General features: G+C 57.4%; 46 protein-coding genes, 1 tRNA gene and 1 pseudogene (1 of these 48 running past the window's edge). 26 read left to right on the top strand and 22 right to left on the bottom strand.

From position 1 onward, the window contains the following. The 5 genes and pseudogenes from KO498_RS15215 to KO498_RS15195 form a co-directional block, all read left to right on the top strand. Positions 1 to 2,008, top strand: partial view of an FAD-dependent oxidoreductase gene (locus KO498_RS15215; RefSeq protein ID WP_215960769.1) — the 3' portion only. The gene continues 32 nt to the left of window position 1, outside the view; the window shows 2,008 of its 2,040 coding nt (coding positions 33-2,040); its start codon lies off the left edge, out of view; the stop codon is at positions 2,006 to 2,008. Positions 2,009 to 2,028: 20 nt separating this feature from the next. Then, positions 2,029 to 3,141 (top strand): aminomethyltransferase family protein, encoded by a 1,113-nt coding sequence (locus KO498_RS15210; RefSeq protein WP_215960768.1) that lies wholly within the window; start codon positions 2,029 to 2,031, stop codon positions 3,139 to 3,141. 65 nt (positions 3,142 to 3,206) lie between these two features. Further along, positions 3,207 to 3,623, top strand: a pseudogene (locus tag KO498_RS15205) (integrase core domain-containing protein); the annotation flags it as partial. A gap of 334 nt (positions 3,624 to 3,957) precedes the next feature. Further along, entirely contained in the window at positions 3,958 to 5,082 is a 1,125-nt protein-coding gene (locus tag KO498_RS15200; protein WP_215960767.1) for an efflux RND transporter periplasmic adaptor subunit, read from the top strand. Further along, positions 5,079 to 8,168, top strand: a complete 3,090-nt coding sequence (locus KO498_RS15195; protein ID WP_215960766.1) for an efflux RND transporter permease subunit — start codon at positions 5,079 to 5,081, stop codon at positions 8,166 to 8,168. Before KO498_RS15200 ends, KO498_RS15195 begins: the two co-directional genes overlap by 4 nt. Before the next feature lie 49 nt (positions 8,169 to 8,217). Here the strand turns inward: KO498_RS15195 and KO498_RS15190 are convergent, their stop codons facing one another. From KO498_RS15190 to KO498_RS15165, 6 genes are all read right to left on the bottom strand, one after another. Beyond that, positions 8,218 to 9,195: a phosphotransferase enzyme family protein gene (locus KO498_RS15190; protein ID WP_215960765.1), complete on the bottom strand. Its 978-nt coding sequence runs from the start codon at positions 9,193 to 9,195 to the stop codon at positions 8,218 to 8,220. Further along, positions 9,192 to 10,481 (bottom strand): aspartate aminotransferase family protein, encoded by a 1,290-nt coding sequence (locus KO498_RS15185; protein ID WP_215960800.1) that lies wholly within the window; start codon positions 10,479 to 10,481, stop codon positions 9,192 to 9,194. Before KO498_RS15185 ends, KO498_RS15190 begins: the two co-directional genes overlap by 4 nt. A gap of 171 nt (positions 10,482 to 10,652) precedes the next feature. After that, positions 10,653 to 11,900 carry a Tm-1-like ATP-binding domain-containing protein gene (locus KO498_RS15180; protein WP_215960764.1) on the bottom strand — a complete coding sequence of 416 codons (1,248 nt, stop codon included), beginning with the start codon at positions 11,898 to 11,900 and terminating at the stop codon, positions 10,653 to 10,655. 24 nt (positions 11,901 to 11,924) lie between these two features. Continuing rightward, entirely contained in the window at positions 11,925 to 12,110 is a 186-nt protein-coding gene (locus tag KO498_RS15175) for a hypothetical protein (protein ID WP_215960763.1), read from the bottom strand. 126 nt (positions 12,111 to 12,236) lie between these two features. Further along, entirely contained in the window at positions 12,237 to 13,016 is a 780-nt protein-coding gene (locus KO498_RS15170; protein ID WP_215960762.1) for an IclR family transcriptional regulator, read from the bottom strand. A 236-nt stretch (positions 13,017 to 13,252) separates the two neighbouring features. Beyond that, positions 13,253 to 14,146, bottom strand: coding sequence for an AraC family transcriptional regulator (locus KO498_RS15165; protein ID WP_215960761.1), 894 nt, complete (start codon positions 14,144 to 14,146; stop codon positions 13,253 to 13,255). A 169-nt stretch (positions 14,147 to 14,315) separates the two neighbouring features. Between KO498_RS15165 and KO498_RS15160 the strand changes: the two genes are divergently transcribed. Continuing rightward, on the top strand, positions 14,316 to 15,263 hold the full coding sequence (locus KO498_RS15160) for an SDR family oxidoreductase (protein ID WP_215960760.1): 948 nt from the start codon (positions 14,316 to 14,318) through the stop codon (positions 15,261 to 15,263). A gap of 467 nt (positions 15,264 to 15,730) precedes the next feature. Here the strand turns inward: KO498_RS15160 and KO498_RS15155 are convergent, their stop codons facing one another. Beyond that, positions 15,731 to 16,513: an IclR family transcriptional regulator gene (locus tag KO498_RS15155; RefSeq protein WP_215960759.1), complete on the bottom strand. Its 783-nt coding sequence runs from the start codon at positions 16,511 to 16,513 to the stop codon at positions 15,731 to 15,733. A gap of 127 nt (positions 16,514 to 16,640) precedes the next feature. On the opposite strand from KO498_RS15155, the gene KO498_RS15150 reads away from it, so the two are divergent. From KO498_RS15150 to KO498_RS15140, 3 genes are all read left to right on the top strand, one after another. Further along, positions 16,641 to 18,503: a TRAP transporter permease gene (locus KO498_RS15150; RefSeq protein WP_215960758.1), complete on the top strand. Its 1,863-nt coding sequence runs from the start codon at positions 16,641 to 16,643 to the stop codon at positions 18,501 to 18,503. A gap of 19 nt (positions 18,504 to 18,522) precedes the next feature. Then, entirely contained in the window at positions 18,523 to 19,554 is a 1,032-nt protein-coding gene (locus tag KO498_RS15145; RefSeq protein WP_215960757.1) for a TAXI family TRAP transporter solute-binding subunit, read from the top strand. Between the two features lie 78 nt (positions 19,555 to 19,632). Next, positions 19,633 to 21,252 (top strand): sulfatase-like hydrolase/transferase, encoded by a 1,620-nt coding sequence (locus tag KO498_RS15140; protein ID WP_252731471.1) that lies wholly within the window; start codon positions 19,633 to 19,635, stop codon positions 21,250 to 21,252. Positions 21,253 to 21,841: 589 nt separating this feature from the next. Here KO498_RS15140 and KO498_RS15135 read toward each other — a convergent pair. The 3 genes from KO498_RS15135 to KO498_RS15125 all read right to left on the bottom strand — a co-directional run bounded on the left by KO498_RS15135 (position 21,842) and on the right by KO498_RS15125 (position 25,684). Then, positions 21,842 to 22,621: a hypothetical protein gene (locus tag KO498_RS15135; protein WP_215960755.1), complete on the bottom strand. Its 780-nt coding sequence runs from the start codon at positions 22,619 to 22,621 to the stop codon at positions 21,842 to 21,844. Further along, positions 22,621 to 23,913 (bottom strand): hypothetical protein, encoded by a 1,293-nt coding sequence (locus KO498_RS15130; protein WP_215960754.1) that lies wholly within the window; start codon positions 23,911 to 23,913, stop codon positions 22,621 to 22,623. The genes KO498_RS15135 and KO498_RS15130 overlap by 1 nt, the downstream gene beginning before the upstream one ends. A gap of 655 nt (positions 23,914 to 24,568) precedes the next feature. Beyond that, complete coding sequence (locus KO498_RS15125; RefSeq protein ID WP_215960753.1) at positions 24,569 to 25,684, bottom strand: hypothetical protein; 1,116 nt, start codon at positions 25,682 to 25,684, stop codon at positions 24,569 to 24,571. A 416-nt stretch (positions 25,685 to 26,100) separates the two neighbouring features. Between KO498_RS15125 and KO498_RS18360 the strand changes: the two genes are divergently transcribed. The 3 genes from KO498_RS18360 (at position 26,101) to KO498_RS15115 (ending at position 27,863) form a co-directional block, all read left to right on the top strand. After that, positions 26,101 to 26,229, top strand: a complete 129-nt coding sequence (locus tag KO498_RS18360; protein ID WP_289847844.1) for a hypothetical protein — start codon at positions 26,101 to 26,103, stop codon at positions 26,227 to 26,229. Positions 26,230 to 26,606: 377 nt separating this feature from the next. Then, positions 26,607 to 27,134, top strand: coding sequence for a tyrosine-type recombinase/integrase (locus KO498_RS15120; RefSeq protein WP_354667669.1), 528 nt, complete (start codon positions 26,607 to 26,609; stop codon positions 27,132 to 27,134). 273 nt (positions 27,135 to 27,407) lie between these two features. Beyond that, positions 27,408 to 27,863, top strand: a complete 456-nt coding sequence (locus KO498_RS15115) for a hypothetical protein (RefSeq protein ID WP_215960752.1) — start codon at positions 27,408 to 27,410, stop codon at positions 27,861 to 27,863. Positions 27,864 to 28,560: 697 nt separating this feature from the next. Here KO498_RS15115 and KO498_RS15110 read toward each other — a convergent pair. Both KO498_RS15110 and KO498_RS15105 read right to left on the bottom strand, forming a co-directional pair. Further along, positions 28,561 to 28,635 (bottom strand) — tRNA-Gln (locus KO498_RS15110). Between the two features lie 84 nt (positions 28,636 to 28,719). After that, entirely contained in the window at positions 28,720 to 29,217 is a 498-nt protein-coding gene (locus KO498_RS15105) for an SH3 domain-containing protein (RefSeq protein WP_215960751.1), read from the bottom strand. Between the two features lie 123 nt (positions 29,218 to 29,340). Here KO498_RS15105 and KO498_RS15100 point away from each other — a divergent pair, with 123 nt between their 5' ends. The 5 genes from KO498_RS15100 (at position 29,341) to KO498_RS15080 (ending at position 35,783) form a co-directional block, all read left to right on the top strand. Further along, positions 29,341 to 30,339 (top strand): 2-hydroxyacid dehydrogenase, encoded by a 999-nt coding sequence (locus tag KO498_RS15100; protein WP_215960750.1) that lies wholly within the window; start codon positions 29,341 to 29,343, stop codon positions 30,337 to 30,339. 89 nt (positions 30,340 to 30,428) lie between these two features. Beyond that, positions 30,429 to 32,210 (top strand): gamma-glutamyltransferase, encoded by a 1,782-nt coding sequence (ggt, locus tag KO498_RS15095; protein WP_215960749.1) that lies wholly within the window; start codon positions 30,429 to 30,431, stop codon positions 32,208 to 32,210. Positions 32,211 to 32,304: 94 nt separating this feature from the next. Continuing rightward, entirely contained in the window at positions 32,305 to 32,700 is a 396-nt protein-coding gene (locus KO498_RS15090; RefSeq protein WP_215960748.1) for a hypothetical protein, read from the top strand. A gap of 124 nt (positions 32,701 to 32,824) precedes the next feature. Beyond that, positions 32,825 to 35,329, top strand: coding sequence for a GcvT family protein (locus KO498_RS15085; RefSeq protein ID WP_215960747.1), 2,505 nt, complete (start codon positions 32,825 to 32,827; stop codon positions 35,327 to 35,329). Continuing rightward, entirely contained in the window at positions 35,322 to 35,783 is a 462-nt protein-coding gene (locus KO498_RS15080; RefSeq protein ID WP_215960746.1) for a DUF6636 domain-containing protein, read from the top strand. The genes KO498_RS15085 and KO498_RS15080 overlap by 8 nt, the downstream gene beginning before the upstream one ends. Here the strand turns inward: KO498_RS15080 and KO498_RS15075 are convergent. From KO498_RS15075 to KO498_RS15045, 7 genes are all read right to left on the bottom strand, one after another. Further along, positions 35,780 to 36,517 carry a glycoside hydrolase family 25 protein gene (locus tag KO498_RS15075; RefSeq protein ID WP_215960745.1) on the bottom strand — a complete coding sequence of 246 codons (738 nt, stop codon included), beginning with the start codon at positions 36,515 to 36,517 and terminating at the stop codon, positions 35,780 to 35,782. The two genes, KO498_RS15080 and KO498_RS15075, sit on opposite strands and share 4 nt — an antisense overlap. A 101-nt stretch (positions 36,518 to 36,618) precedes the next feature. After that, positions 36,619 to 37,272, bottom strand: a complete 654-nt coding sequence (locus KO498_RS15070; protein ID WP_215960744.1) for a DUF938 domain-containing protein — start codon at positions 37,270 to 37,272, stop codon at positions 36,619 to 36,621. Next, positions 37,272 to 38,342, bottom strand: a complete 1,071-nt coding sequence (locus KO498_RS15065; RefSeq protein ID WP_215960743.1) for an NAD(P)/FAD-dependent oxidoreductase — start codon at positions 38,340 to 38,342, stop codon at positions 37,272 to 37,274. The genes KO498_RS15070 and KO498_RS15065 overlap by 1 nt, the downstream gene beginning before the upstream one ends. Positions 38,343 to 38,452: 110 nt before the next feature. Then, a complete protein-coding gene (locus KO498_RS15060; protein WP_215960742.1) occupies positions 38,453 to 39,535 on the bottom strand; it encodes a BMP family ABC transporter substrate-binding protein in 1,083 nt (360 codons plus the stop codon). A 46-nt stretch (positions 39,536 to 39,581) separates the two neighbouring features. Beyond that, positions 39,582 to 40,502 carry an ABC transporter permease gene (locus KO498_RS15055; RefSeq protein ID WP_215960741.1) on the bottom strand — a complete coding sequence of 307 codons (921 nt, stop codon included), beginning with the start codon at positions 40,500 to 40,502 and terminating at the stop codon, positions 39,582 to 39,584. Further along, on the bottom strand, positions 40,502 to 41,584 hold the full coding sequence (locus KO498_RS15050) for an ABC transporter permease (RefSeq protein ID WP_215960740.1): 1,083 nt from the start codon (positions 41,582 to 41,584) through the stop codon (positions 40,502 to 40,504). Before KO498_RS15050 ends, KO498_RS15055 begins: the two co-directional genes overlap by 1 nt. Continuing rightward, positions 41,571 to 43,094, bottom strand: coding sequence for an ABC transporter ATP-binding protein (locus tag KO498_RS15045; RefSeq protein WP_215960739.1), 1,524 nt, complete (start codon positions 43,092 to 43,094; stop codon positions 41,571 to 41,573). The genes KO498_RS15050 and KO498_RS15045 overlap by 14 nt, the downstream gene beginning before the upstream one ends. Positions 43,095 to 43,344: 250 nt before the next feature. Between KO498_RS15045 and dnaE the strand changes: the two genes are divergently transcribed. After that, the gene (dnaE, locus tag KO498_RS15040; RefSeq protein WP_215960738.1) at positions 43,345 to 46,848 is read left to right on the top strand and encodes a DNA polymerase III subunit alpha; all 3,504 of its coding nucleotides are present in this window, start codon (positions 43,345 to 43,347) and stop codon (positions 46,846 to 46,848) included. 86 nt (positions 46,849 to 46,934) lie between these two features. After that, on the top strand, positions 46,935 to 47,981 hold the full coding sequence (locus tag KO498_RS15035) for a hypothetical protein (protein WP_215960737.1): 1,047 nt from the start codon (positions 46,935 to 46,937) through the stop codon (positions 47,979 to 47,981). An 11-nt stretch (positions 47,982 to 47,992) separates the two neighbouring features. Here KO498_RS15035 and KO498_RS15030 read toward each other — a convergent pair whose 3' ends face one another. Beyond that, entirely contained in the window at positions 47,993 to 48,187 is a 195-nt protein-coding gene (locus tag KO498_RS15030) for a SlyX family protein (protein WP_215960736.1), read from the bottom strand. A gap of 121 nt (positions 48,188 to 48,308) precedes the next feature. On the opposite strand from KO498_RS15030, the gene hisS reads away from it, so the two are divergent. From hisS to hisG, 3 genes are read left to right on the top strand one after another with little or no spacing between them, the layout of a single operon-like run. Next, a complete protein-coding gene (gene hisS / locus KO498_RS15025) occupies positions 48,309 to 49,793 on the top strand; it encodes a histidine--tRNA ligase (protein ID WP_215960735.1) in 1,485 nt (494 codons plus the stop codon). Next, complete coding sequence (locus KO498_RS15020) at positions 49,793 to 50,881, top strand: ATP phosphoribosyltransferase regulatory subunit (protein WP_215960734.1); 1,089 nt, start codon at positions 49,793 to 49,795, stop codon at positions 50,879 to 50,881. The genes hisS and KO498_RS15020 overlap by 1 nt, the downstream gene beginning before the upstream one ends. Then, entirely contained in the window at positions 50,878 to 51,570 is a 693-nt protein-coding gene (gene hisG, locus KO498_RS15015) for an ATP phosphoribosyltransferase (RefSeq protein WP_215960733.1), read from the top strand. Before KO498_RS15020 ends, hisG begins: the two co-directional genes overlap by 4 nt. 599 nt (positions 51,571 to 52,169) lie before the next feature. On the opposite strand, the gene KO498_RS15010 is transcribed toward hisG, so the two are convergent. Continuing rightward, complete coding sequence (locus KO498_RS15010) at positions 52,170 to 52,601, bottom strand: DUF1489 family protein (RefSeq protein ID WP_215960732.1); 432 nt, start codon at positions 52,599 to 52,601, stop codon at positions 52,170 to 52,172. Positions 52,602 to 52,732: 131 nt separating this feature from the next. Between KO498_RS15010 and KO498_RS15005 the strand changes: the two genes are divergently transcribed. Next, positions 52,733 to 54,994 (top strand): adenosylcobalamin-dependent ribonucleoside-diphosphate reductase, encoded by a 2,262-nt coding sequence (locus KO498_RS15005; RefSeq protein WP_215960731.1) that lies wholly within the window; start codon positions 52,733 to 52,735, stop codon positions 54,992 to 54,994. A 162-nt stretch (positions 54,995 to 55,156) separates the two neighbouring features. Here the strand turns inward: KO498_RS15005 and KO498_RS15000 are convergent, their stop codons facing one another. Further along, on the bottom strand, positions 55,157 to 56,053 hold the full coding sequence (locus KO498_RS15000) for a LysR family transcriptional regulator (protein ID WP_215960730.1): 897 nt from the start codon (positions 56,051 to 56,053) through the stop codon (positions 55,157 to 55,159). Positions 56,054 to 56,145: 92 nt separating this feature from the next. On the opposite strand from KO498_RS15000, the gene KO498_RS14995 reads away from it, so the two are divergent. The 3 genes from KO498_RS14995 (at position 56,146) to KO498_RS14985 (ending at position 57,618) form a co-directional block, all read left to right on the top strand. Then, the gene (locus tag KO498_RS14995) at positions 56,146 to 56,754 is read left to right on the top strand and encodes an NAD(P)H-dependent oxidoreductase (RefSeq protein WP_215960729.1); all 609 of its coding nucleotides are present in this window, start codon (positions 56,146 to 56,148) and stop codon (positions 56,752 to 56,754) included. A 3-nt stretch (positions 56,755 to 56,757) separates the two neighbouring features. Continuing rightward, entirely contained in the window at positions 56,758 to 57,156 is a 399-nt protein-coding gene (locus KO498_RS14990; RefSeq protein ID WP_215960728.1) for a DUF6220 domain-containing protein, read from the top strand. Between the two features lie 63 nt (positions 57,157 to 57,219). Next, a complete protein-coding gene (locus KO498_RS14985) occupies positions 57,220 to 57,618 on the top strand; it encodes a RidA family protein (protein ID WP_215960727.1) in 399 nt (132 codons plus the stop codon). The last annotated feature ends 53 nt before the right edge of the window (positions 57,619 to 57,671 follow it).

Below are 57,671 nucleotides of genomic sequence, written 5' to 3'. Positions count from 1 at the left end.
GCCGTTGAAGATTGGCCCGGTGACGGCGCCCAATCGGTTCGTCATGATGCCCTACGCCAATGGGCATTCCTATCTGATGCCCAACGGTGCCATTGGTATCCGTGAGATGCGGGCTGAAGGAGGGTGGGGTATCATCGGTATGCAGTTGTCCGAGATCGACCCGACCTCGGACTTGTCCGGCCTGCCGTATGAGCGGCTCTGGGACGAGGGTGACGTGAAGGCGCACGCGCATTCGGTCGATCGCATTCATGCCCATGGCGCGCTGGCCTCGATCGAACTGGCCCATACCGGCATCCGTTCCCGCGGGATCGAGAACGGCTATCCGGTTCTGGGGCCATCCTCCCTGCCAACGCTAAAACCGGATATGCCCTACTCCGCCAAGGCGATGGACAAATCAGACATCAAGCGTCTGCGGCAGTCTTTCCGGGCAGCCATCGGGCGGGCGAAGCGGGCCGACTACGACATTGCGTATGTCTATGCCAGCCATGACGCCTCGATTCTGTGGCATTTCCTGTCCCCGGCTTACAACACCCGCACGGACGAATATGGTGGCTCTTTCGACAACCGCCTGCGCCTGTTGCGCGAAGTGCTGGAAGAAGCGCAGGACGAAGCCGCTGGCGAAATGGCAATCGCTTTGCGGTTTGCAGTGCACGAGGCATCAGGGCCCAAACGGATCACCTGCGACGGCGAGGGCCGTGACGTCGTCGAGGCGCTGGCCGATCTGCCAGACCTCTGGGACGTTAACATCTCGGGCTGGAGCGCCGACAGCCAAACCGCTCGCTATGCCCGACAAGGGTATCAAGAAGACTTCACCAGCTTCGTCAAACAGGTGACGAACAAACCGGTTTTGGGTGTTGGGCGGTTCACCTCTCCTGACATTATGGTCAGCCAGATCAAACGAGGCGTGCTTGATATGATTGGCTCGGCTCGCGCCTCGATTGCCGATCCGTTCCTGCCCAACAAGATCCGCGAAGGCCGGGTCGAGGATATCCGCGAATGTATCGGCTGTAATGTATGCGTCTCGGTGGAATTGTCCGGCGTTCAGGTGCGATGCACCCAAAACCCCACCATGTCCGAAGAATGGCGCCGCGGTTGGCACCCGGAAATGGTCCCTGCGGCTGAGACCCCGCAAAGCGTGTTGATTGTCGGGGGCGGCCCCTCGGGGCTTGAGGCGGCTTTGACGCTCGCGCGCGCTGGCCACGAGGTCACTGTGGCCGATAAGGCCGACGAAATGGGCGGACGAAGCCTGCGGGAATCGGCCATCAAGGGCTTGGCATCCTGGGCACGAGTACGTGACTACCGGCTGTATCAACTGCAACAAATGGGCAATGTGCACCTCTATGCTGGCAGCGAACTGGATGCGGATGCGGTTGCCGAGTTTGAGGCGGATCATGTTCTTCTGGCAACCGGAGCACTTTGGCTGGAGGATGGTCGCGGGCGCTCAAACCTTGCACCAATCCCCGGCTTCAAAGGCAATGCGCTGACACCGGACGACATTCTGAACGGCTCCGAAGTATCCGGAGCAATCGTGATCTACGATGACGATCATTATTACATGGCAAGTGCGCTGGCCGTGGATTTGGCCGAGAAGGGTCACGAGGTTCATCTGGTGACCCCGCTTCCAACCCTTTCAGGCTGGATGGGCAATACGCTGGAACAGCCCAAAGTTCTGGGCGAACTTCTGGGGGCTGGGGTCAAGACATATCCCAACACCACAGCGACCGGATGGCAGGCTGGAGCGTTGAATGTGATGCGGTCCGATACCGGTGAAGCCTTGCCCGATATCGCCGCGACGACATTGGTTGCTGTTACCAATCGCCTGCCCGAAACCACTTTGTCAGATGCCCTGACAGCCCGGGGCGTGCCGCACCGCAACATCGGCGACGCTGAAGTGCCCGGCACCCTACAAGCTGCGGTTTATTCCGGACACCGCCACGCCCGCGAACTGCTGGGCCATGAGCCCGAAGACCGGATCTTCAAACGCGAACGACCAACACTCTTTCTCTGAAATAGAAACGGAAACCTATCATGGAAGCCAAGAAAACTCCCCTTTATCATGCCTTCATCAAGCGTGGTGCCAATGTGCGCAATGCCGGCGGATACTTTGCACCGATCGCATTTAGCGACCCCAGAACCGAGCATCTGACAACCCGCGAAAAGGCCGGCCTGTTCGAGATATTTGGCCAGTTCCTTGTAGAAGTTACAGGCAGCGACGCCGAGCGTTTGATCAACGAAACCCATGTTGCGGATGTGACAAAACTGCCCGACATGAAGGGAACCTATTGTGGTATCCTCAACGACAAAGGCGGCTTTTTGGACGACGTCATCGTCTGGCGCGTGAACGCGGGTAAATTCTGGGTCTGTCCGGCACCGCATCGTGTAAATGTCATTGTCGATCATCTGAAAGATGCTGGCAAAAACATGGAGGTAAATGTTGTCTCTTTGGGTTACCGCTATACATCGCTGTCGATTCAAGGGCCGCAATCACGCGCCTGCCTGCAAGAATTGACCAATGCAGACCTGACAAACGATGCCCTGAAGCCATTCGAAATCGTCGAAACGACTCTAAATGGTGTGGATGATGTCATCATCTCGCGCACCGGCTTTACCGGTGAATTGGGTTTCGAACTGTTCATTCCAACCCAGAATGCCGAGGACCTCTATGAGGCGATTTTGGAAGCTGGCGCAAACAAGGGGCTGGTGCCCTGTGGTGTTGCTGCGATGGTGTCTCTGCGGATCGAGAAGCGCTATCCGATTTTTGGCCGCGACATAACCGAAGACAACAACCCTGTTGAAGCCGGCCTTGGCTGGACGATCCGCGCCAAGGAAACGAATTACCCTGGCAAGGCCGTCGTCGAGGCGCTGAAGAAAACCGGCACGGACCGCGCTTTGGTGCTGATTGAAATGCCGGAGGGGGCGGATGTTCCCGAAGCTGGCGCAGCATTGACATCCGCCGGCCAAGAAGTTGGTCAGGTAACTTCGGCAGGCATGGGGCATTCGGTTGGTCGGGCTCTGGCCATGGGCTACGTGACCCGCGAGATGGCAGTTGATGGCCAGCCCGTCGACGTCGGGGAGGTCAAAGCCGCCAAAATCCACACCGGAGCGATCTACGATCCCAAGAACACGCGTTCGCGCGGATAATCGGTAGCGAGTTGCGGTGTCCCCGGCGGTTTCCACTTGGATCGCTGGGGACACCCAGTTGAGCCTACCGAACACTGAATATCATCGATGAATACACCAGAAAGGCACTCATGATCCGCGTCGATCGCAAGCTCAGCTCCACCGATGTGCTGGACGCACTGACAGACCTGTTCATTCTGCGTGGCCCGCCGGAATAGATAAGGTCGGACAGTGGCTCGGAGTTTATTGCTCAGAAAATGCGGGACTGAATCACTGCTATGGGTGCCAAGACAGCCTACATCGAACCAGGGTCACCTTGGGAGAACGGCTCCTGTGAAAGCTTCAACGCCAGGTTCCGCGATGAACTGCTCAACGGCGAAATCTTTGACAACCTGCGCGAGGCTCAAACCCTGATCGAGCATTGGCGGGTTCACTACAACACCGTTAGGCCACACTGCGCCCTAGGCTATCGGCCACCCGCGCCGGAAAGCATCGCTTCATAGGACCAAAGGCACAAACGATCAAACCAGACCACCCGATGGGGGCACGCCAACCGCCTAAGTGCGCCTTGAGGTGGCGGGTTTCGGCGGGGTCTGGCCCACAGATCACTACCCGCTGATCGGGGGGTTCAGCCTTTCTGCGCCGTGAGCGCTAATTTTTCGCACAGGTTAGCTGAAAAAAATCGAAACACGAGCGACGGAATGTGTTTCAGTGCCCGTATCAGAACAAACACAGGCACCTCAGGACCTTCTTTATGATACATCTCTCGCCACCCAAGGTTGATCTCGGCACTTGGCTGACACTCCCCCGACGGAGCCCTCAGGAGCCACAAGAACCATGAAAAGATTACTTTACGCCGCTTTATCCCTCATCATAGTCGCGGGCGCCTATGGCGTCGCATTCGGTGTGCCCGAACAGGTCGCGCAGTTCTGGGGCGGCAGCGCGAACGTAACAGCTGATGCGCCGCAGGGCGCGCAATCAGGGCAGCGGAGGCAGGGCCGGGCAACGACGGTGGTTCTTACGCCGCTAGAGGCCCGCGAACATACACTCATTCTGAGGACCGTTGGCAGTGCCGTCTCGCTTCGCCGCACCGAAGTGACCGCGACCGATGGGGGGGAAGTGGTCGAAACTGCGCTGCTTGCCAATGCGATGGTTGAAAAGGGCGATGTCCTTTTGCAACTGGATGATCGCACGGAACGGCTGGCGCTTGAGATCGCCGAGGCCAACCGCGATCAGGCACAGGCCACTGTCACCCGCTATGAAGGGCTGCGCAGCAATGGCAATTCTGTCGTGACGGACGTGCAGCTGTCGGAGGCGCGCGTGGCGTTGCGTTTGGCCGAAGCCAATGTGGGGCTGGCCCAGGTCGCACTAGACGACCGTACGATCGTGGCACCGATCTCTGGCCGGTTGGGGCTCAGTGACGTCAGCCTGGGCGACCGCGTGTCGAGCGGTAAGGCCATCGTGACAATTGACGATACCACCAGCCTGCTCGCCACGTTCGAAGTGCCGGAACGCTCCATCGGCCTTTTGACCGAGGGCAAGCCCGTCCTCGTCTCGACACCCACATATGCGGGGCGTATTTTCGAGGGCGAGATCACCGCTTTCGACAGCCGGCTCGACAGCGTAACCCGCAGTGCCACGGTGCAGGCGGAAGTCGCAAACCCCGAGGGGTTGCTGCTCGCCGGCATGACCTTTGCCATCCGCATGACCGAAGAGACCGACCCCTTTCCCGTCGTGCCCGCAACGGCCATCACATGGGACCGCAGCGGCGCGGGCATATGGGTCGTCGAGGAAGGCAGCACCCGTCGCGTTCCGGTCACCATCCGTTTCCGCGAAGGAGATCAGGTCTGGGTTGAGACCGAAGCCCCCCTGGGTGCGCAGATCGTGGCGGAAGGCGCGTCCAAGCTGCGCGAAGGGGCGCAGGTCACAGCCGCAGGTGCAGGCAAAGGGCCGGGCGCATGAGTTTCGAAAAGAGAGCCCACAAAGCCGGTTTCGCGGATACCTTTGTCGCGCGACCGATCTTCGGGATCGTGCTGAACCTGCTCATCATCATTGCCGGTCTTGCGGCGCTCACCAGCGTCGATGTCCGCGAAATGCCCGATGTGGACAATCCGGTGATTTCCGTGCGCACCACCTATGAGGGCGCGGTGGCGAGCACGGTGGACAGCGAGGTCACCCAGGCCCTCGAAGATGCGTTGAGTGCGCTTGAAGGCATGTCCTATATCGAGTCGACCTCCAGCACGGGGTCGAGCCGCATCACCATCGATCTGTCCGATGGAACTGACGTCAACGTGGCCGCCAATGAGGCGCGCGAGCTTGTGTCGGGCACCCTGCGCTCTCTGCCCGATGATATCGACGATCCCGTCGTCAGCAAAAGCGACAGCAACGCCGACGCCATCATTCGCCTTGCGCTGTTGGGCGATACCGACCTCGACACGCTCACCCAGCTTGCCGAGGGCCCAGTCTACGAACGGCTCTCTCTGATCGACGGCATCGCAGAAGTGACCCTGCGCGGCGACCGGGCCGACGAGTTCCGCGTGGCCGTGAACATGCCGTCTCTGCTCAGCCGTGGGCTGACCATCTTTGACGTCTCTACCGCGCTTGCACAACTTCGCGATGACACTGCCCTTGGTGCGCTTTCAAGCGAATCCCAGACCCTCTCGCTCCGGGTCGGCAGCAAGGATGTCACCGTCGAGACTATCAACCAACTGCCGATCAACGACACGACCCAAGTGGCCGATATCGCCTTTGTGCAGCTGATCCCGGAAGACGCCAGCGTCTATACCCGCGTGAACGGCGAAACTGCCATTGGCCTCGATATCACCCGCCAATCTGTTGGCAACACGCTGGATATCTCGCGCGATGTCGCTGTCGCCGTCGAGGAATTGCGCGACCAGTTGCCCGAAGGTGTGCAACTGCTCATCACGTCAAACGACGGGGTTTTCATCGGAGGGTCGATCAACGAAGTCGTCAAATCCATCCTCATGGCAACCGGTATCGTCATTGCCGTGATATTTTTGTTCCTGCGCTCCCCACGGGCGACGTTGATCCCCGCGGTCACGATCCCGGTGGCCTTGATCGGCACATTGGCGGCGATCTGGCTCACGGGATTTTCCGTCAATACGATCAGCCTCCTGGCGCTGGTTCTGGCGACCGGAATGGTCGTGGATGATGCCATCGTCGTGGTCGAGAATATCGTGCGCAAGCGCAAGTCCGGTATGGGCGCTTTCGCCGCCGCTTCATCGGGCTCCAACGAGGTCTTCTTTGCCGTCATCTCAACCACGGCAACACTCGCCGCGGTCTTCATTCCGATTTCGTTTTTGCCGGGGCAGGCGGGCGGTGTCTTCTCAGAATTTGGTTTTGTGTTGGCCTTCGCGGTCACACTTTCGTCGATCACCGCGCTCACCCTCGCACCGGTGCTGTCGGCCCTTCTAGACCCCGGCAAGACACAGGCCAATGCCGGGCAAACCGAGCCGGGCATTCTGGCGCGCAGCTTTGACCGGGTCATGGATTTTGCCATCCGCACGCCTCTGCTGGTTTTGGCGGTCGCCATAGGCTTTGCCATGATCGCCATGGGCGCCGCGATGACGCTGCCCTCCGCCGTCACACCGCAAGAAGACCGTGGTTTCTTCCTCGTACAGGCGCGCGGCGCGTCGGACACAACGATTGACTATCTCGACACGCAGGTCCTGCTGGTCGAAGACATCCTCGCTCCCTACCAGCAGAGCGGGCAGATCGAGACGGTACAGAGCATCATTGGCGTCCGCGGCGGTACCAGTGCGTTTATTGTCGTCCGCCTGCCGGACTGGGCCGAGCGTGACTTTACCCAGCAAGAGCTGATTGCGCAGATCAGTGGCCGACTGGCCTCTGTGCCCGGGGTGCAGGTCAGTGCGCGCTCGACCAACAGCCTCAACATTCGTGGCGCGGGTGGCGGGCTCAGCTTTGCCGTCACCGGCACCAATCTTGCGAAAATGACGGAAGCCGCCGACGCCCTTGCCGCGGCCATGTCGCAGGATGCGACTTTCCAGAACCCGCAACTGTCCAACAACAGCGTCAATGCACAGTTGGCGGTGACGGTGGATGACAGCGCGGCGGGCGATATGGGACTCAACAGTTCGGATATCTCCGCCATCGTTCGCGCCATGGTTCAGGGCGACGTTGCGGTCAGCGTCTTTGCCGATGACATCGAAGTGGACGTCAATGTCGTCCCCGGCGGGCCGCCGATTGACGATCCGTCCGACATCGCGTCCATGTCCATCCGCCTCGCCAGCGGTGCCTATATCCCACTGTCCGCCGTCGCTGCGCTGGAAACGGTGGTGAGCGATGCGCAAATCGAACGTCTGGGCGGCGCGTTGTCCGTCTCGATGCAGGCGAACCTCGGCGAGGGCGTTGACCTGTCGACCGCGATGGACCGTTTGCTTGCGATTTCCGACGAAGTTCTGCCCGATGGCATGGGCATCATCTTCACCGGCGAGGCCGCGACGCTCGACGATTCCCAAGCCGGAATCTACATGGTCTTCGGCGTGGCGCTGGTCGTCGTGCTTCTGGTGCTGGCAGCGCAGTTCGAAAGCTTTGCCAGTGCGGTTGTCATCATGTTGACTGTGCCCTTCGGGCTTGCCGCCGCGCTGCTGGCAATCTCGATGACCGGCGGTTCGCTGAACTACTACAGCCAGATCGGCCTTGTGATGCTGATCGGGGTGATGGCCAAAAACGGTATCCTGATTGTCGAATTCGCAAACCAGCTGCGCGAAGCGGGCGCCGACATCGAAAGCGCAATCCGAAGTGCGCTACGCCTGAGGATCCGACCAGTGATGATGACGATGGTTTCTACGGTCTTTGGTGGTCTGCCGTTGATCCTGACCTCCGGCGCGGGGGCCGAAGCCCGGATTGCCGTCGGTTGGGTGATCGTCGGCGGCTTGGGTTTCGCAACCGTGTTCACCTTGTTTCTCACGCCGATTTTCTACCGTTGGATTGCCGTCTGGGGCGCAGCACCCGGTGGTGCAGCACGCAGGCTTCGATCAGAGGTTGAGGCGACCGCGAGCGCCTAGTGGCAAGATCTGGTGGAACAGGGGTAGGGCGCGTTCGCGAGTATTGAAATCACGATGCAGCATCTCCATTTCGGCCATCTCGGGGCGAACCCATCCGGGCCAGATACTCATGTGCCAGGTCCGTTGCGATGTCGATGAAGCGCGCATTCCGGGCCTCGGACCCGGCCTCATCCATGCGGGGTATGATCCAGCCAACGTATGTGACGGCGCGCGCTAACAGGAACAGATCGAGCGCCGCTAGGTCAATCTCTCGGATTGAAAGATAGCCGGTGACAAGCGCCTGCTTTAAAGCCTGATAATCCGGCTCGCTGCGGTTTTTCAGCAAGGTGGTGGCCAAGTCAAACAGCCGGAAGCCGAACCCTGCATCGTCAAAATCGATCAGCTGAAGCTCTCCACCGTCAGCAAGCACGTTCTCGCGCACCAAGTCGGCGTGGATCAGGCCATAGTCCGACTTACCTTCAAGCCGCGATAGGTCGCTTTGCAATGAGTCGCGCAAGCTCTGAAACATCGAGCGCTGGTCGTCAGACAAGGTCGGGTTCTCCCAGAACCGCCCCCAGACAGGCGCGTCGCCCACCAAGCCCGCGCGATCCCACTGGCACCGGGTGAACCCCTCGGGCAGGGTCCACGCATCCGATATCATATGCATCCGCGCCATTTCCTGGCCGATCTTGTGAAAGAGCCCGATACGGTCATTGGTCTGCAAGGGCTTGCCGGTTTCGCCGACTGGCGCGCCTGACAGCCAAGTCAGAACATCAATCTGAATGCCCTCGACGATGTGCAGAACCTTGCCTGCTGCCGACGGGACGGGCGCAGGCACATTCAGCCCGCCGCGGCCCAACTCAGCCACCCATTGCAGCTCGGACCACAGCTCGGCGTCAGTGCGATAACCCGCGCGGTGAAGCCGCAAGGCATAGGCTTTCCCGTGATGATCCACTCGAAACACCCGGTTCTCCCGCTCGGCAATCAGCCGGCAAGTCGCGCCGTCAAAGCCCCAAAGCGCCAGTGCCTGATCTACAACATCCGTCATGGCGCAAGCCGGGTTTCGGCCAAAACCTCGTCCAGCGTGTCGAACAGAAGATCGGCGTTTTCAACCGAGAACGGCATAGGCGGGCGGATTTTCAGCGTGTTCTTATGGCGTCCCAATTTGGAATGGAGGATGCCGCGTTGGCGCATCGCATTGATCACACGGTCGGTGAATTCACTGGCCGGTTCTTTGCTGTCCCGATCCAGCACCATTTCGGCCCCGAAAACCAAGCCTGAGCCACGGATATCTCCAATGACCTCATACTTGGCCTGCAAGGCTTCCAGTCTTTTGCGGGCATGTTGCCCAACCGTGTTGGCATGCCGAACAAGGGCCTTGTCCTCGATCTCTTCCAGAACCGCCATCGCCGCCGCGCACGAGACCGGATTGCCGCCAAACGTGTTGAAGTAACGGTAGCCCGAGCGAAATGTCTGCAAAATCTCACCTCGGGTCACCACGCCTCCAATCGGATGGCCATTGCCCATCGGTTTGCCCAAAGTCATCACATCGGGCACCACACCCATTTTTTCATGCGCCCACATGTGGGTTCCGGTGCGGCCAAAACCAGACTGAACCTCGTCACAGATCAGCAAGCCACCGGCCTTGCGAACGACTTCGGCAGTGGGCTTCAGCCAGCCATCGGGAGTGTCGGGAAACCCCTCATTGAGGAAATAGGGACAGATCAGCAACGCGGCAAACCCGATACCGGATTTCTCATGCGCTTCAATCTGCTCGGCCACGGATTGAGCAAACTTGGCCCCGTCCGGATCCGGATTGCGATAGCTATCGGGTGCTTCGACAAACCGGAAAAACTGCCCCAACCCGAAGCCGACGCTGGGCGGGTTGGATTTGCTCAACTGGCTGACCAGCGCGGTGTTACCATGGTATGTCGCGTCGGTGGCGATGATACCACGTTTGCCGGTCGTTCCCTCGGCCATGCGCAGGGCAATATCATTGGCCTCGGATCCGGTGCAGGTCAGGATAGCAGTATCAAGCGAGGCGTCCATCGTCCCGGTCAGTTTTTCAACATAGTCCAGGATGCCGTCATGCAGATAACGCGTATGGGTGTTGAGCGTCGACGCCTGGCGGCAGATCGCCTCGACCACGCGCGGATTGCAATGGCCGACATGCGGAACGTTGTTGTAGCAATCAAGATACTTGCGCCCGTCGGCATCCCACAGCCAGACTCCTTCGCCGCGCACGACATGCACAGGATCGTCGTAAAACGTCGAGACATTGGGCCCCAGATAGCGGGTTCGGTCGACGAGCAATTGCTCCTTAGTACGCTTCATCATATCTCACTTCCATTCTCTTCTAAAAACAATCCTTGCTTGTCTACAGCGACAGTGGCAGCTCGGGTGCAGCTACGCCCTCGGTGCGCATATCAGGGGTTAGCAGCCTGGCTGCAATTGCCAGTTTCAATTTGGATGTCATGCTGTTCTCCTTGATAAAAAGTGGTTGCTCTAGTTAGATTTTGCCGCAGGCACGGCCCCTTCAGCCACCCAGGCGTCAAAGATGTTTAGTGCCGTAGTGCAAAACTCCGGGTCGTTGATGTGCGCGTCGATCTCGGTCGCCTTGACCGATGGCGCAACGGTGCTGCGTAGCTCGTCTAGAAAAGCGGCAAGACCTTCTGGGTCGTGACAATCGCCTCCGGGGCGATCCCATTCTTCGATGCCACCATTGGGGATAATCAATTGCGTTGGCGCCGGGCTTTCTCCCAAACGCTCATTCAGTTCCCGCGCGATGTCGCGACGTTCGTCGGCATTGTAGAAGGTGTTCTTAACCAGCTTGTTATGGGTGTGGATCGGGCGGTCCTGGAAACGCTCGGGAATTTCCTGCCAGCCGGCAAAGTCAATCAGGTCCATACAGCCGGGCGCAACGATCTGCGGGATGCCAGCACGCCCCGCCGCACGATGCCGGTCGCGACCGGCATTGACCACCGACCCTGCCAGCAGATTCCCCAGCTCGCAGCCGGCAAAATCCATCACACAAACAAAGCCGTTTTGCGCCGCTATCTGCTCAAATGCCATGCCGCCCATGCCCATGGCGTGAAACACCGCCACCTCGTAGCCACGCGCCTCAAGCTCGGGTTTCAGCGTCTTGATGTATTTCAGGCAGGATGTGCCAAGCGATGTGATGCCCACCGTTGGACGGCCCGCACCCACGACGGGCTCGGCTGCGCGTGCCGCGCCCAACACGGCTCCCGCTGCCTGTGCCAGCGACGATTTACAGATCGCATTCAGCCCATAAAGCCCTCCGGCCCAGAGGATCATCTGGATGTCGGGAGACAGGCGCTCAGCGGGAATAAGCGCCGAGAACGACACCGTCGAGACCATGTATTTCGGCAGGCCAATCGGCAGGGTCTGACAAACATCAAGCGCCAGATCGGTGCCCATAGTGCCACCCAAAATGATCACACCGTTGATATGCCCCCCGTCATTCAGGCGCTGTGCCAGCGCACAGGCGCCATCCGACATGATCTGCATCGCCACATGCTCGCTGCCGCTGTCGATCGCTTCCCTGATCGAACGCCCCCCGGCCTCGGCCACCGCATGTTTGGAGTAATCCGTTGGCTTCTCAGGATCACCCAGAACGCTGACATCCATGGTTAGGACCGCGCCACCTTGGGCACGGATTTTTCCGGCCATGAACTCCAGCTCGTCGTTCTTGGTGTCGTAGGTGCCGATCACCAGAATGGTTGTGTCTGTCATATCGCCCTCCCTTGTCATGCCGGGTTACCCGCGCATGATCTCTCCCTTGGGGTCGTAAAACGGCGTCAGCTGTGCCCGCAGCGGGAACATTTTTCCCGCGATCAGCACCGCGTTCACACCGCGCTTCGCAAGATGATAGAGCGTGGAGACACCAATGATGCCTCCGTCAACGATGACAACAGGTGCAGTTTGAGGAATGCTCTTCGCCATTTATAGTTCTTTCTGCCAGCGAAGCCGATGCTTCGCAAACGGTTCATCAGCGGTGGTGCGAAACTGGCAGGTGGAAACGATTCTCTGAAACTTTACGTCCTAACGGTGCGATTATCGCACCCCCTGTTAAGAGGCGATTGTCGAAAGCCGTCTTCTGGACATCGAAACACCGGTCAACGAGATTTCAAGCTGCTCAACCGCAGCACCAAGCCACCTGGTCAGCTCGGCTTCACGGTCCGGATTCATTTTCAGATCCGGCACAGCAATGGAAATTGTCCCAGCCGGGTCGTTGCCATCGGTAAAGAATGGCATGGCGACGCTGCATACCCCGTCCTCGACGGTATTGCGGCTGAACGAGTAGCCCCTTTGACGTGTTTCTTCAAAAAATGCGGCCAGCGCGTCATCATCGGTAAGTGTGAACCGGGTCAGTTTTTCTCGCTCCAGTTCAAGCAGTCGCATGCGTGTGCTTTCCGAACAAAAGGACAAAAAAGCCAGACCCGAAGACGACGCGTGATAGGGGTAGGTTTCGGCCGGGCGCAGGTTGATGACATTCCCTCGGGACGGCAGTGCATAGGCCGCAGTGGTCATTCGTTCCGCCCCCGGAATCCCTACATGCGCTGTTTCGTTTGATTTCGTACACAGCCATTGCACAACGATTTGCGTCGCCTTGACCATCGGTACGGTTGCCTCTCTCAGCCGCGCAAGCGACAGGAACCCGTGGCCAAGAGAGTACTTTCTGGTTTCCGGATTCTGCTCAATGAAGCCATGTTTTACGAGCGAGACCAACAGCCGGCGCGTCACGGCCTTGTCCTGCCCCGTAAGTCGGGCAAGCTCATTCAACCCGATTTCCAGGCTTTCCAGTGAAAACTGGCGCAGCAGCAGCATTGCCTTGTCGACGGTTTTCATCCGATACTCTTTTCCCCGATGCCGAAATCCCAGTTCCGCTAAAACGGGTGCTCCGGCTGATTGTCCGAAAACACTTAGCCTACACTTCCTGTGCTTCTCTAACGTCAATTCGCGCGATTGTTGCGTCAGGTGCTGCGAAGGTCGATGCTGCCCTCACTTTACGAAGGTCGGCTTTCCACGTCTACGGCCATTCGTGCAAAGCACAGCATTTAGCCAAATGGGCTCTTCGCCGACTATCACCCGATCTCCGCCGCGAATTGCTGCGCATCGCTCCATTGTCGCGGAGACTGCCCATACATACGTTTGAACTCTCGACTAAACTGTGACGAACTGACGTAGCCCACATCCATTGCCGCCTCGTTCACAGTCATGCCGCCAGCAATCTTCATCGCAGCGTTGTTGAGACGCATGGATTTGACGAACTGGATCGGGGCCATTGTTGTGACCTGCTTAAACTTGCGGTGAAACACGGCACGGCTCATGCCTGCACGGGTTGCCATATCTTCAATCGAAATAGGTGCGTTCAATTGGGACGACACATGTGCGATGGACCGCGCGATAGCATTGCCAGCGCCAAAGGCATGTCTTGCAAAGACACCTGCCTCACCCTTTAGGATCGCGTAATACAACTCGCGCAACCGCACCTCCCCAAGAACTGCCGTGTCCGTCTGGCTTACCCCTAGCTGTAGCAGCCTTAGCAACGCATCGGTGAAAGCGTCGTCCCACTTGGCCAGTCTGATCCCTTGCGCACGCAAACCGCCTTCGAGCACTGGGAGGACGCCTCCGGTATTCTCTATCTCCATCGCCATTTCAGTCATCACACGCCTATCCAGTGAAACGATGACACCGTAGAGAGGGTTATCTGTGGATGCGGCAGGTGTACCAGCCCTTACTGGCATCGACATCGGGCAGCACATATATTGGCTGTCGTCGTAGACAAATCTGTGGCCATCAAGAATAGCCTCCTTGGCACCGCTCACGATGGCAATAACGCTGGGTTCATAAACGGCAGGAACACAGGGGATCGCTTGTGTGGCCCGAAACAACCGCACGCCTTTGATTCCGGTTTCTGTCAGGCCGTCTTGGTCGGTGCGGGCTTCAATAAGGTGTTTGATGTGTTCTTTGCTCATGCAGCCAGTCTAACGGTTCAAAATCCCCCCAGACAACCTGTGTGATACAATTAGGCAAGTATACGCGACGATTTCATCTGTTTTTGACCATTGGTGAGAGCTATCTATCATTTCAACACGAAAGCAGACATCGCGCGGCTGTTGTGCCGACGCCTTAAGGAAGAACACAATGGCAGATACGATATTCGGACCCAAAGGCTGGACGCCTGACCGCCTCCGATCACTTACGGGCAAAACATATGTCATTACCGGTGGCAATGCTGGTGCAGGATTTCAAGCCGCGCGCATCTTTCTGTCCAAGGGGGCAAAGGTCGTGATGCTGAACCGAAGCGCAGACAAATCGACCGCTGCCATAAAAGAACTGAAAGAAGAGTTCGGGGCTGAGGCCGAGGTGAGCTTCGTGCGTATGGACTTGTCCGAACTGGCAAGCGTCCGCGCAGCAGCAAATGAGGTTCTGAAAATCGTTCCTCGGATCGATGCGCTGATCTGCAACGCAGCCATCGCGCAAGTGCCGACACAGAAGCTGACGGTCGATGGCTTTGAGAGCCAGCTTGGCACAAACCACTACGGGCATTTCGTATTGTGTGGAATGTTGTTCGACCTGATCGAAGCGAGCAAAGGCCGGATCGTTGTGGTCGCCAGCCTTGGCTACAACATGGGGATCAAGACCATCCAATTCGACGACATGAATTGGGACAAGAACTACAGCGCAAATCCTGTCTACAGTCAGAGCAAGCTGGCGCAGATGATGTTTGCCTATGAATTGCAGGACAGGATTGCGGGGACAGGCAAGAACATGTCGGTTTACGTCTGTCACCCCGGTTCTTCGGCAACCTCGCTGATCACCACCAGCGGCAACTGGCTGACCAAGCTGCTCTTCAGGCTCATGGCCCTCACGCCTATGGTGCAATCCGCCGAAAGAGGAGCCTACCCCGAGGTCATGTGCGCCACCGAGGACGGGCTGGAACAGCGCGCGCTTTACGGCCCGACGGGCCGGATGGAGTTCGTCGGACCGGTCGGCAAGGGCACACTAAATCCTCATGCCTACGACAAAGCTGTCATGGAGAAACTTTGGACCGTGTCCGAAGAAGCAACAGGGTTCAACTGGGATGGCTAACCGAAAAACGAGCAAAGGGTAAATTGCACCTCGCCTGCAACAACAGCCCTTCGAACACATTGCAGCATCGCGTAAAAATGGGCTCTTCGCCGTCATCCGCCGCGCTGATCACGAACGGCTGGTATAGGATAAGGCTGGTACAGGATAACGTTCCTTTTGCTGCACCGCGCATGAACTGGTAAGAGGCGGACGAAGCCGCCATTGGATGGTGTTGGCAGAACGACCGCTCACGAATCATTTCGGACGTTCATCCGGTGATCAGACTCCGCAGTGTTACTTCCCAGGCGACCGGATCGCGCACTGTTAGGCATTCTGTTTCAATTGACGTAGCAGGGCTGGCTCTAAAATTGTTCTGAGCAACAGAGAGCAATTGATCGCAGATTGCGGGCTATGATCTTCTCAAAGGGTTCTCATCCCTCAATGATTGGCATGGCGAGGCGACCTACCCGCCTGAAACCACTCACCCGTCAATTCTGATCAGCGCAGGTCTTACCGATGGTCTGCGCTGTCGCTTGCAGCTGCGCCAAGTGATCTTTGACGACCGTTTCCAAACACCGGTTGTTGGCGTTCCAGACCAGACTAATGGAACCGACCGGCTCGCCGCCTGCAATAATTGGAACGGCTATGGCCGCAGGTAGCGCACCGTAGTCTACGGCCCTCCCCCAATGGCCCGGCGAGCGGGCAGCATAGCCACGCGTTCCAATATCGCTCAAGACTTTTGCCAGTTGAGGCAGCGCTTTGACTTCTTCGCGTGGCAGCTGGTCAACGAGATCTTGCAAGGCTTTAGTGCGTTCCTCACCCGTCATCGCATAGAGATATGCCGACCCCAATGCAGACAGGATGGGCGAGGGCCGGAAGCCCACAACATCGGGATATATCGCGTGAACTTTATACACTCGGGATGTGTCTATGATCTCGACACGCCCACCGCCGATTCCTGCAGCCAGATCGCTGGCCAGGCCTGTGCTACGACTCAGCTTCACAATCTCGCCCTTGCCAACAGCGACAAGTTTATCGACACGGTTTGGCATACCGGCTTCTTGCGGAAAGGCCGAACCAAGCTGATAGCAGCCGTCGCTGCTTCGCCGGAACAGCCATCTGCGCTGTTCAAGTGTTGCGCAGATGCGCAAAACTGTCGGTTTAGGCAGCCCCGTGCGCGCAGCAAGCGCACCAAGGGGTATGCGCCCGCTAGCATGGACGACCTCAAGAACGGCCATCCCACGGTCAATTGATCGGTTCAGCTTTGTCATCGCATCATTCCACCTAGTGAAACGAATAGTCGACAAAGATGCCACTGTTCAATAGCCTTCTTACACGCCCACACACCTCGTCGGGAGATCGAGGCGGACTGGAAACAGGGGCTCAAGGGAGGACGCTGTGACTGTTTTGAACAAATCCACACTCGTGGACCGTGCCGTATTGCTATTGTCGCTCATCGTGATCAGCGTCGTACTATATGTGTCTGTGTTTGGCGTGTTTTCTGATTCCTACCTACGTGTCGGAATGCTGTTGGTCGGCGGTTTGCTGATCATTCTATCAGGCTTCGGGCGGTCAGGCAGCTTGTGGGACAGCATGCTTCTTTTGTTTACCGCCGTGGCGCTTGCGCTAAGTGTCTTTCAATATTTCCGCGCCGCCGAAGAGATCGAGACAGGTCTCTATTTTTTGACGTCGACTGATATCTGGATGGGCATGCTCGGCCTGTTCGCCGTTGTCGAGTTGACGCGCAGGTCGGTCGGGCTGGTCATGGCGCTGGTTGCGGGGATCGTTTTGGCCTATGGGGCCTTCGGGCATATGGCGCCCGGTTTTCTGCGCCACGCAGGTATTTCCACCGAAGAGTTGATGACCGTGCTGTGGTTCTCTTTTGACGGTGTGTTTGGCCGGCCAATGGCCACTGTCGTATCAACCATTTTGATTTTCATCCTGTTCGGCTCCCTGCTTGAATTGCTGGCGATCGACTTGGTGCTCGTGCGCCTTGCTTTGGCCGCCACTGGTCGCCTGCGATCTGGCCCAGCCGCCGCTGCGACTGTAGCAAGCGGGCTCTTTGGCACGATTTCGGGGTCAGCCGTAGCGAATGTGGTTGGCACCGGTGTCATCACCATTCCGTTAATCAAGAAGCGAGGGTTTTCGCCCCGTTTCGCTGCAGCTGTTGAATCTGCGGCATCGAGCGGTGGTCAGATCACCCCGCCGATCATGGGGGCGGTTGCCTTCATCATGGCTGACGTGACGAACGTGCCATATCTAACAATTTGCGCTGCAGCTGCGGTGCCTGCGCTGCTCTACTACGGTGGTCTTTTCGTCGCGATCTCGAGTGCGGCCCGCAACATGGATCTTGACGAGGAAAAGCAACCGCCCATTTCGTTCAACTGGCGCGAGCTTGTTCAGATGGCGGTTTTCGTTATTTCGCTCACTGGCATCGTCGTCACCATGGTTGGGGGGGCATCAGCCGCCTATGCAGGCTTCGTCGGCGTTGCCCTTGCCACGGTTCTGGGGTTCGCGATCCGGCCTGATCTGTTGCTCAATGGCGAGGCTTGGCTCAAGTTTATCCGCTCGGCAGGTTTGATCTCGGCAGAGTTGGTGGTGATTGTGGGCGCTGTGGGTATCGTTATAGGTGTTCTAAACCTGACGGGTGTTGGCCTGCGCTTTGCCTCACTTCTCTCGAGCCTTGCCGAAGATCAGCTGATCCTGTCGCTTATTCTGATGGCCATCGCTTGTCTGCTGCTCGGCATGGGCATGCCAACTGTGCCTGCCTATCTCATCATCGTGCTGGTTATGGGGCCGTCGCTGCAAAAGCTGGGCGTGCCGATCGTCCATACCCACATGTTTGTGCTCTATTTCGGAGTCCTGTCAGCGATCACGCCACCTGTTGCTCTGGCTGCCTTTGCGGCGGCCCCGATCGCAGGGTCGTCTCCTATGAGCACAGCTCTGGAAGCGTCACGGCTTGCCCTGCCAGGGTTCGTGATCCCGTTTGCGTTTATCTACAAACCTGCGCTTTTGCTGGGCACCGGCTTTACTCTGGGGCAATCGGCTCAGGCGATCTTATTCGTGCTGCTCGCCACGATCCTGATTTCGCGAGCCTGTTACCCTCGCCGCGGCAAAGGCTACATGGTGCCTGTCGGGCTGGGTTTGGCCGCAGCGCTTATCTTCTTCGGAACACTCGTGTCGTGGGTCGCAGCGGCTGTCGCCGTGGGCTTGATGATCTTCGACCGTCTGGAACTGAAAACCAAAAACCAAATTTCATGACAACAGGGAGGACCAATCCATGAAAACGACAAACCTCAACCGCCGCTCGGTGCTGGCAAGCGCTGTTGCAGCTTCAGCACTCGCAGTATTGCCGCGCGCGGCCATGGCAAAAGAACTGCTGCGGATGTCAACTCTTGGCCCGGGCACCACCCCGAACCTTGTGATGACGACCTTCGCCAATATCATCAATCGCGAGCTGCCTGACTACGAGATTCAGGTCAACGCAACAGGGGCTGCCACACGCCACGTTCTGGAAGTTGCACAGGGAAAGACAGCGTTTTGCATGACGTCTCCTGCGTTGCAGGCCTTGATGTCCAATCAAAAAGCAATGTTTGCGAAGATGGATCAGGCGCCGGAACTGGCCAAGAAATTGCGCGCTGTGTTGAACTTCCCGATGGGCGTTTATCACATTGCGACCTACGAATCTTCAGGCATCACCTCGATGGAGGATGTGCGCGGCAAGCGTGTTTTTCTCGGCCCACCAGGAGGTGCGGCTTACTCTACAATGGAGCGTCTTTTCAAGGCTGTTGCAGGCCTCGAGGCGGGCAAAGACTATGAAGCGGTAAAATTCGGCTGGGACGCAGCAGCGGCTTCGTTTCAGGATGGCAACCTCGACGTCTATTGCAACCCGACAAACGCGCCGAGCCCTGTGCTGACTCAGATCGCTGTGACAAACGAAGTTCGCTTCCTCGGCATCCCCGCGGACAAGCTTGAAGCCGAAGGAGTCAAGGCGCTGGTCAACCGTCCCGGCTTTGGCTTGGGTGTTTTGCCCGCTGGTGTCTATGGCGACAACCAGACGAACGACAGCGACACGACGACACTGCGTGTCACCGTCGGCATCGTGACGAATGAAAGCGCAGACGAGGCGATGGTCTACGAGATGACCAAAGCCTTCTTCGCTGGCGTTGCCGAGATGGGCGAAAGCGCACCATGGCTTAAGGCGGTCAATCCGGAAGCAGCTGTCGCTGACATCAACATGCCTCTGCACCCAGGTGCCTTGCGCGCGCTTGAAGAGCTGGGCGTGACAATCCCTGACACCGCTCGCATGTAAACGAAACTGGTCGGGGTGATAGCACCCCGGCCACCACTTCAGGTAATTCTCCCAATGCCCAAGAACGTTCTTTTTATCATGTGTGATCAACTCCGGTGGGATTACCTTTCGTGCACCGGACACCCGCATCTGCACACACCACATATCGATGCGCTGGCAAAGCGCGGCGTTCTATTTGACCGAGCCTATGTGCAATCCCCGATCTGCGGCCCCTCGCGCATGTCTTTTTACACCGGACGTTACGCCGGTTCACATGGTTCCACCTGGAACAACATCCCGCTGAAGGTGGGTGAAATGACGCTGGGCGATCATCTCCGCCCACTCGGAGTGCGAACAGCGCTCTGCGGCAAAACCCACATGACTGCCGATGTTGAAGGTATGCGCCGCCTTGGGTTGGCGCCCGATAGCGAGATTGGCGTGTTGGTCTCGGAATGCGGCTTTGAGCCTTTTGAGCGCGACGACGGGCTGCACCCTGACGGCCCGCGCTACGCGCGCAACAAGGCCTATGACGACCACATGAAAGAGCGTGGCTGGCCAGACGACAACCCTTGGCAAAGTGTCGCAAACAGCGCCGAAGACGCAGACGGCAACATCTTGAACGGCTGGTTTCTGGACAATGCCGATAAACCCGCACGCGCCGCTGACGAGGAGAGCGAAACGCCCTACATCACCGGACGCGCGATGGATTTCATCCGCGAGGCCGGAGACACGCCATGGTGCCTGCACCTGAGCTATATCAAGCCGCACTGGCCCTATATCGTGCCTGCTCCCTATCATGATATGTATGGCCCAGAGACGCATCTCGATCCGGTGCGCAATGCGGCAGAAAAAGCCGATCCCCACCCAGTCTACGGCGCCTTTATGGAAGAACGCGTGTCGCGCGCCTTTAGCGACGACACCGCCCGCACCCGTGTCCTGACCGCCTACATGGGGCTGATCAAACAACTCGATGATCAGATCGGCCGCCTGATGGATTTTGTCGATGAACAAGGGATTGCCGAGGAGACGATGATTGTCTTCACCTCCGATCATGGCGATTATCTTGGTGACCACTGGATGGGCGAAAAGGAGTTGTTCCACGACGCTTCGTCGCGCATCCCGCTGATCGTCGTTGATCCGAGCCCCGAGGCAGATGCAACCCGCGGGCTGAAATCCTCGGCTTTGGTTGAGGCGATTGATGTTGTCCCGACGATTCTCGATTATTTCGGCGGTGCTGAGGTGCCCCATATCATTGAAGGCATCTCGCTGCGGCCCGTCTTGCATGGGACGCAAGATAAAGTGCGAGACTTTGCGGTATCTGAGTATGATTACTCGATGCGCGACGTGCGCAAACGGCTTGGCGTCGAGGTTAAGGATGCCAAGCTGACGATGCTGTTTGACGGGCAGTGGAAATACGTCTTTGCAGAAGGGTTTCGCCCCATGCTCTTTGACCTGAAGGCAGACCCGGACGAATTAACCGATCTGGGCGCAGACCCAGCGCATAGTGATGAAGCGGCGCGGCTTGAACGCCTGTTCTTTGATTGGGCGCGGCGGACGTCACAACGCACAACTATTTCGGATGCCCAAATCGCCGCACGAGATGCTGTTTTGGGCGAAGCCAAAGCGGGCATCTTGATCGGCTATCGCAACGAGGACGAGCTGAGCGAAGTTCTGGATCAAGCTAAAGAGAATACAAGACCGTCGCGCGAGGCGCTCTGAAATTAAGTTTGGCGCGAACGTGTTGTTGGGTGTCAGTTTTAGGATCACGATGGCTTCGTGACTGTGCGGTATTCGCGGGTATGCTGCTGCGACGAAGCCTGTGCATCTTAGATGACTTCAATTTAGGCGCCCGGGGCACAACCGATCAGGATACGCAGTCTTATGTTTTTCGAATTCTAGCGGCAGCTGTGGAAGAACACTCGCTGCAGCCATTGATTGGCAGTTTGCAATACTCATGTGTTGAATGGCTGCTTTGCCAATATCACACCCAACAGTTTGCCACTTCGGCGAAGGTCTGGAAACTGCCCGTTCCCTTTGCTAGTGGAGGGGGTTCTATGGGGGTGGGTAATAGGTATAAGTAATGAATAGAAAGCGGAGGGAAGAGACCCAAGTTCCTTCCTACCTGCCCAACCTAACCTAGAGGAAAAGGGGGAAGAAGTGGCAGAGATAGAGAACTCCTGGCACTCCCGCCCCGAGGGCCGAAACTGTTTCAAGCAAACATGCTCGGGACACTCCCCAAGTCAGCGTGATCACCTCATATGTCGTGATGAGCTTCTCCAAAGATGAGCTTGCCTGCGTTTCAAAACCGTCAATCCACGATTTTTGTCGCAATACGCGTTTCGATCAACTCTTCCTCAACCAACGCATAGATCTGCTCGGGCGGTGTCTTGAGCGAGTAAACCATGATCGACGGGTCCACTCCCATCTCAACGAGATACTCCATCGTTTCACCTTGGCCCGTCTGAATGCTTTCGACCGCGAACATCACAGGCATATATCCAGGTTGATCATAATAATGCTGGTGCAGCCCCACGATCCCTTGCCGAGAAACAGCCCGGTCCAGTCCGCCAGCCAGAACGTAAGGGCAGGAGGAGGCACAAACACCCCCCTTAAGAACAGCCGTTGGCAGCTCTTTCACCCTGATAGTCCGTCCGATCTGTTGAGCTTCCTGAACGAGCCCCCCGGGGCTATGCAGCGCAATCAGGTCGGGCTTTGCAGGCATATCCGCAAGCTGCTCCTCAAAACGCTGCGCTGCGCCCTCATCAATCTGCCCTGTAACAAGCAACACATTGCCCTTGCCTTCCACAACCATCACTTCAAACCGCAAGCGGTTGTCAAACTTGTCTGGCATGGAAAGGTCGGCTGGCCCGTCCTGAGTCACAAGGCCAGGCAAGGAACGGTCGGTTCTGTATTCCCGCCGTTGGTCGCCAGGTGAAACCGGCCCATTGGGCAGCTCGACCTTCTCCTCATACAACTTCGGCATGATCCCGAAAATCTGCGTCGCTATAAGCAAGCCTGCAAGAGCAAGCTGCAACAGCAGCACATATTTCAGCCCACTCTTCGCGTCTATCTGCGGCAAATAACGCATCAGCTCTTGTCCGGTTTGCCGTCTTCAAGCTTCGCGGTGCGTTCATGCATCGCAGCATCCGCCGCGCCCATCGTCATTTCGACATCTTTCATCGCGTTAATCGCAGCCCGAAGGTCAGCCAATGTGAGCGTGTCTTCAATGCTCATCCCATCGCGCCCGTTTCTTATCGCTGTCTGGGTTACGGCCAGCACAAAAACAAGAATCGCAGGCAATAGGTCAATCGCTATCGCCCCCGCCCATGATGGTACAAAATTCCCCGCATATCGGATTACAGCATCCGCCGCCGAGATCGGGTTGTAAGCGGTCTCTATAGGCGCCTCGATCTCCAGCACAGCATCCGCCGCGTTCTTCAGTGACTTGCTGCGCTGGTCGAGCGCATCAAGAACCGAGTCAATCGTGGCCGATTGCGCATCGCGGACTGATGAATTGCGCCCGTCAAGCTCGGGCAACACAACAGATGCTGGCAAGTCTTCCGCCGCCCGCGCCACAAGTGTCGCAACGCTATATTGGTTGAGCTGCGAAACCACGCCCGCGAGTTTTACGCTTTCCTCAGAGAAGCGCACCGAACGCATGTCAACAGGACCCGCCGCCACGGTAAGCTCGCGCATCCGCGCAAGGATCCTGTTTCCGTCTTCGAAGGCTTCGTCAATCAACGGCTGCTGCGTGGCAATCTGGTCTTCAAGATTTTTCAGCTCTTCTGACTTTTGCTTCAAAACCCGAAAGACCGCACCACGCCCTGCCGCACCAGAAAGTTCGCCCGATTGCTCGAGCTCTGCCAGTGCATCAAAACTTTGCCGCGCGCGCTCAACTTCCCGCCCGAGAGATTGGCCGCTCAGCGCAATGTCATGCGCCTGCTCAAGCGCGCTCTGATAATCCCTGACCGTGTTTTCCAAATGCTGCTCAACAGCGGCAGAGCCTGCAAGTGCCGCCGCATTTAACCAGCTCGACATCGCAATGATAGCAAGCGAGCCGACCATCGTGGCGACAGTAAGTCCGATAAAGCCCCCCGCAGTTCGCATGGCAGGCAGCAACCGCAGCATATAACTCCAGAAAACAAAAATTCCGACCGAGACAGCAATAGAGTAAGCCACAGCCGCAAAGAACGAAACGGCGCCGTTGTCTTCCAGCAAGGAGGAAACACCGAGATAGGTATAAATCCCCGAGGCAATCGCAAGCACGCCGAGCGCGGCAGGCGTAAATGTATCAAGCCAGGCAAGATGGCCCTCAAGTTCCTTTGCTGTGCGCAGCCCTTTGGCCTCTGCAACAGTAAGCCGGTCCTTCGAAACAGTCATAAACAGCGCTCTCCATATGTGTTAACAAACCTTAACATCGTAAATGTCCAACGTCGCGCATCTTTAACTCGACGCGATGGTTTAATGAATCATATCTGTCGTCTATGGGCGGGAGTGCCAGGAGTTCTCTATCTCTGCCACTTCTTCCCCCTTTTCCTCTAGGTTAGGTTAGGTTGGGCGGGTAGGAAGGAACTTGGGTCTCTTCCCTCCGCTCTCTATTCATTACTTATACCTATTACCCACCCCCATAGAACCCCCTCCACTAGCAAAGGGAAGGCGTCCCTCTAGCAGGGGCAGAAACTGGGGCATAACGTGGGGTTCTAGACCAGCAGGGAAGCCCTGAGTGTCTTGTTAACTTACTGACTGAGAGAGCTGGCTGGGATGGTAGGAGTCCTTGCCGACCGATGGCAACGCTAGGCTTTTCTGACTGCCGGGACAAACTGGGGCGGTTACTGGGGCGGAACGGAGCGAACGAGGAGCAACGCGAGTTGGAGCGGAGTGAGCATGGGGCGGATTGGCCAAAGCACAGCGATAGCTGAGTGAGAGGCGGTCGGAGGGCTGCGGGCGTGGGCTGGTAGTGGACATGGGCGGGAAGCGGTCTTTCGCTGCAATAGAAAATTCGGCAATCGTCTTTCAAAATATCAAACGTAGCCTTTCAATCCTTGTCCGGTGTCACCTTGGCCGCATCTGAAAGAAGTTGTTCCAACTCAGTGCTGAGGAATGGAGACAGTCCGGCCCGGATCGCCTGAAGTGTGGCGTGATTGTCTGGCCGGGTTGCGATCTGTTGCACGGCGAAATCCCAGTGTTCAGCCATCCATGCGTCAAAGTCGTTTTTGACACGCTCCAGATCCTTTTCCTTTTCCGCGATGTCAAGGACGAGAGGGATATCTTGCGCTGTGACGGGCGTAGGTGCCTTGAGCCATCTTTCAAAGCTCCGGAGGCGGGCACGTAGAATGGAAAGGTCGGCTTCAAGGCGTTCCAGCTGTTCTTCGCGGCTCTGCGGGTTGCACAGGAGCGGTTCCAGAACGAAGGCCGATACAAAGACGTCGCATAGTTCTGGGCGCTCGTCGCGCACAGCTCGCGCAACAGGCCCCATGATTGCCGGGCCTAACTCACGCAGCCATTTGCAATCCCTGCGCAAGTCTATCGTGCCCTCGGCGACCTCGTGACAGAGCTCATGTGCAATGTCCCCGCGCTGGACCACATGGAAAATCATGATCCGGCTCATACGTTCGGCGGCATCCCCACCATTGGACAGCAGGAAGAGCGCGAAAGGGAATGCCTGCGCGGGAAAGGCCATCACCGCATCGGGAATGATGCGTGCCACATCAGCGTATAACCTTTTGCCAACATCACCATACGAGATATGATAGAAATACAGCGACATGAGCGCGTTCACGGCCAAGGCAAGATCTTGTCGGTGCTTTGCCGCTGCCGTCATCTGAGCAACCAAAGACAAAATCGTTTCATTGTGCCGTGCAAGGCTTTCTTCTATTGCGGGCTTTGAGCCAATGGTGCCCAGATAGCCCGCGTCCGAGGCTGTGAAGAGAAAAACCTCGGCGCTTTGCCTTGTGAATGCATGGGGCTGCCGTGAAGGCGGCTCTATGTCCAAGAGGGTCTGGCTTGCGTTGATAATGAGGTCATAGAAACTGTCGAAATGGTCGAAATCCTTTGCGAAAATCTCTGACCATTCATTTCTGATCGCTTGTTGCTCGGTGAAATCATTCGTCCCGACGGAGGCGAGGCGTTCCAATGACGGGGCAAAAATCATTGTGGCAATACCTTCAGAACGTGAGAGCAAAAATTGCGAATAAGACTGTTTCCGTCACTTTAGATGACCTGGCGACTGAGCCAACCCTCGAAGCACAAAGTGTCCTGATTGTGGCGCGCATTAGTCACTGAGGTACGAACCCATCACATCGTGCCGGATAACAATGTACATCACTTGAAACTCCTTATGGTGCCAAGTCTATCTGACTACAGACAAGCGACGAACGACCTCCCATCTCGGCAATGTCTGCAAGAAAATAACTGGCAATTCGGTTTTTAGCGAATGTCAGAAATGTCAAAGCCGCAGCATAGCGACGAGGTCCTCGGCCGAAGGTCCGCTCAGGGCCGTCACCCACTCCCCCCAGAAAACCGAGCAAACCTCCGTATCTATTAAGATAGCAACGATGGAGGTTTACTATGCTGTCCTACCTTATGAAGGCCCTGCTTGCCCCTAAGAAGGCACGCTCGCGTGCTCAGAAGACCACCTTGGTTGATGATGCGCTCCTTGTGTTCGTCATGTTGACGATCGTCAGTTGGCTGAGTTGATCCACGGAGCGACACCTACAAGAGGGTGACGTTCTGATTGTCGCCGCGTTTGATGACGTGCCGGAGCATCAGTTTCAAGTCACCGAAGTCTACGAAGATTGTGTGGGCGGTTTCGCCTTCACTGGCCCTCTGAAGGGCGCTTACGGAGAACCTGCGTTGGAGCAAATCCTGCGCGTTCTCTCCACTTAAAACTCACAATCCTAGAAACGAAAGGAGGAGGCTTATGTCTGCTCGTATTCGCTATGCCTATTTGAAGGGGCAACCACTTCCTCAACTGGGCGGTCTATGAAGGGTCTCTTGAGCAGAACCCGTTCAAGACTGTTCGCTTTGACGGCAAGGTCCAACCGCAACCCTACGCGGCTCCAACGGACGCTGAGGTGAAGGCTCTGCTTGCGGCGAGAGACCCTGTCTTGGGCTCCGTGCTAGTCACTTGCTTGTTGTCGGGGTTGAGAGCGGGGGAAGCGACGGGCCTGCTCCGAGACGACCTGGTCGAAAAGGGTCAACAGGGCTTGTTTCTACTAGTGCGCCCCAATCGGCTTCGCCTGTTAAAGACCGATGCGGCGGAGCGAGAGGTTCCGTTGCACCCTCGGCTGGTCAAGGAGTTCCGCCGACTGCCCTCTGAGGGGCCTCTGTTCCCGTCTCTGAAGGTCAACGACGTGACGAAGCGCTTTGCTGTTCTCAGGCAGCGCCTGGGGTTGGAGCGACAGGGGTTGGTCTTCCACTCAACTCGCAAGTGGTTCGTAACCCAGTGCGAGCGCTCTGGCGTCCCGGAGCACTGGACGGCGTCTCTGGTTGGCCATCAATCGGCACGCTCTGAGAACGGGTTGACCTACGGGATCTACTCCGCCGGAATCTCGGATCAACAGAAGCGGTCGATCGTTGATCAGCTACGCCTGCCCAAATGAGCATCCCGAGCATCGAGGAGTTCGAAGAGAGGGCCGCTATCGCTCAGTTCGATGGTGGTTGCTCTCGTCGGGCAGCGGAGGACGTCGCAGCACGGTCTCAGGGCTTCCCTAGTGCTGAAGCCTACTGGCAGTGGTTGGCTGACTACGTGGTCAACCGGACTGTCTAAGACCTCTCCCTCGGCTGGCGTGTGCTGGCCGGGGGGGATTACTGGCTATGTTTTTTTTCTTTCCTCTGGTACCTTTGGTTCCCGTGGCTATTAGAGGACAGTTTTCATGGCTGTTACGCACCAACTAATTAAACCGCTAGACCTAGTTTACGTAAAGCTTTCAGGCGTTATTACCTTGCAGGAAATCAGCGAAGCTTTGCGAGCCTATGCTGCCGACAGCTCATTTCACCCAAAACATAGGCAACTTATAGATCTTCGCTCATTGGATGATGCTACGGTGGGTATGTGGGAGATGTCAGAATACAAGGATCTGTATGACAGTTTGTTTCCAAACTTGTCGAACCCTATTCCAGTCGCGATTGTGGCTTCGAGCTCTTTCGGGAAGCGGCTTAGCCGAATGTATTCGTTAGCCATTAGGGGCAGTCATGTTATAGATTTAAAGCTCTACAATGATTTAGATGCCGCATTGGAGCACCTACGAGTGCAAAAAGACACTTTTTACCAACATATGCAGTACCCAGATCAGGGAGTGGTTATTCCGTTTGGGCGCTCAAAGACGTGACACGATATCGAGGCCATTGCGGTTAATTGGGCCTCAGGCTCGCTCCCAAACCGCCCCGACGCTCACACTCCCTCTGGCCGCACCGTTCGCTCAGGCTCCACTGCCCCCCAGTGGTCGGTCCAGTCTGCCCCAGACACCCCAGCCAGCCTGCCCCAGTAACCGCCCCAGTCTGGCCCCCCACTCCAAAAAACCGTTGGCAATCATCGAGCGGCAAGGACTCCTACCATCCCAGCCAACTCTCTCAGATAGCTTGTAGAAAAAGCACTCACAGCTTCCCGGCTGGTCGAGAACCCTACGTTATGCCCCAGTTTCCGCCCCAGCCACTTGCCCTCCCAGCGGTCGGTCGTCTGTCCTTCGCTAGTGCTCAGTCGATCCGAAGTGCCCCAGTAAGGCAAACCAGTCGCCAGATCATTCTGGATCAGCTCGATGAGTATCTGAATGAAAGTAAGTTGGTAGTTGTTCCTCAGAGCGACTTGGTTAATCACATCAGCCAAGAGCTACAGGCCAATGCTAACCAAACACGACATCTCATGAACGACCTTGGTTGGCAGAAGGTAGGCCTCCAGCGAGATGTATGGGATCACCCGCCACCCCCGAAACACCCGAAAACTACTGGGGCGGAAACTGGGGCATAACGTAGGGTTCTCGACCAGCCGGGAAGCTGTGAGTGCTTTTTCTACAAGCTATCTGAGAGAGTTGGCTGGGATGGTAGGATTCGAACCTACGATCTACTGTACCAAAAACAGTTGCCCTACCGCTAGGCCACATCCCAACTCTGAGGGGCTAGTTACGCGCCCTTTGCGATGCTTTCAAGACTGTTGTTGAAAATTTTTGCGACTCTTTTGCACAAAAACGCTTATTCTCGGATTTCGTCGGGTTTTGCGCCCCAGAGAACAGTTTTGGGTGCCCAGCCTTTGTAGCCGCCGGCATTCAGTCGGCACCAGTCAGCGGTGCAACTGCCGAGCTTGGCGATCACGCCCATCTCGAGGCGGGCGCTTATCTGTGTTTCAGGGTCCGGGCGGATATGTAAGGCAACCAGATCGTCCTCAATGATCACCGTGCGCGAGCCTGACAACAGCGAGTAATGCACCCAGCCGCCAGCTCCGTCGCGGTCTCGGACGCGGCGCCAGTGGCCATATTCAGCGGTGACTTCGACAGGCATGCCACGACGTTTGAACACCCAGTCGATCTTGTGGCTCAGCGACGGCCCGCGGCGCACATTGCACTCGTCGGACTTGATCGAAACAAACCGCGGGATCGGCAGGTTGGTTACACTGCCGCGCGCACCATCCGCAAGCGCGCCGCCAGCGCTCATGAGCACTGCTAAGAAAAAACCGATCACACGTGTTTTCATGGGTTTGCCTGCTTTGCCTTCGTCTCTGCCGTGGTCATTTTTTGCGCAAGGTTCTTGTGCCTTGGCGTTCTATCGGTCAACCTGACATCAACGCGCGGAAAAGAAAAGCAAAGGAAGCTGTTTATGACATCTGAACGTCTGAGTGTTGTTGTCACGCGACGCCTGCCAGAGGCGGTAGAGGCCCGGCTGGGCGAGCTTTTTGATGTGCGCCTGCGCGAAGATGACACCCCGATGAGCCGCAGCGAGCTTGCCAGCGCGATGCAAGACGCTGACGTTTTGGTGCCAACATTGACAGATACGATTGATGCTAATCTGCTGGCACGGGCAGGTGGGAAGCTCAAGCTGATCGCCAATTATGGGGCCGGGTTTGACCATATTGATGTTGCTAGCGCTCGACAGCGAGGCATTCTAGTTTCCAACACGCCGGGGGTTTCGGCTGACGATACCGCCGATATGACCTTGGCTTTGATGATGGCTGTCACGCGTCGCATTCCCGAGGGCCTCGCTCTGATGAAAGACGGTGGCTTTTCCGGGTTCAATCCAACAGCGCTGTTGGGCACACGGATCGGCGGCAAGCGGATCGGTATCTTGGGCATGGGGCGTGTCGGCCAAGCTGTCGCGCGCAGGGCCAGCGCCTTTGGCATGCAGATACATTACCACAACCGCCGGCGCCTGCGTGAAGAGACGGAAACCGAACTTGGAGCAACCTACTGGGAGAGCCTTGATCAAATGGTGGCACGCATGGATGTGCTTTCTGTAAACTGTCCACACACACCTTCGACGTTTCACCTGATCAACGCGCGCCGCCTGAAGTTGATGAAGCCCGAAGCTGTGGTGATCAACACATCTCGCGGTGAGGTGATCGACGAAAATGCTCTCACACGGATGCTAAAGGCTGGGGAGCTTGCTGGCGCTGGGCTTGATGTATTTGAGCACGGTCTCGATCACGGTGGCGAAATGAACGCCGATCTGCGCGCGCTTGAAAATGTCGTGCTCTCGCCGCATATGGCCAGCGCGACACTTGAAGGGCGGCTTGAAATGGGCGAAAAAGTTATCATAAACATCAAGACATTTGACGATGGGCACCGCCCGCCTGATCAGGTTGTTCCGTCGATGCTATAAAGCATCAAGACGTCCGAAGTTACGAGTGCCGACAGTTTGAAACTGGCCCGTTTTGCGCAGGTGCGCGGCGGATATCTGGAGACACGAACATGCGGTTGATCAATTGGATTGTTGCAGGATTATGCTTTGCATCCCCCGTTTTTGCTCAGGAGACAGCCGATGCTGTTGCGCCTGAAACAGCGACGGCTTTGGGCGCAGAAACGCTCAATGAGGCAATAGCACAATCGCAAGCAGCCAAGGCTGCTGGCAAGCCCGTAGTAGCCCAAAACTGGATGCTCTCCGTGGCCAACCCCTATGCAGCCCAAGCCGGAGCGAAGGTGCTGGTTGAGGGCGGCACAGCAGCCGATGCTATGGTTGCTGTTCAGACTGTGTTGGGGCTGGTTGAGCCTCAAAGTTCGGGCCTCGGCGGCGGCGCCTTCCTCGTGTGGTATGACGCCGAGACAGGCAAGCTCAGCAGCCTTGATGGCCGCGAAACCGCACCTCTCGCGGCGCGCCCGACACTGTTTCTTGACGCACAGGGCGAGCCGCTGAAGTTCTACGATGCTGTCGTTGGAGGCCGCTCTGTCGGCACGCCGGGCACACCCGCGCTGATGCAAGAAGCCCACAGACGCTGGGGGAAGTCCAAGTGGGCCAGTCTGTTTTCACCCGCAATCGGGCTTGCCGAGAACGGCTTTCGTGTGTCGCCACGTCTGGCCGAGATGGTCGCAAATGATGCCGCACGGTTGCGCCATGACACTGCGACACGTGATTACTTCTTACCCGACGGGCACCCCATACTTGCAGGTCAAACGCTGGTAAATGCTGCCTACGCCAAAAGCCTGAGAGAGCTGGCCGGGCGGGGTGTCGGCGCGTTCTATTCCGGAGGCCTGGCGAAGGATATCGTTGCCAAAGTGCAAGGCGACGAGGACAACCCCGGCACCTTGGCTGCAATTGATCTCGCGCTCTATAAGGTGATCGAACGCGATCCCGTTTGTGCTGCCTATCGAGGCTATGAAGTCTGCGGAATGGGCGCGCCGTCGTCGGGCGGGCTGACAGTCGGGATGATCCTTGGCATGCTTGAGCAACACGACCTCACGTCAGCGCAAGATGCACAGGCCTGGCTTTTGCTGGGCGACGCGAGCCGCCTCGGGTTTGCCGACAGGGGGCGCTACATCGCCGATAGTGACTTTGTGCCAGTGCCAAGCAAGGGCCTGCTAGCGCCCGACTATCTGAGCAAGCGAGGCGCGTTGCTCGGCGGGCCTGAGGCGCTCACCGAAGTTGCCCCGGGCCAACCAGAGTTTGATCACAGCTACAACCTGGCCGATGACGAAGCAATCGAACTGCCCTCGACTTCGCATATCTCGATCGTTGACAGCTATGGTAACGCGCTTTCAATGACGACAACGGTTGAGAATGCTTTTGGCTCGCGGCTCATGGTCGGAGGGTTTTTGCTCAATAACGAACTAACAGATTTCTCCTTTCGCTCTCACCGCGACGGCGTGCCAATCGCCAACCGTGTCGAGCCGGGCAAGCGCCCGCGCAGCTCAATGGCACCAACAATTGTGCTCAAAGATGGTAAGCCCGTCGTCGTGCTCGGAAGCCCCGGCGGCTCGCGGATCATCCCCTATGTGGCCAAAACGCTGGTCGCGCATCTTGACTGGGGGCTTGATGCGCAACAGGCGGTCGCATTGCCGCATCTTGTCAACCGCTTTGGCGGGTATGATGTTGAAGAGGGCACCGATGCCGAAGGGATGGTCGCCCCGCTTCGTGAGATGGGCTTTGAAGTGAACACCCGCGCTCTGAACTCGGGCCTGCATATGATCGTGCTCAGCGAGGAGGGCCTGTCAGGCGGCGCCGACCCTCGCCGCGAAGGCATCGTGCTTGGCAAATAACCATGAGGTTTTCACCGGATTAACCCTGTTTTGACACAGTCTTGGGTAGAATGACCCGCGTTAACCAACAAAAGGTTACGAAGAGGTTGGTCCTATGTCGAGAACAGTACAGCTATCATTTCTGGCAATCGCGAGCTTCACCCTTGCGGGCGCCGACTACTATGTGCAAGCCACAGCGGCCGAGCACACTGTTCTCAGCTATGGCATTGAAAAATATCAGAAAAATGTCAAATTTCGCCTCAAAGAACTGAAAAGCCCGAATGCCGAAGAAGAGCAGTTCGCTGCGCGTGAAAAGCAATACAACAGGACTGGCCGCATCAAAACCCAAGCGCAGATACAAGCCGAGCGTAAGCGCGAAGTTGATGAAGTGATCCCCGAAGTCTGGTCGCATCTTTCAAGCAGCAACAAATCAGCTCGGAAACTTCCCCAGAACGGCAGCAGCCGCAAGAAAATGAGTTCATCGTTCAGGCGCATCCGTGTCGGTGATTAACCCGCAATAGGCTTGTGTCGAAACGCTTGAAGTCGCTTTTCTCCCAAACTGGTCGTGCGCTTACAGTGTGTTGGCGGCGCGATAGGTCATATCATATGCAAAGATATGCCTAGGGAGTCGGCGCATGAAAACTCAAGTTAAAGCACTCGTTGTTGGCGGCGGCGCGGTTGGCACCTCGATCGCCTATCACCTCGCAAAGGCGGGCTGGGATGATGTTATGCTCATCGAGCGCGACGAGCTGACCTCTGGCAGCACATGGCACGCGGCTGGCCTCTTGCCGCTGTTCAACATGTCCTACGCGACGACGCATATTCACAAATACTCGGTCGATTTCTACAAGTCTTTGGAAGAAGAGACAGGCCTGAACGCCGGTTTTGCTGTGGTTGGCAACCTGCGCATGGCTCAAACTGACGAGCGTATGGACGAGTATAAGCTCTACGCCTCGACAGCCGAAACCTGCGGCGTGCCTTATGAATGGCTTACGCCTGACGAGATCAAAACCCGCTGGCCGCTGATCAGAACCGATGACCTTAAAGGCGCGATCTACCACAACACCGACGGCTACATTAACCCCGCCGATGTGACGATGGCGATGGCCAAAGGCGCGCGTCAACGCGGAGTGATGATCGAGCGCAAATGGCAGGCCGATGCCTTCAATTGGACAGGCACGCACTGGGAAGTGACTTGCACCAAGATGGTCGAAAAGGGCGGCAACCTTGTGCCCTCTGACGAGCAAGTCGTGATCACCGCCGAACATGTTGTGACAGCATCAGGCAACCACGCGCAGCGCACCGCCAAGATGCTGGGTATCAAGATGCCCGCAATCCCTGTCGAGCACACATTTATTGTCATGGACCAAGACCCAGAGCTTGTAGAATGGCGTAAGACTAACCCCGAGCACCCCGTTGTGCGTGACGCTGACAGCCAGTCTTACGCTCGTGAAGAGCGCGGCGGCTGGATTCTCGGCATTTATGAGAAAGACGCGCCAGCCCGTTTCGAGCATGGCGTCCCCGACAGCTTCCGCGCCGATCTCTTCCCGCTCGATCTTGACCGCATCGCCGAGCAATATATGGCAATGACAGAGCGGGTGCCATCCTGCGCCGAGAGCGGCCTCAAAGACGACTTCAACGGCCCGATCTGCTACACACCCGACGGCAACCCGCTCGTTGGCCCGGCACCCGGCTTGCGCAATATGTGGCTCGCCGAGGGCTTCAGCTTTGGCATTACCGCAGCAGGCGGCACGGGCTATTACCTCGCGCAGATGATGGTCGATGGCGAGGCCGAGATCGACATGGCGAGCCTTGACCCCAAACGCTATTCCTCAAATTGGCTGACAACCGAGTTCGCCGCACGCAAGAACGAAGAGTGCTATGATCACGTCTATGTTTTGCACCACCCCGACGAAGAGCGCCCCGCCGCGCGCCCCTTGCGCACAGCCCCCGCGTTTGACCGTCAAAAAGCCCGCGGCGCACAGTTTGGCTGGGTCAACGGCTGGGAACGCCCTAACTACTTCGGCCCGCTGGATGCGCCCGAAAGCTTTGACCACGACGCGCGCTCTTTCCGCCGTGGCGGCTGGTGGCAGCACGCGGTTGATGAGGCAAAAGCCATCCGCGAAGGTGTTGGCCTGATCGACGCGACTGCCTTTAGCAAACACGTCGTCAAAGGCCCCGGAGCCACGCAGTTCTTGGACTGGTTCACCTGCAACAAACTCCCGCGCGTGGGCCGCATCAACCTGACTTACGCGCTCACGTCGCATGGCACGACGCGCACGGAATACACCATCGTGCGCAACGGCGAGAACAACTACTACCTCGTCTCCGCAGGCGCTTGGACAGAATACGATGCCGACTTCCTGCGCAAGGCTGCGGAAGACAAGATGGACGAGTTCGGCTATATCGAGATCCAGGATGTCACCACCCAATGGGGCGTTTTCGCCATCGCTGGCCCAAAGTCGCGTGATGTCTTGAAAGAGGTGATCGTTGACGCTGACCCCGAGACAGCCCTGTCAAACAAGCGCTTCCCTTGGCTCACCGCTCGCAAGATCGAGCTCGGCATGTGCCCCGTCAACGCCATCCGCGTGGCCTACACCGGCGAGCTTGGTTGGGAGTTGCACCATCCGATGGAGATGCAGAACTACCTGTTTGATCTGCTTGAGAAGGCCGGAGAGAAACACGGCATGAAGCTTGTCGGTGCAAGGGCGCAAAACTGGTTGCGCCAAGAAAAAAGCTACCGCGCCTTTGGCAACGAGCTTGGCCGCGACGCAACGCCTGCCGAGGCCGACTTGCCAAGGTTCATCGACTTGGAAAAAGACTTTCACGGCAAAGAGGCGATGCTCGCCAAGGGCATCCGCTCCAAGGCCTGCACGCTGCTCATCGACGGGCCAAGCGACGCCGACCCGTGGGGCCGCGAAGTGCTCTATACACCCGAGGGAACCCGCGTAGGGCGCCTCACATCCGGCGGCTATTCAGTCGCTTTCGGACAGTCGATCGGCATGGGTTACGTGACGCCCGAGTTGGCCGTCGAAGGCACCAAGCTGCAAGTCAAAATGCAGGACAAACTGTGGGATGCTGTGGTGACATGCGACAGCCCCTACGACCCGAAGAACGCGACGATCCGCCAAGATGGGTAGGTCACTCAGACTAATACTCGGCTTGGCCCTCGCGGTCATTGGCACATGGGCTTCGGCCGAAAGCACAGGTTTCAAAGCGCCAAGTGGCAACATACTTTGCTACACGATTGATCGCGACTGGGACACTGACGCGCTTCTGCCCGAGTCACAGCGCCGGCTGGCTTGCCTTGTTTGGGAGGTGCAATGGTCGCCGCCTCTCGACTTCGGCGATGATGACCTGACCTGCGATCTAGACCAAACCCGCATCGTGCTTTTGCCCTATGCAGGCCGCGGCAATGCGCGTTGGGTCTGCCATGGTGATGTGTTCTGGCCGCTGCCTTTGCCAAAGCTCGGCTATGGCTCTAGTTGGAACGTTTCGGGTTTCAACTGTAGCATGGCAAAAGACGGCGTGCGCTGTTCAAACAGCACAGGCAACGGCTTTCATATCCGCCGCGCAAAGCTCAAGTTCAACTAGCGCGCACGGGCCTTGAGCCAGCGGTTCCAAGCCTTGCGATTGCCGTGAAAGAGGTTGATATCAACCTCGCCTTCGATGCCCTCTATCAGCCCGGTGCTGGTGTATTGCCAGAAATGCCAGTCTTGGCCGGGGTAGGCCTGTTTGAGGGTTTTGGCCGTTGATCGCAGCCAGAACTCCTCGCCTTTCATGCGGCCAAGGTCGTTCTCTTTGAAGAACTTCGGGGTGGTGTAAATCACCGGGCGCTGACCATAGTGCTTCTCGATCAAACGCAGAAAAATTTGCATATCTTTGCGCACAGTGGCAGCGGGCGGGCGCAGTTTGCAGGTGGGTGAGAAGGGGTTCCACTCCATATCAAGCACCGGTGGCAGTGCGCCTTTGGCTTTGGGTACATTGCGGATGAACCAGCGCGCCTGAACCCGGGCGGGCGTGCAGAAATAGTAGAAGTGATACGCCCCAACAGGCACGCCGGCTTTGCGCGCCCCACGCCAATGGGACTTGAACATCGGATCAAGCAAGTCGCCGCCTTCAGTGGCCTTCACAAAAGCAAAGCTGACACCTGCCTTGCGAGCACGCCGCCAGTCGATACTTTCCTGAAAGCGCGCGGCGTCGATGCCGTGAACTGCGTATTTATGCGGGTGTCGTCCGGCAAAAGCGACAGGATCACTGTCCTTAAAGCGTGGCCCGGCGAGCGCCGGAGTAGCAAGAACAAGAAAGAGAGCAAAAACGCGCAACATATGACCAACCTGACGTGAAATGTATGAGGTCTAAAGTCACGGGTTGGGGCGGCCACGTCAACAGGCTTGTCGCAGCGCTAGGGGGTTTCCGCCTATCGGCCCTAGAAAACGCGGCGCGCAACAAATGACATGTTGTTAGCTGGCATTTCGATCACTTCGACAAGGTCCATACCGCTGGCTTGGATCCATTCGATGATGTCCCAGTCGTCTTTGTAGCCTACTTCAGGGTCTTCGGCCTGAAGCTTGGCGTGAAAGCTCGTGTCGCCCTCCGAGGTTGTTTCGCCATCACGCAGAAACGGGCCGTAAAGGTGCAAAACACCCTGCGGCGCGAGGGCTTGTCCAGCCTCGGCAATCAATGTGCGCGCTTCTGGCTCCGAGATCAGATGCAGCAGGTTGGCAAGGGTGATCAGCGCTTGGCCTTGGTGCTTTGTGTGCCAACCAACAGCCGTTGCGTTCAGCTCAACCGCTGGGGCGATGTTGTTGATATCAGTCGCATAGGCGTCGATGCTCGCACGGCGCACAGGATCAAGCTCGGTGGGTTGCCAGTGCAATTGCGGAATGCGCATGGCGAGGGTTGCGACATGCTGGCCAGTGCCTGAGGCAATCTCAAGTGCTGCGCCGCTATCGGGCGCATGGGCGCAAAGAACCTCGCTTATCGCCTCGACATTTTTGGCTGCTGAAGGGGCATACAACTGCGCGCCCTCGGCAGGCTGAGCGAAGCTGGCAACAGCAGAAAGATCACGCGGCTTTGACACTATGCAAACCTTTCAGGGCTAAGGGCGCTGACAGTGCCAGCATCCATTTCAGGCGCACGACCAAGGATTAGATCAGCGGCAAGCTGGCTGGCAGCAGGCGCAGTTTGAAAGCCGTAGCCGCCTTGCCCTGCATGCCAAAAAAAGCCGTCGGTGTGCACGTCAAACCCGACCGTCAGATGCCTGTCGGGAGAGAACGTGCGCAGGCCTGCCCAGTTCGCTTCAATCCGCGTGACAGGCTCGGTGACCAAGGCCTCATAGCGAGCGAGGCCCTCGGCAAGGACCATGTCATCAGCCCAGGCATCCATCGGCGGCATCGGGTGTTCTTCGGCCGGAGAGACGATAAGCGAGCCTGCATCGGGCTTGGCATACCAGCTTTCGCCAACTCCAAAGAACATCGGCCATTTGCTGACATCATGCCCTCCGGGCGCAGGGATGCGCACCATCGAACGGCGCAGCGGGGTGAAGCCAAGCGGTGTGACGCCCGCGAGCTTTGCAAGCTCGTCAACCCACGCGCCAGCGGCGTTGACAATGATCGCAGCCTCATAGGTGGCAGCCTCGGTGTGCACCGCCCAAGCCCCCGCGCCGCCGGTGATCGAAACCACCCGCGATTTGGTCTGTAGACGGCCGCCATGTGTGCGCAGCTCGCGGGCAAAATCCTGCACCATGCGGTCTGTGTCGATGTCCCATGCTCCGGCGTGATGAGAGGCATGGGCAACCTGCGCGCCATCCAAGATAGGGATCATTGCCAGCGCATCGGCTGGGCTGATCAACTCGAGCTTCAGCATCGCAGTGTCAGCCTCAAACTGCTCACGCTCGTTGGCCCGTGCCGCGATCAGCAGTCCGCGGTCACTAAGCAGCCCCGATTGGTGAAAGTAGTCAGCACTTGCTTTGCTCAAAGCAACTGTGGTGTCCAAACCATAATTGCTCTCATACAGCGCCGCCGATCGGCCGGAGGCGTGATAGGCCAAGACGTTTTCTGCCTCAAGCAATGTGACACTTGCGTGCGGCGCCAGACGCGCGGCAACAGATGTGCCCGCAATGCCGCCGCCAATGACGATGATGTCTGTCATGTTCTGCCCTCACTCAGTTTGGGCGAGGTTACGGCAGAGCAAACCCGAGCACCAACAAAAAAAGGCCCCGCAAACCTGCGAGGCCCTTCCTGAATTTTAGCTGAGTAAGTTTACTCGGGAATGTCGCCGGTGATGCCTTCAACGAAGAAGTTCATGCCAGCAAGGCCGTTGTCGCCATAGTCTTCAGCAGTTTCGCCCTCAGCCAACCATGCCGAACCGTCTTGCTTGTTGATAGGGCCTGTGAACGCGTGGTAGCTGCCGTCGGCCAAAGCCTCTTTCATCGCCAATGCTTCGGCTTTTACGTCAGCTGGTACTTTGTCGGTGATGTCACCAATGCCAACCATGCCAGCGCCGATGCCGTCCCATGTGCTTTTGCTTTCCCATGTGCCGTCCATAACCGCCTTTACACGGTCGATGTAGTAAGGGCCCCATGCGTCAATGATCGAGCTAACCCGTGGGCCGTCTTTGAACTCGGCCATGTCTGACGCCTGGCCAAAGCCGATGACGTTTCCAGCCGCTTCAGCCGCCGCCAAAGGCGCGGTTGAGTCAGTGTGCTGCAAGATCACGTCTGCGCCTTGTTCGATAAGAACCTTGGCCGCGTCCGCTTCTTTCGCAGGGTCAAACCATGTGAAGGCCCAAACGATTTTGAACTCTACGTCAGGGTTAACTTTCTTGGCGTGGATATAGGCCGAGTTGATGCCGCGAATAACTTCGGGGATCGGGAAAGAGCCGATATAGCCAACGATGTTTGACTTCGTCATCTTGCCGGCGATGTGGCCCTGAATGGCGCGGCCTTCATAAAAGCGTGCCGAGTAAACTGACACGTTGTCAGCCTGCTTGTAGCCTGTCGCGTGTTCGAACTTCACGTCAGGGAACTTCTTGGCGACGTTGATAGTCGGGTCCATATAGCCAAACGATGTGGTGAAGATCAGGTCAGCGCCTTGCAGCGCCATCTGTGTCATCACGCGCTCGGCGTCGGCACCTTCTGGCACGTTTTCAACGTAGGTTGTCTCAACCTTATCGCCAAACTCGGCTTCAACCGCGAGGCGGCCAACGTTGTGTTCATGTGTCCAGCCGCCATCGCCGATCGGGCCAACAAAGATAAAACCGACTTTGGTTTTGTCTTGAGCGAAGGCTGAAGTAGCCAGCCCGAGCGCCACGGCAGCTGTGGCGAGAATTTTGGTGAATTTCATGATCTGTAGTCTCCCTGATGCAGATTCTGTTTGTGAGTATAAGGTATTAGCTAGAGGCGTGAAAGATGCGCCCGAGCGAGGCCGGAGCGCGCGATTTATCCGCCGACATAATTACCAGCACGATGATGGTGATGATATATGGCGACATCGACAAGATTTCGACAGGCACAGAAACACCCGCTGCCTGCAAATTAAGCTGCAAAACGGTGACACCGCCGAAAAGCCAAGCACCCAACAAAACACGCCAGGGCTTCCAGCTGGCAAACACCACCAACGCAAGAGCGATCCAGCCAGCACCTGCTGTCATGCCTTCGGTCCATTGCGGCACGCGGATGAGGCTGATGTAAGCGCCGCCAAGCCCAGCGCAAGCACCGCCAAACATGATCGCCATCACACGAATACGCACAACCTTATAGCCAAGCGCATGGGCGGCATCATGGTTCTCTCCGACCGCGCGCAAGATAAGCCCAACACGGGTGTATTTGAGTGCCGCCCAAACGCCAGCAACGAGAGCGATACCGAGATATACAATGATATCATGGTTAAACAGCACGGTGCCAAAGAAAGGGATGTCAGAGAGCAGCGGGATATCAAGCTTGGGTGTTGCGGGCGGCTTGAGGCCGACATAACCCTGCCCGAGCAGCGCAGAAAGCCCGAGGCCAAACAGCGTTAGCGCCAAGCCGCTTGCCACTTGGTTTGCGAGTGCAACCTGAGTGAGCAATGCAAACAGCAGCGACAAAACCGCGCCACCAAGGGCCGCAAACAAAAAGCCGAGCGCTGGTGATCCGGTTAGAATCGTCGCCATGAAGCCGCAAATCGCGCCGGTGATCATCATGCCCTCGACACCAAGGTTCAAAACCCCCGCGCGCTCGACAACCAGCTCGCCGATACCGGCAATGAGGATGGGGGTTGCGGCCACAAGAAGCGAAGCGAGAAGGAGGGCAGGGTTGATTGCTGAAAGGTCCATCACACGGCCTCCTTGCGGCTAAGTTTGATGCGATAGTTGGTGAGCAGATCAACCGCGAGCAGGAAGAATAACAGCATGCCTTGAAACAACTGGATCGCCGCACTGGGCAAGCCGAGGTTGCCCTGCGCCATCTCGCCGCCGATATATGTCAGCGCCAGAAGCAGACCTGCAAAGAAGATGCCGACCGGATGCAACCGCCCGAGGAAGGCCACGATGATCGCGGTGAAGCCGTATCCGGAAGCGAAATCAATGCTCACTTGCCCCGATGGGCCGGACACTTCAAACATCCCCGCCAAGCCCGCCAAAGCACCTGACATGCCAAGGCAAAACAGGATGATGCGGTTGGGGTTTACCGAGCTGAACTTGGCCGCGCGCGGGGCCTCGCCTGTGAGCCGGATAGAAAAGCCGAGCATGTGCCGGTTGAGCAGCACATAGGCAAAAATCACCGCGATAAAGGCCGCCGCAACGCCCCAATGCATGCCCGTGCCGGTGATGATCTCGTCGTTAAAAGCGCTGGGGTAATCCTTGAGGTTACGAGAACCTGGGAAGCCCTGGCCTTCAGGGTTCTTGAGCAGCCCAAGTGACATTGATGCCAACAACTGATCGGCGACATAGACCAGCATAAGCGAAACCAGAATTTCGTTTGTCTGGAACTTCACTTTGAGCAGGGCAGGGATCATCGCCCAAGCCCAGCCACCCAATGCGCCAGCAATGATCATGATCGGGAAGATATACCAAGCTTCCATCGGGTAAAACGCCAGCCCGGCACCCGCGCCGCATATCGCCCCGACAATATACTGCCCTTCAGCACCAATGTTCCAGATGCCGGCCTTAAACCCGAGGCTAAGCCCGATCGCGATCAGGATCAGCGGCCCGCCTTTAACGAAAAGCTGGGGCCGGTAATAAAACGCGAACTCGCCGAACAGAGGGTCCCAAAAGATCGTTCGGATAGATTCAAACGGGTTCTTGCCGAGAGCCATAAACAGCAGGCCGCCAAAAAACATGGTCGCAAGAATAGCGATCAGTGGCGTGAGGTAAGCAAAAGCCTTTGACGGCTGCGGGCGTTTTTCAAGCGTCAGCATGTGCCGCCTCCATTCCATGTGCTCCGCCCATCATCAGGCCGATCTCGTCAATGCTCAGCCCCTTCGTGGGCCGCTTTTCTGTAAGCCGTCCTTCGTTGAGAGCAGCGAAGTTGTCAGCAACTTCCATTAGCTCGTCAAGGTCCTGACTGATCACGATCACGGCTGTTCCACCTGCTGCGAGGTCTAGTATGGCTTGCCTGATCGAGGCTGCTGCCAGCGCGTCTACGCCCCATGTCGGCTGGTTAACAACCAACACTTCTGGCGCTTGTAGCACCTCTCGGCCAATCACAAACTTTTGCAGGTTGCCGCCCGAAAGCGAGCGTGCAGCATTGTCCGGCCCCGGTGTGCGCACGTCAAACTTCTCGATGATCTCTTCAGCAAACGCGCGCGTCTTGCCCCACTTCAGAAAGCCTCTCTCTGAAAGCCCCCGCCGCACATTGCCCGACAAAAGAGCATTTTCCGTTAGGCTCATGTCAGGTGCTGCGGCATGTCCGAGGCGCTCTTCCGGCGCGGTGAGCAATCCCAAAGCACGCCGGGCGTTCGGCGCAAGGTTGCCGATAGCTTTGCCGTTCATCTTCAGGGCGTTCGTGTCAACACGCACCTCGCCAGACAGGGCGAGCAGCATCTCGTCTTGGCCGTTGCCCGCTACGCCGCCAATTCCAAGCACTTCACCGGCGCGCAGCCGCATATGAAGGTTCTTCAATGCAGTCCCGAATTCGCTGGGCGAAGGCATCGAAAGCCCGGATATATCAAGCACCACTTCCCCAAGGTCGGCTCCCGCGCTCTTGGGTGTTTGCAGTTCGGTGCCCACCATCAACTCGGCCATGTCCCGCGCACTTGTCTCGGCGGGAATGCAAGTGCCGACGTTTTTGCCAAGCCGTAAAACTGTCGCCGCATCGCAAAGTGTGCGGATCTCTTCAAGCTTGTGAGAAATGTAAAGAATAGCCACGCCCTCAGCCGTCAGCTTGCGCAGTGTCTCAAACAGAATATCAACTTCCTGCGGAGTCAAAACCGAGGTCGGCTCATCCATGATCAAAAGCTTGGGGTCTTGCAGCAAACAACGGATGATCTCAACGCGCTGACGCTCACCTGCCGACAAATCGCCAACCGTGCGGTAAGGGTCTAGCGGCAACCCGTATTCCTCCGAAACCGAGCGAATACGCTCAGCCAAGTCGCGCATTGGTGGCGGGTTTTCCATTCCGAGCGCAATGTTCTCGGCAACATCCAGCGCGTCAAACAGTGAGAAATGCTGAAACACCATCGCTACGCCCGAAGCTCGCGCAGCCCGCGGTTCCGCCGGAGTGAACGGAGCGCCATTCATTGTCATCACGCCGCTGTCAGGTTTCACAAGGCCGTAGATCATCTTCACCAAAGTTGACTTGCCCGCCCCGTTTTCCCCAAGTAAAGCATGCACTTCGCCTTGTTTGATCTCAAATGATACGGAGTCGTTTGCAACCACACCAGGGTAGGCCTTTGTGAGTTTGTCGATGGTCAACAAAGTTTCTGTCACTCAGTGTTTCCCTTTGGTTTGTGGCCTCTCGCGGGCCTTATAACTTGCCAAGCATTCAAGCGTTGAAAGGCGTCATGACGCAAGAAATGAATGGCAAATCTTAGCGTAAACACTTTCAACGATTCGTAGAGAATGGGCAATGTATATCCCGTATTTATTGTGAAACGGCGTCGGGCTGAGCATAAGATATTTGCGCTTTGCTGCTTTTGACGGCATTGCTGCTCGCACAGCGCGGCGCTAGGGTGGCGACATGAATCAAGACCCCAAGTTCATTCACCTGCGCGTGCACACCGAGTATTCCCTATTGGAAGGCGCGATGCGGCTCAAAAAGCTGCCTCAACAATGCGTTGACATGGGCATGCCCGCCATTGCCGTGACAGATACCAACAACATGTTCTGCGCGCTTGAGTTCTCCGAAGGGGCGAAAAGCGCCGGAATCCAGCCGATCATCGGCTGTCAGGTTGATCTCACCTATCACAAGGCCGAGCCGGGAGAGCGCCCGCGCGCCCCCGCGCCAGTTGTTTTGCTCGCGCAATCCGAGGCGGGCTATGAGCACCTGATGAAGCTCAACTCCTGTCTCTACATCGACAGTGACGGGCAGTTGCCTCAGGTTTCACTTGAGCAGTTGGCTGCTCATTCAGCTGATATCATCTGCCTTACGGGCGGCCCCGAAGGCCCTGTTGGGCAGCTGTTGCAAACCGCCCAACGCCCCGCCGCCGAAGCCCTGATGCAGCGCCTGAAAGAAATGTTTGGTGATCGTCTCTATGTCGAGCTTCAGCGCCACTCTGATGACAGTGGAACCGCGCCGGAGGCCGAGCGCCTCACCGAGCGCGGCTTTGTCGAAATGGCCTATGCCATGCAAATTCCGTTGGTCGCCACCAATGATGTCTACTTCCCCAAAGCCAAGATGTATGAGGCCCACGACGCCCTCATCTGCATCTCCGATGGCGCCTATGTTGACCAACAAGAGCCTCGCCGCCGCCTGACGCCGCAGCATTACCTCAAATCGCCGCGCGAAATGGCCGTGCTCTTTGCTGACCTCCCCGAAGCACTTGAGAACACTGTCGAAATCGCCAAGCGCTGTGCCTTCAAGGCCTACAAACGTGATCCGATCCTGCCGAAGTTTGCCGATGACGAGATCGCCGAATTGCGCCGGCAAGCGAACGAAGGCTTGCAGCATAGGCTGGCTGTCATCCCGCACGCGGTGAGCATCGAGGAATATCAGGCGCGGCTGGATTTCGAGCTCAAGATCATCGAAGATATGGGCTTTCCCGGCTACTTTCTCATCGTTGCCGACTTTATCCATTGGAGCAAAGAGCAGAACATTCCGGTTGGGCCTGGTCGTGGCTCGGGTGCGGGCAGCCTTGTGGCCTATGCACTGACGATCACCGACCTTGACCCACTTCGATACTCGCTGCTGTTCGAGCGGTTTTTGAACCCTGAACGCGTGTCTATGCCCGACTTTGACATCGACTTTTGCATGGATCGCCGCGAAGAGGTGATCCGCTATGTGCAAGAGAAATATGGCCGCGACAAAGTTGGCCAGATCATCACTTTCGGCGCTCTGCTTTCTAAAGCCGCCGTGCGCGACATCGGCCGCGTTTTGCAGATGCCCTATGGCCAAGTTGACCGCCTTTCCAAGATGATCCCCGTTGAGGGCGTGAAACCCGTCAGCATCGAAAAAGCCCTCGCCACAGAAGACCGTCTGCGTGAAGAGGCCAAGAACGAGGAAGTCGTCGACCGTTTGCTCACTTACGGCATGCAAGTCGAGGGGCTGCTGCGCAACGCCTCTACCCACGCCGCGGGTGTGGTGATCGGCGATAGGCCGCTTGACGCCCTCGTGCCGCTCTACCAAGACCCGCGCTCTGACATGCCCGCAACCCAGTTCAACATGAAATGGGTCGAGCAGGCGGGGCTGGTGAAGTTTGACTTCTTGGGCCTCAAAACCCTCACCGTGATCCAGAACGCTGTTGACCAAATTCGCGCCGAGGGCCGCGATATCCATACGGCAGCGGATGGAACCGAGCTCTATACCCCCGCCGAAGGGGCGGTTAACGAAATCAATGCCATCCCGCTGGATGACGAGCGCTCCTACAAGCTCTACGCCGCTGCCAAAACTGTCGCTGTGTTTCAGGTTGAAAGCTCGGGGATGATGGACGCTCTCAAGCGCATGAAGCCGACCTGCATTGAAGACATCGTCGCGCTCGTGGCCCTCTACCGCCCCGGCCCGATGGAGAATATTCCGACCTATTGCGAAGTGAAAAACGGCCTTAAGGAACGCGAGTCTGTTCACCCCTCGATTGACCATATTCTTGAGGAAACTCAAGGCATTATCGTCTATCAAGAACAGGTTATGCAGATCGCTCAGGTGATGGCAGGCTATAGCCTTGGCGGGGCCGACTTGCTGCGCCGTGCGATGGGTAAAAAGATCGCCGAAGAGATGGCCAAGGAACGCCCGAAATTTGAAAAAGGCGCGATGGAAAACGGCGTCGACAAGAAGAAAGCCTCTGAGGTTTTTGACCTTCTCGAGAAGTTTGCCAACTACGGTTTCAACAAATCGCATGCCGCTGCTTATGCTGTCGTCAGCTACCAAACTGCATGGCTCAAGGCCAATCATCCGGTCGAGTTTATGGCCGGTGTGATGAACTGCGACATCCACCTCACCGACAAGCTCGCCACATACTTCGAGGAAGTGCGCAAAGGCCTTGATCTCGCGTGGGAGCCGCCCTGCGTGAACCGCTCTGACGCAACATTCACTGTGCGCAAGCAAGTGCTGCACTACGCACTTGGCGCTTTGAAAAACGTCGGCGTTGAAGCGATGAAACTCATCACAGAAGCCCGCAAGGAAGGCGAGTTTGTCACCCTGTTTGACTTCGCTCGCCGCGTTGATCTCAAACGTGTGGGCAAACGCCCGCTTGAAATGCTGGCCCGTTCCGGTGCCTTTGATGTGCTTGATCGCAACCGCCACCGCGTGTTTGACAGCCTTGAAGGGCTGATGGGCTACTCCTCCGCGATCCATGATCAGAAAAACTCGAACCAGGTCAGCCTGTTTGGTGAGGCTGGCGACGACCTCCCCGAGCCGCGCCTCTCTCCGGTGCAAGACTGGCTGCCAGCCGAACGCCTCGGTGAAGAGTTCAAAGCCGTGGGGTTCTACCTTTCGGGGCATCCGCTTGATGACTATATGGCGCCGCTCAAACGCAAGCAGGTTTTGACGCTTGAAGAAGTGCAAGCCAAGGCCGAAGGCGGGGCATTTATCGCCAAAATGGCGGGTGTGGTCGCTGGCCGCCAAGAGCGCAAATCAGCGCGTGGCAACCGGTTTGCCTTCGCACAACTCTCCGACACATCCGGTGCATACGAGATCACAATTTTCAGCGATGTGCTTGAAAAAGCTCGAGATAACCTCGAAACTGGGGCCAAGGTTGTGATCACTTGCGAGGCCACACTTGAAAGCGACCAGCTCAAGCTGTTGGCGAAATCTATCGTGCCGATCGACGGTGTTGTTGCTGACGCAGGCGACAGCGGCCTCAAGGTGTTTGTTGAAGACGAAACGGCGATTGCCGCCGTTGCTGAAGTGATCGCCAATGCTGCCAAGGCTGCGCGTGGTTCCGGCACAGGGCCGTTGCACTTTTGCCTGATGGATGCGGGCCTGCCTGGGGAAGTTGAAATCGACGCTGGCGGTGATTATTCAATCAACCCGCAAATCAAAGGCGCGATCAAAAGTTTGGCTGGCGTGCTGGAAGTCCATGACATTTGAGCAGAATCCCGCGGGTGTTTGCAGAAATGCTAGACCATCGCGCACAGCAACTGTAAACACATCTAATGTTATCGGACGGGGCATGTATGCGTAAGATTCTTATCAGTTTTGGTTTGGTTGCCATGCTCGGTGCTTGTGCCGATCCGTTGGCCGACGTGGCAAAAATTTCGGAAGTCGAGTTGCAAGAGGAACCTGCGCAAGCCGATGCGCTCGCGGCTCCGGTTGATCCCAACGACACCCGCCCGTTGTTTCAGCGTTTGATGGGCAAGAAGGCGGAACCCGAAGCGGCGCTCGAATCCGGTGTTGAACAGGATGCCGTCAACGAGGCGGTTGAAGAGGCGGTTGCAGAGGGAGTGGTTCCTGAACTCGAAACCGCACCAGAAAGCGCTCTTAAAGTGGAGCAAGCGGATGAAAAACCAAAGCTTTTCGGCTTTCTGAAAGCGAAGCCGGACACTGCGAGTGAAACCGCACCAGTTGTCGCGCCAGCGACTGAAGGCCAAACTGAAGGCCAGACTGAAAACCAGCCCGAAATCGTGCAAGCCTCGCTCGCCGTCGAGCCTGCTGAAAACCCTGCCGTTGCGGCCACCAAGCAGCAACGTGGCGGCTTCAAGGGGATGTTCAGCGGTCGTAAAGCCGCTGTGCTAACAGGGCCTGACGCACAAATCATTGAGCCGGGAACCTCGCTTGGATTTGGCACTATCGCCCGCGTTTGTGGGCTGAAAAAGAGCGACATGGGCGCCGAAGTCGAGCGCTCGTCAGACGGCAAAGGCAAGTTCCGCCTCTATGACAGCGCCCCCGGCAGCATCACCTCGCGAGCGTATTACATCACTGGGTTTGACGACGGATGCCCAAGGCAAGTCAACGCGGCATTGGCATTGTTCGGTGACGTCGAGCAACACGAATCCTTGCGCTATGGCGACGCGTCAAAAGGACAGCCGTGGAGCGAAACCGACAAGGCCTATGAGAAGGTGAAACGTCAGGTATGCAAGACTGGCAAGGGAAAACCCTGCGGTGCCAAACTTAAGTCTCTTGAGAAAAGCACCAGCTTTGTGACGGTTTACAACACCTTCGTAGGCGCGCAGTCGTGGCGCAATATCCTGTTGCACGATGGTTCTGTTGTGGCGATGAACTAGGGCCAAGGCCACTAGTAATGCGGCGGACGTTCGTTACCGTTAAATATGTGCTCGCCGCCCTGCGACTGCCGGTGTGCCTCAGCTTCCATCAGCATTTGCACCCGTCGCGTGAGAAGAGCGATCTCCTTGTCCTGCCGCGCAATCACGGCTGACATCTCATCGGTAACGCGCTCAAGATGCGCCAATTTTTCTTCATGTTCTGTCATGGCCCTCTCATAGCCGCTTTCTTGCCCGCTTATCAAGGCGCTGCCGCCTTGCTCCTTTGGCCGTAGTCAGTTAGAGCCAAGCGCAAGTGTTCAAGGCAAGATCAAAGGCAAGGACAAGCCCATGGCCAAGCAGAAAAAAGCCCCGCGCCCCAAGGCCCAAACGCCCAAGGGGTTCCGTGACTATTTCGGTGTTGAAGTCAGCGAGCGCGCAGAGATGCTGCGGCTGATCACCGGTGTTTATCACCAATACGGCTTTGACGCGCTTGAAAGCTCGGCTGTTGAAACTGTGGAATCGCTCGGCAAGTTCCTTCCTGACGTTGACCGCCCCAATGAAGGCGTCTTCGCTTGGCAGGAGTTTGAGGAAGACGGAAACGGCGACTGGCTCGCTTTACGCTATGACCTGACAGCGCCTTTGGCCCGCGTTTACGCCCAGCACCGCAACGATCTGCCGACACCCTACCGCCGCTACACAATGGGCCCCGTCTGGCGCAACGAAAAGCCCGGCCCGGGCCGCTTCCGCCAGTTTTACCAGTGTGACGCTGACACAGTCGGCACGGCCTCTGTCGCCGCCGACGCCGAGATCTGCGCCATGCTGTCAGACACGCTGGAAAAGGTCGGCATCCCGCGCGGCGACTACATCGTGCGCATCAACAACCGTAAGGTTCTCAACGGTGTGCTTGAAGCGATGGGGGTGACTGACGAGGCCCAGCAAGCCAATGTGCTTCGCACCATCGACAAGTTCGACAAAGTCGGTGAAGCAGGCGTGCGCGAGCTGCTCGGCAAGGGGCGGCTGGACGCATCCGGCGCCTACATCGACGGTGTCGGCCTGACCGACGAGCAATCCGAGCCCGTGGTCGCTTTTCTGACCTCCAAAGGCGCGAGCAACGATGAGACACTCACCAACCTGCGCGCGGCTGTCGGCGAGAGCACAGTCGGCACAGAGGGCATCGACGAACTCGCTGAAATTGCCAATCTCCTAGCCGCCCAAAGCTACGGCGCTGACCGCATCGTCATCGACCCGTCCGTTGTGCGCGGCCTTGGCTACTACACCGGCCCCGTCTATGAAGCCGAGCTCACCTTTGAAATCCTCGATGAAAAGGGCCGCAAACGTCAGTTCGGCTCGGTCGCGGGCGGCGGGCGCTACGACGACTTGGTCAAGCGCTTTACTGGGCAGGAAGTGCCTGCAACCGGCGTCAGCATCGGTGTTGATCGCCTGCTCGCAGCCCTGCGCGAAAAAGGCCGCCTGAGCAGCGAAGCTCAAGGCCCTGTTGTTGTCACCGTGATGGATAAGGCACGCATGGCCGACTACCAGACAATGGTCGCCGAACTGCGCCAAGCTGGCATCCGCGCTGAAGTTTACCTTGGCAATCCCAAGAACTTCGGCAACCAGCTCAAGTATGCCGACAAGCGCGCAAGCCCTGTTGCGGTGATCGCCGGAAGTGACGAATTTGATAAAGGCCTTGTGCAAATCAAAGACCTCGTCCTCGGAGCCAAGATCGCTGAAAACGCCACCCTTGAAGAGTGGAAAGCCCGCCCGAGCCAGTTTGAAGTGCCGCGCAGCGAACTTGTCGCCAAGGTGAAAAGCATACTGGAAGAGCAGGACTAATGCCCAACCGTCTCGCCAAACGTGCCGAAGCCGCGCGCGTGCGTGCCCTCTTTGAAGTGGCGGGTGCGCAGGTCATCGACACGCCGGTTCTGCAAGACGCCGAAACCTTGCTTGATCTCTACGGAGAAGACATCCGCGCGCGGGCCTATGTCACCTCAGACGCCCTCAAAGGCGAGCAAATGCTGCGGCCCGATTTTACGCTTCCGGTGGTGCAAATGCACATGGCTCATGGTGCAGAACCGGCTCGTTATACCTACGCAGGCGAAGTGTTCCGCCGGCAGGAAGACGATAGCAACCGCGCCAGTGAATACCTGCAAGTCGGCTACGAAGTGTTCGAGCGCGGCGCACCCGAAGAGGCCGAAGCCGAAGTGTTTGCGCTGATCTCATCGGTGCTGCGCGGCCTGCCGCTGCGTGCTGCAACGGGTGATATCGGTATTCTCATGGCCGCAGTTGAAGGTCTGCAAACAACCGAAGCCCGCAAGGCTGCGCTTTTGCGTCACATCTGGCGCCCACGCCGTTTTCGCGCGTTGATAGAGCGTTACTCTGGCCGCGCTGACGTTCCGGCCTCTCGTGCAGCATTGCTTGCCGCCGATGACCCGTTCGCAGAGGCTGGCCCGAACATTGGCCTGCGCAGCAAAGCCGAGGTTGAAACCCGCATCAACACCCTGCGTGAAGACGCCAAAGCAGCGCCGCTCTCTGACAATGAAGTGCAGCTGATGGACGCGATCCTCTCGGTCAGCGAAGCCCTGCCACATGCGCTTGAGCACCTGCGCGACATCGCTGTCGACATGCCAAGCATCGCCGCCGCAGTCGAGCGCTTGGGCCGCCGCGCCGCAGCCCTGCAAGCCCGTGGCGTTGATGTGGCAAACCTGCAGTTTGAAGCCAGTTATGGCCGCGCCTCGATGGAATATTACGATGGTTTCGTCTTTGGCTTTTACGCCCAGGAGCGCGCCGACCTCCCCCCTGTCGCCAGCGGCGGGCGCTATGACGCGCTGACGCGGCAACTGGGCAATGGCGAAGAAATTCCCGCTGTAGGTGGCGTCGTTCGCCCCGGTCTGATGATGATGCTCAAGGGGGGAACAGCATGACGCTCAAGCTCGGAGTGCCCTCAAAGGGCCGCCTGATGGAAAAGACGTTCGAGTGGTTCGCAGCGCGGGGTATTGTTCTATCGCGCTCGGGGTCTGACCGCGAGTATGCTGGTTTGGTTGAGGGTGTCGATGGCATCGAGCTGGTGTTGCTCTCTGCTGGTGAAATCCCGCGCGAACTGGCGGCAGGGCGCATTCACCTTGGAGTCACCGGAACCGACTTGATCCGCGAAAAACTCGGCCAGTGGGAACAACGGGTTGAAGAACTCGCCCCGCTCGGTTTTGGCTTTGCCGATCTGATCGTTGCTGTGCCGCAGGCTTGGGTTGATGTTGACACACTTGATGACCTTGACGCCGCCGCCGCCGCCTTTCGCACCCAACACGGCTTCCGGATGCGCATTGCCACCAAGTATCACCGCCTTGTGCGTGACTATCTGCGCGACCACGGTGTGGCTGATTATCAGCTTGTCGACAGCCAGGGCGCGACAGAAGGCACCGTCAAAAACGAGACAGCCGAAGCCGTTGCAGACATCACCTCAACGGGCGACACCCTGCGCGCCAATCATCTCAAGATTCTGTCAGATGGTCCGGTTCTGCGTTCGGAAGCAACGCTGTTTCGGGCGCGCAATCCTGATCTGGATGAGGCCGAGCGTGAGGCGATGACGAGTCTTCTGCATCACCTTCAGCTCTAACTTCAGCCTCGGGCTGCGTTTCCAGAATTCGCTCGAACTTGTCTTTCGCGATATCCTTCAGTCGCTCCGCCGTGCGCCGTCGTGCTTCGATAGATTGCGCAAATGGCTCGGTGGTGCGGGCAAGCCCTGTCGCATTAGGTAGGCCAACCAGCCCGTCTTGGACCAAACGGTTCTGCATAACACTCGCGGCGTCCTTGGTGATCCCGAGATCGCGCGCGATTTTTGCCGGAGAGCTAACTCCGCGGAGCCGCGCATTGAACGCGGCCATGCCATACATGAAATCATTGACCACAGGTGCTGCGACCGTCGCGGCGGCACTGGCCGAGGGGAGGGCGGGCAGCAAAGGCACAAGCCCGGCTGCGGCGGCGGATCGTAAGAAGTTTCGTCTGTCCATACGCTCTATATGGGGTGGCGCGGCAGAATTGCGAGTCATTCGCAACATTAACACTTTTCGAGCTCTGTTAACCAGTTTGCACTGCAGGGCGCGCGTCAAAACTGTCAGCACGCATTATGCACTGGTATATGCACTGTGGTATGTACGGGTTGTGCAGCGGTTTTCTAGCCGGAAATGCGCGTTAACCATAGCGTTCGCAGCTCGGTTACAACACTCCGATTTCCGCCAGCTTGCCAGCCAGATCCGCCGGGATCGCATCATCGTTTTCACGCCCCTTGGCAAGGTCTTTGGGCGCGTCTTCTGCGGTCAGGTAGCGCCAGCCTTGGAAGGGGCGTTTGACAGCGTTTGTGGTCCGTATAACCTCGCGATCAAGCACGATAGCACAGCGTCTGATCCCGTCTTCCCCGATCACCTCATCAAGCCGAACGATCCTTTGTCGACACTGGATCGAGCCCTTGATCACCCAGTAAATGCTGCCTCCTGCGAGGAGCTCGTCCTCGCGCTTGGGCCACATGCGAGTCACATGCTGCGGCAAGCGCTCTGGGTGCAGTGCAGCACGGCTCTTCTGCCACGCTTCAAGCGTTTCAGGAGTGTCCGTTCCGACGCTTAATTTCACAAGATGTATCATGCTTGTCATCAATGTCCTCTATATGTGGTACAATATGACTCGCAGCATGATTCTACCATTGAAGATTGACCATTGAAGATTGACCCGCTTCTCATGTATCACTTAAAGCCTTGCCAACCCGCCCGTCTAGGAGCCAGTCTATGAGCCGTTTTTCTGCACCAATCGCCGAGCAGATTTGGGATATGAAATACCGTTTCAAGGAGGCCGATGGCACCGCGATCGACGCCACCGTCGAAGACAGCTGGAAACGTATTGCCAAGGCCTTGGCAAGCGTTGAAACGGATGCTCCTAAATGGGAGAAAACCTTCTACAACGCCTTGGAAGACTTCAAGTTTCTGCCCGCTGGACGGATAACAGCAGGCGCCGGAACAGGCCGTGCGGTAACACTGTTCAATTGCTTCGTCATGGGCACGATCCCCGACAGTATGGGTGGCATTTTTGACATGCTCCGCGAGGCCGCATTAACCATGCAGCAAGGCGGAGGCATCGGCTATGATTTCTCGACAATCCGCCCCAAGGGCGCAGGCGTTTCCGGCGTCGCCGCCGATGCCTCAGGGCCACTAAGTTTTATGGATGTGTGGGACGCAATGTGCCGCACGATCATGTCAGCGGGCTCGCGTCGCGGTGCAATGATGGCAACAATGCGTTGCGATCACCCTGATATTATTGACTTTATTACCGCCAAGTCAGACCCCGCTCGCTTGCGGATGTTCAACATGTCGGTTCTGGTCACCGACCCGTTTATGGAAGCGGTGAAAGCTGGCAAGAGCTGGGATCTGAAATTCAATGACAAGACCTACAGCACAATTCAGGCGCGTGACCTTTGGGATAAGATCATGCAGTCTACCTATGATTTTGCCGAGCCGGGGGTGATTTTCATCGACCGGATCAACCAGATGAACAACCTCAACTATTGCGAACAAATTGCGGCAACAAACCCCTGCGGCGAGCAGCCTTTGCCGCCCTACGGTGCGTGCCTTTTAGGTTCTGTTAACCTTGCCCGGCTTATCAAGGACCCGTTCGAAGATGCGGCAACTTTGGATGTGGCCGAACTTGAAGCGCTTGTCGCGACAGCCGTGCGGATGATGGATAACACCGTCGATGCCTCGCAATTCCCGCTTGAGGCACAAGCGCAAGAAGCGGCGGCAAAACGGCGTATCGGCCTTGGTGTGACGGGGCTTGCAGATGCTTTGCTCATGGTTGGCTTGCGCTATGGCTCCGACGAGGCGGCGCGTCAAACCGAGCATTGGCTGCACGCGATCGCCCGCGCCGCGTATCGGGCCTCGGCGCATTTGGCGCGCGAGAAGGGCGCGTTTCCGCTGTTTGAGGCTGACGCATTTCTCGCCAGCGGTTCACTGCAAGCGATGGACGAGGATGTGCGCAGCGAAATTGCAGAACACGGTATTCGCAACGCGTTGTTGACCTCGATCGCCCCGACCGGAACGATCAGCCTTTACGCTGGCAACGTCAGCTCCGGGATCGAACCGGTGTTTGCCTACGCCTACAACCGCAAAGTCCTGCAGAAAGACGGCTCGCGCACCGAGGAGGAAGTCGTTGATTATGCAGTCGCTCTCTGGCGTGAAAAATTCGGCGATGCCCCCTTGCCAGATCACTTTGTCGACGCGCAAACACTTGCCCCACTCGAACACGTCAAGATGCAATCGGCGGCGCAAAAATGGGTTGATAGCTCGATCTCCAAGACCATCAATTGCCCGGAAGACATCAGCTTTGAGGCTTTCAAGGAAGTCTATATGGAGGCATGGGATACCGGCTGCAAAGGCTGCACAACCTACCGCCCGAACGACATCACCGGCTCGGTGTTGAGTGTGTCAGAAAGCAGCGAAGTCGCCGCCGAAGCCGACACAGGCGCCGAAGTTATCTATATGTCAGAACCACTTGACCGCCCCAACGCGCTTGAGGGCAACACCTATAAGCTCAAATGGCCCGACAGCGAGCATGCGATTTATCTGACAGTGAATGACGTGATCGTCGGCGGGCACAGACGCCCCTTTGAGGTGTTCATAAACTCCAAAAACATGGAGCATTTTGCCTGGACAGTTGCGCTCACGCGGATGATCTCGGCGGTGTTTAGGCGCGGCGGGGACGTGAGTTTTGTGGTCGAGGAGCTCAAGGCGGTGTTTGATCCGCGCGGCGGTGCCTGGATGGGCGGAAAATACATTCCTTCGATTCTCGCGGCGATAGGCGGCGTGATCGAGCAACACATGATTGCCACCGGTTTCATCGAAGGTGAAGGCATGGGGCTCAAAGTTGATCCAACAGCGGATGTCGTTAACCTTGATGCACCACGGGGCAAATCGTGCCCCTCTTGCGGACAGTTTGACATGCGGATGGTTGAGGGCTGTATGACCTGTGCCAGTTGTGGGCACAGCAAGTGCGGCTAAAGTTCACGACGCATGCGAGTGTGAAATGACACCTAAGGTGACACTTGTTGACGTCGATTTGCCACTTATCGACAGCTAACTTGCAATTTTGGAGCTCGAACGCCCTCGGGGCGTAGCAGGGCAAGAGAACGACCGTTATGGACATTCAGACCGACCTTGGTTTCAAACGAGAAAAATCTCTCTGATCGCGGCAATCACATGCTGGACCCCGCGATTGTTCGATTGGCGCGTGTGGCTGGCCAGATGCAAGGGGAAGCCGCTGACCTCAATCGGCGGATCAAAGCTGGTCAAAAGCGGATGCGCGTTTTGATCGAACCCGTGTTTGGGCAACATCGCGATATGATCTGTGTGCGCCAACAGCGACGGGACAAGTTGGAAGGAGGGCACAACCGCACCAACACGACGCGATCGCCCTATCGCCGCCAGTTGAGCATCCAAAGGTGATTGCGCCTCTCCTGTTCCGGACATCAGGACATGCGGGAATGCCAGCCACGCATCCAGATCAAACGCCTGTGCAGCAGGATGATCGCGCCGCATCGCAACAACATATGTCTCTTCAAAAAGTGTGATCTGTTCGATGCCCTCGATCTGGTGCCCAAAGACCGAAACGGCAATGTCTGTTTCGCCACTCAGCAAATCACGCGCCGCTGCCGTGCTGCCGTTCCAAGGTTGGAAAATTGGGGTCACCCCCGGGGCGGTGGACTGTAATGCCGTTAGAAGCGGCCCCGCGATCAGAAATGTCGGGTCGTCTGCCATCGTCAGCCGCACGGTTTGGCGCAAGGTGTGCAACGGGGTTTCCGGCGGGTCAACAAGGTCATTCAGCTCGCTTAGAATGGATTTAAGAGACCCCCGCAGCGCTTCCGCCCGCGCGGTCCGCCGCATTGCGCCACGTCCGCGCTCGAGCAACGGGTCATCAAACAGATCGCGACACCTTTGCAGCGCGTTCGAAACCGCGGGTTGGGAGAGGTTCAGCCGATGCGCCGCACGGCTCACATGGGCCTCGTCCAACAGCGCATCCAGCACCACGAGCAGGTTCAAGTCGATCGATCTTAAATTCATGAAATCAATAATACACTATATATTATATCAGTTGGAATTATTTCTTTGGCGGATCTACGTTTTGGTCAAACGAACCCATAAGGACTGAGACTATGACCAAGACCAAGACCAAGACCAAGACCAAGACCAAGACACTCTTACTTATGTTCCACCGCGATATTGAAAAATCTGTCGCCAATGCGGCTTTGTTTCGTGCGGCGCAAGGCATTGAAGGCGTGACCGCGATCGATGTGCAGGCACGCTATCCCGATGGGCACATCGACATGTTCACGGATGCCGAGGCCGATGCCCAATTGTTGCTTGGAGCCGACCGCATTGTGCTACAATTTCCTGTGCAATGGTATGCGACGCCGTCGATTTTGAAGGCTTGGCAAGACGCCGTGCTGACGCGGATGTACTATGTCTTTCCACAAGAAGAGGGCGCGCGCCTTGCTGGGACGCCGTTGATGGTGGCCGCGACGCTTGGCAACGTAGCCGAAGCCTATACGCGGTCAGGTCAAAATCACTATTCGGTCGACGAAATTTTCACCCCGTTGAAAGCGATGGCGCATCGGTGCGGCCTGCCGTGGCATGCGCCACATCTGACGTTTTCAGCGGACAAGCTCGATGAGGCCGCATTGGCAGCCGCAGCCCAGAGCTACACCCGTGCGCTTCAAGCGTTCATCGCGACCCCACGGGTTGCCAAAGCGGCAGAGGTCTGAGCCATGACCGCAAGCACGCACGATACCCTCGTCGCTCTCGAGCGCGGCACGCCCGCCCTGTTTGTGTGGTCAGCCCGATTGCTCCCCGTCGCCCTCGCGGGTCAGTTCTTTCTCGCCGGACAGTCTCTCTTCGCGGGCCTGCCGTGGTCCATCCACGGCATGGTCGGCGGCTTGGCCGGTGTGCCGGTCGTTGTCATGGCCATTATGGCCTGCGCCAATGGTTATCTGCGCGGGTTCGCATGGTGGGCTTTGGCCGCTCTGGCGCTTTACGGGGTTCAGATTGCGCTGGCCACAGGCGGGGCGACCATGCTTGCGCTGCACCCTTTCAATGCAAGCCTGCTGCTGATCGCTGCCCTCGTGTTGCTGGCCAAGACCGAACGCCGCCGTGCCTTACACTCCTAACCCGCAATACCTGTGCGATTACCGCCCTGCACATCGCAAATTTCTCAGCCCAAAGGACACCCTATGACCAAACCAGACCCCGTATTCCCGTCAGGCCGCCAAGACCTGTATGACACCAACCGATATTCTGCGGCCATCCGCTCAGGCGACTTGTTGTTCGTTTCGGGCCAGGTGGGGAGCCGCGAAGACGGAACACCGGAGCCCGATTTCGCGACGCAAGTTCAGCGCGCCTTCGATAACTTGACCGAGGTGTTGCACGCCGCAGACTGCTCCCTCGGCGACATCATCGATGTCACAAGTTTTCATACAGATCCCGAAGCCCAGTTCGGTGACATCATGCAGGCGAAGGATCGCGCTTTTCCTGAAAAGCCTTACCCTAACTGGACAGCCGTAGGTGTGAACTGGCTCGCCGGGTTTGACTTTGAAATTAAGGTGATCGCCCGAATTCCCGGCTGCGCTTAGGTCGTGATGCTATTGATGGATATAGCGTCAAGGAACAGGGCCGTGTGATTGGG

Origin of the sequence: Lentibacter algarum, assembly GCF_018860975.1 — a bacterium.
Lineage (GTDB): Bacteria > Pseudomonadota > Alphaproteobacteria > Rhodobacterales > Rhodobacteraceae > Lentibacter > Lentibacter algarum_A.
The sequence above is the reverse complement of the archived record's forward strand: the minus strand, read 5'-3'. Positions and strand labels throughout refer to the sequence as shown.

What these genes read in the sequence shown, in the direction of transcription:
- KO498_RS15145 (WP_215960757.1), top strand. Translation starts at nt 18,523, where the DNA reads ATGAAAACGACAAACCTCAACCGCCGCTCGGTGCTGGCAAGCGCTGTT.
- KO498_RS15140 (WP_252731471.1), top strand. Translation starts at nt 19,633, where the DNA reads ATGTGTGATCAACTCCGGTGGGATTACCTTTCGTGCACCGGACACCCG.
- KO498_RS15165 (WP_215960761.1), bottom strand. Translation starts at nt 14,146, where the DNA reads ATGAGCAAAGAACACATCAAACACCTTATTGAAGCCCGCACCGACCAA.
- KO498_RS18360 (WP_289847844.1), top strand. Translation starts at nt 26,101, where the DNA reads ATGCTGTCCTACCTTATGAAGGCCCTGCTTGCCCCTAAGAAGGCACGC.
- KO498_RS15080 (WP_215960746.1), top strand. Translation starts at nt 35,322, where the DNA reads ATGGGTAGGTCACTCAGACTAATACTCGGCTTGGCCCTCGCGGTCATT.
- KO498_RS15190 (WP_215960765.1), bottom strand. Translation starts at nt 9,195, where the DNA reads ATGACGGATGTTGTAGATCAGGCACTGGCGCTTTGGGGCTTTGACGGC.
- KO498_RS15115 (WP_215960752.1), top strand. Translation starts at nt 27,408, where the DNA reads ATGGCTGTTACGCACCAACTAATTAAACCGCTAGACCTAGTTTACGTA.
- KO498_RS15105 (WP_215960751.1), bottom strand. Translation starts at nt 29,217, where the DNA reads ATGAAAACACGTGTGATCGGTTTTTTCTTAGCAGTGCTCATGAGCGCT.
- KO498_RS15075 (WP_215960745.1), bottom strand. Translation starts at nt 36,517, where the DNA reads ATGTTGCGCGTTTTTGCTCTCTTTCTTGTTCTTGCTACTCCGGCGCTC.
- KO498_RS15195 (WP_215960766.1), top strand. Translation starts at nt 5,079, where the DNA reads ATGAGTTTCGAAAAGAGAGCCCACAAAGCCGGTTTCGCGGATACCTTT.
- KO498_RS15185 (WP_215960800.1), bottom strand. Translation starts at nt 10,481, where the DNA reads ATGAAGCGTACTAAGGAGCAATTGCTCGTCGACCGAACCCGCTATCTG.
- KO498_RS15065 (WP_215960743.1), bottom strand. Translation starts at nt 38,342, where the DNA reads ATGACAGACATCATCGTCATTGGCGGCGGCATTGCGGGCACATCTGTT.
- hisS (WP_215960735.1), top strand. Translation starts at nt 48,309, where the DNA reads ATGGCCAAGCAGAAAAAAGCCCCGCGCCCCAAGGCCCAAACGCCCAAG.
- KO498_RS15170 (WP_215960762.1), bottom strand. Translation starts at nt 13,016, where the DNA reads ATGAAAACCGTCGACAAGGCAATGCTGCTGCTGCGCCAGTTTTCACTG.
- KO498_RS15030 (WP_215960736.1), bottom strand. Translation starts at nt 48,187, where the DNA reads ATGACAGAACATGAAGAAAAATTGGCGCATCTTGAGCGCGTTACCGAT.
- hisG (WP_215960733.1), top strand. Translation starts at nt 50,878, where the DNA reads ATGACGCTCAAGCTCGGAGTGCCCTCAAAGGGCCGCCTGATGGAAAAG.
- KO498_RS14985 (WP_215960727.1), top strand. Translation starts at nt 57,220, where the DNA reads ATGACCAAACCAGACCCCGTATTCCCGTCAGGCCGCCAAGACCTGTAT.
- KO498_RS15130 (WP_215960754.1), bottom strand. Translation starts at nt 23,913, where the DNA reads ATGACTGTTTCGAAGGACCGGCTTACTGTTGCAGAGGCCAAAGGGCTG.
- KO498_RS15175 (WP_215960763.1), bottom strand. Translation starts at nt 12,110, where the DNA reads ATGGCGAAGAGCATTCCTCAAACTGCACCTGTTGTCATCGTTGACGGA.
- KO498_RS15180 (WP_215960764.1), bottom strand. Translation starts at nt 11,900, where the DNA reads ATGACAGACACAACCATTCTGGTGATCGGCACCTACGACACCAAGAAC.
- KO498_RS15135 (WP_215960755.1), bottom strand. Translation starts at nt 22,621, where the DNA reads ATGCGTTATTTGCCGCAGATAGACGCGAAGAGTGGGCTGAAATATGTG.
- KO498_RS15200 (WP_215960767.1), top strand. Translation starts at nt 3,958, where the DNA reads ATGAAAAGATTACTTTACGCCGCTTTATCCCTCATCATAGTCGCGGGC.
- KO498_RS15160 (WP_215960760.1), top strand. Translation starts at nt 14,316, where the DNA reads ATGGCAGATACGATATTCGGACCCAAAGGCTGGACGCCTGACCGCCTC.
- KO498_RS15210 (WP_215960768.1), top strand. Translation starts at nt 2,029, where the DNA reads ATGGAAGCCAAGAAAACTCCCCTTTATCATGCCTTCATCAAGCGTGGT.
- KO498_RS15060 (WP_215960742.1), bottom strand. Translation starts at nt 39,535, where the DNA reads ATGAAATTCACCAAAATTCTCGCCACAGCTGCCGTGGCGCTCGGGCTG.
- KO498_RS14990 (WP_215960728.1), top strand. Translation starts at nt 56,758, where the DNA reads ATGACCGCAAGCACGCACGATACCCTCGTCGCTCTCGAGCGCGGCACG.
- KO498_RS15050 (WP_215960740.1), bottom strand. Translation starts at nt 41,584, where the DNA reads ATGCTGACGCTTGAAAAACGCCCGCAGCCGTCAAAGGCTTTTGCTTAC.
- KO498_RS15035 (WP_215960737.1), top strand. Translation starts at nt 46,935, where the DNA reads ATGCGTAAGATTCTTATCAGTTTTGGTTTGGTTGCCATGCTCGGTGCT.
- KO498_RS15100 (WP_215960750.1), top strand. Translation starts at nt 29,341, where the DNA reads ATGACATCTGAACGTCTGAGTGTTGTTGTCACGCGACGCCTGCCAGAG.
- KO498_RS15010 (WP_215960732.1), bottom strand. Translation starts at nt 52,601, where the DNA reads ATGACAAGCATGATACATCTTGTGAAATTAAGCGTCGGAACGGACACT.
- KO498_RS15020 (WP_215960734.1), top strand. Translation starts at nt 49,793, where the DNA reads ATGCCCAACCGTCTCGCCAAACGTGCCGAAGCCGCGCGCGTGCGTGCC.
- KO498_RS15005 (WP_215960731.1), top strand. Translation starts at nt 52,733, where the DNA reads ATGAGCCGTTTTTCTGCACCAATCGCCGAGCAGATTTGGGATATGAAA.
- dnaE (WP_215960738.1), top strand. Translation starts at nt 43,345, where the DNA reads ATGAATCAAGACCCCAAGTTCATTCACCTGCGCGTGCACACCGAGTAT.
- KO498_RS14995 (WP_215960729.1), top strand. Translation starts at nt 56,146, where the DNA reads ATGACCAAGACCAAGACCAAGACCAAGACCAAGACCAAGACACTCTTA.
- ggt (WP_215960749.1), top strand. Translation starts at nt 30,429, where the DNA reads ATGCGGTTGATCAATTGGATTGTTGCAGGATTATGCTTTGCATCCCCC.
- KO498_RS15055 (WP_215960741.1), bottom strand. Translation starts at nt 40,502, where the DNA reads ATGGACCTTTCAGCAATCAACCCTGCCCTCCTTCTCGCTTCGCTTCTT.
- KO498_RS15155 (WP_215960759.1), bottom strand. Translation starts at nt 16,513, where the DNA reads ATGACAAAGCTGAACCGATCAATTGACCGTGGGATGGCCGTTCTTGAG.
- KO498_RS15090 (WP_215960748.1), top strand. Translation starts at nt 32,305, where the DNA reads ATGTCGAGAACAGTACAGCTATCATTTCTGGCAATCGCGAGCTTCACC.
- KO498_RS15085 (WP_215960747.1), top strand. Translation starts at nt 32,825, where the DNA reads ATGAAAACTCAAGTTAAAGCACTCGTTGTTGGCGGCGGCGCGGTTGGC.
- KO498_RS15000 (WP_215960730.1), bottom strand. Translation starts at nt 56,053, where the DNA reads ATGAATTTAAGATCGATCGACTTGAACCTGCTCGTGGTGCTGGATGCG.
- KO498_RS15125 (WP_215960753.1), bottom strand. Translation starts at nt 25,684, where the DNA reads ATGATTTTTGCCCCGTCATTGGAACGCCTCGCCTCCGTCGGGACGAAT.